Below are 55,499 nucleotides of genomic sequence, written 5' to 3'. Positions count from 1 at the left end.
GACCCCGCAGGTGAACGCCCTGCGCGCGCTCTGCGACCAGCGCGGCATCCCGCTGATCGAGGACGCCGCGCACGCCCACGGCAGCAGCTACAACGGCCGTGCCGCCGGGACCTTCGGCTTGGCCGGGGCCTTCTCCTTCTACCCGACCAAGGTCACCACCAGCGGCGAGGGCGGCATGATCCTCACCGAGTCGCCGGAACTGCGCGACGAGGCCAGGATCTACCGCGACCAGGGCAAGGGCTCCTTCGGCACCAACCACCACGTCCGGCTCGGCTACTCCTGGCGGATGAGCGAGCTGCACGCCGCCGTCGGCACGGTGCACCTGCGCCGTCTCAAGGAGTTCATCGAGACCCGCCGCGCCGTCGCCCGCCGCTACGACACGGCACTGGCCGGCCTGGACGGGCTGGAGCCGGTGCTCGAACCGGCCGGCTGCCGCGGCAACTACTACAAGTACGTGGCGCTGCTGCCGCCCGGCGTCGACCGCGCCGCGTTCAAGCGGGCGGTGGCCCAGGAGTACGGCGTACGACTGTCCGGCGAGGTGTACGACCTGCCGCTTCACCTGCAGCCGGTGCTCGAACCGTACCGGGGCGGGCCGCTGCCGGCAGCCGAGGACGTCTGCGCCCGGCAGGTCTGCCTGCCGGTGCACTCCGACATGACCGAGGACGAGGTGGAGTTGGTGATCGAGGCCGTCTCGGCGGTGCACCGGCGGATGGCCGGGTAGCCGGAGCGAAGGGAGCAAGACCGTGCGGATAGCCGTCACCGGTGGCTGCGGGTTCATCGGCTCACACGTCGTGGACCACCTGATCGCGGCCGGCCACGAGGTCCTCGCCGTGGACCCGAACGACAAGTACCTCCACCCCGACGCCGAGCACGCCCGGATCGACGTCCTCGACCTGCCGGCCCTGACCTCGGCGCTGGCCGGCAGCGAAGTCGTCTACCACCTCGCCGCGATGGCCGACGTCGAGCAGGTCTTCGCCGACCCGGTCCGGGCCGTGCGCACCAACATCGACGGCACCGAGGCCGTCCTGGAGGCCGCGCGGCGCAGCGGCCTGAGCCGCACCGTCCTGGCAAGCACCGTATGGGTCTACGGCGCCGCCCTCACCGACGAGCAACTCGACGGCGAGGAACAGGAGTTGGACGAACACGTACCGATCGAGCTGGAACACAGCGGGCACCTGTACGTGGCCACCAAGCTCGCCGCCGAGATGCTGGTGCACAGCTACCGCGAGCTGTACGGGCAGCACTTCACCATCCTGCGCTACGGCATCCCGTACGGCCCGAGGATGCGTGACGAGCTGGTCGTCGCCCGGTTCGTCCAGGCCGCGCTGACCGGGCGGCCGATCACCATCGCCGGGGACGGCCGGCAGAGCCGCAACTTCGTCTACGTCGAGGACCTCGCCGACGCCCACGTCCGGGCCCTCTCCCCCGACGCCGAGGACCAGACCTTCGCTCTGGAGGGCTCGACGGCCGTCTCGGTGCGCGACATCGCCGACACCGTCGACCGGCTGCTGGGACCGGTCACCATCGAGCACATCGGCGGCCGCAAGGCCGACTACACCGGGCGGCGGATCTCCTCCGCCCAGGCCAAGCGGCTGCTCGGCTGGTCGCCGCGGACCAACTTCGCCGACGGCGTGCGCCGGTACGCCGACTGGTACCGAACCTCCGCCGCCGCGTCCGCCGCCGGCTGACCGGGGCCGCCCGATGCCGCACGCCCTACTGGTCTCCGGCTCGCTCGGCCGGGGCCACGACGTGATGGCACAGGCCTGCGCGGACACCCTGCGGGAACGAGGCTGGACCACCAGCACCGTGGACGCGATGGCCCTGCTCGGGCAGCGCTCGGGCGCCGCCGGGGAGGCCGTCTTCCGGCGGCTGCTCGACCTGCCCGGGGTCTACGACGCCTTCCACTTCTCGGCGCTGCGCCCGGGCGCGCGGCTCGCCCTGCTCGCCGACGCGGCCGCCCGCACCCGGCTGGTGCCCGCGCTGCGGGAGCTGGTCGGGGCACAGCGGCCGCAGCTGGTGGTCTCGGTGTTCGCCACCGCCACCTCGGCGGTCAACAAGCTGCCGGACCGGGACTTCCCGCACCTCGTGTTCTGCACGGACGTCACGCCGCACCGGCTCTGGGTGCAGGACGGCACCGACCTGTTCCTGGTCACCTCCGAGGTCGCCGCCTGCGCGGTGCGCCGCTACCGGCCGGACGCCGACATCGCCGTGGTGCCCGCGCCGCTGCGGCAGCCGTTCTACCGGGCGCCGGGCCGGGCCGAGGCGCGCGCCGAGCTGGGCGTCCCGCCGGAGGCCGGGTGCGTACTGCTGATGTCCGGCTCCTGGGGGCTCGGGCCGATCGCCCGCACCGCCGCTTCGCTCGCCGCCTCCGGGCCGCACGTGCTGGCCGTGGCGGGGCACAACCAGGAACTGGAGGGGCGGCTGCGGGCGGCCGCGCGCGGCCGGCCCCGACTGCACCCCTTCGGCTACACCGACCGGATCCCGGTGCTGATGGCGGCCGCGGACCTGGTGGTCACCAGTTCCGGCGACACCTGCAGCGAGGCCCGGGCGCTCGGGCGGCGCCTGCTGCTGCTCGACGTGGTGCAGGGCCACGGGCGGGACAACCTCCAGCACGAACTGGAGCTCGGCCACGCCGATGTCGCCACGGCCCGTCCGGCCGAGGTGGTCCGCAACGCGCTCGCGGCACTGGGGCGGCCGGAGCCGCAGCCGTCGGTCGGGGCCTCACCGGACGGGTGGCGCAAGGGCTTCGGGGCGGCGCTGGAGCGGGTGGGGTTGGGGTAGCCCGGCGCGAAGCGGGCGCTAGCCCTGGCGGCGGGCAAGAGGCGGGACGCCGTGGTCGCGCAGCGGGCCGAGGGTGAGGGCGCGGTCCCGGCAGTGAGCGGCGATCAGCGGGAGGGCGGCGAGGGTGGCGCGCCAGGAGTCGGGGGCGGAGGTGCAGTCGGAGTCGTGCAGCAGGAGGGTCGCTCCGCCGGTGAGACCGGGGCGGGCGGTGGCGTAGACGGAGGCGCCGGTGGCCTCGGCCGTCCAGTCCCGGCCCCAGGCCGTCCAGAGCACGCTGCGCAGGCCGAGGCAGCGGGCGGCCAGGGCCGGGCCGGCGGTCAGCACGCCGTACGGCGGGCGGTACCAGAGCGGGCGGGCGCCGCACACCTCGGTCACGGCCTCGGTGGCGCGGCGCAGTTCGCGCAGGTCGCGGGCCGGGGCCGGGTACCACTGCTGCCTGTGGCGCCAGCCGTGCACGGCGACCTCGTGGCCGCGCAGCACCAGTTCGCGGCCGAGCGCGGGAGCGCGTTCCAGCATCGTGCCGAGCAGGAAGAAGGTGGCGCGGGCGCGGAGTTCGTCCAGGGCGTCGAGGACGTACGGAGTGCTGCGCGGGTCGGGGCCGTCGTCGAAGGTCAGGGCGAGGTGGCACGGGTCGGAGCCGTACCCGGCGGTGCGGCGGGCCAGGGTGCGGCGCACCGGCGGGAGGCGGACCGCCGCCGGGGCGAGGTGCAGGAACTCCAGGCCCGCCGCGGTGGCGAGGGCCGTGGTCACCCGGAGGCTCATCCGAAGCGGGAGGCCATCCGTCGGAACACGCTGGGCGCGACACCGTGGATCCGGGCCGGGAAACCGAGCCAGTGCGGCACGTAGAGGCGGTCACGCTCAGTGGTGATGGTGGCGACGACCGTGTCCGCGACCCGCTCAGCCGAGACGGGGCGCGGCCGCTCGCGATGGTACGGGGTCCCGCGCCGGTCGAAGAACGGGGTGTCGACCGCTCCCGGCAGGACCAGGCGCACCCCGACGCCGGTGCCGCGCAGCTCGTACCAGAGGCTCTCGGCGAACATCGCCAGGCCGGCCTTGGTGGCCGCGTAGCCGGATTCGTCGCGCACGCCGACCTGGCCAGCCATGGAGCCGAGCAGCACGATACGGCCGTGGCGGCGTTCCAGCATGCCGGGCAGCAGGAGGCGGACCAGGCGCAACGGGGCGGCGAGGTTGACCTCGATCATCCGGTCCAGGGTGTCGGAGGGTGTCTCGGCGAACGGCCCGCGCCAGCCGAGGCCTGCGCCGGCGATCAGCGCGTCCACCCGGCCGGTCTCGGCGAGCGCGGCCTCAGCGAGGCGGCCGGGGCCGTCGGGTTTGCTGAGGTCCTCGGGCAGGGCGTGCCCGCCGGTACGTTCGGCGAGCGCGTCCAGTCGGGCGCGGTCGGTGCCGGAGAGCAGGGTCTGCCAGCCGGCGTCGGCCAGACGGGTGGCGGTGGCGAGTCCGATGCCGGAGGAGGCGCCGGTGATCAGCACGACGGGCCGGTCGGTCGGTTCCGACCGTCGGGTTCGGGACTGGACTTCCTCCGCCATCGTGCACCTGCCGCTCCGTGGGCGTTCCGCCGTCCGATTTGTCCGGCAAGTCACCTTCGCACGGCAGATCCGTCCGGGCTACCGGGGCGGGACGGCGGGCTCCGCCTCCGTGTCCGCCTGCGGGGCGGCCAGCTCGGCCGACTCGCCCTCCAGTTCACCGAACCGGGAGAGCAGGAACGTTCCGCCGACGGCCACGGCGAAGCCCGTCAGGGCGCACCAGGCGAAGCCCGGGCGCGCGGCGTCTCCCAGCGACAACACCCCGACCAGGGCCGGGCCGAAGGTCTCGGCCAACGTCCCGGCGGCGGTCGCGGCCGTCACGGTGCCGCGCTGCAGGGCCAGGGCGTAGGCGAGGTAGCCGCCCAGCCCGCCGACGACCAGGGCGTAGGCGGCGGGATCGGTCAGGACGCCGACCAGGCCGGAAGTGTCCATGACGCGCACCGCCAAGCTGGTGATCCCGAAGCCCACCCCCGCCAGCAGCCCGAGCCCGGCCGCCGCCGCGGTGCCGTCCCGGCGGACCAGGACCAGGGTGGCCAGGAGCATGACGGCCGTGGTGGCCAGCAGCGCCCAGTGGAAGGCGGCCGGCGCGTACTCCCGGCCCTCCCTGCCGGAGCCGAGCGCGAGCAGGGTGAGACCGATGACCACCGCGAGGATGCCCGCGACGTCGCTGCGGCGCAGTCGGGCACCCAGTAGCCAGACGGCGGCCAGGGCGGTGACGGCGAGGCTTGCGTTGGTGACGGCCTGGACCAGGAAGAGCGGGAGGCTGCGCAGGGCGACGATGCTCAGCACGAAGCCCAGGATGTCCAGGAGGGTGCCGACGATGAACTGCCAGGACCGCACCAGCGCGGCCAGCAGGCCCGCCCGCACCCGGTCCACCCGCGGCGCCGAGCACGCCCCGCGCGCCTGGAACACCGCCCCGAAGCCGAAGCAGACGGTGGCGAACAGCACGGTGGTGAGTCCCAGCAGCATCCCTCTCCCAGCCTCGCGGGGCAGCATCGGTTTCACCACCAGTCTGTGCCCGGGGTGGCGGGGACGCACGGGTGAGGCAGGTGGGGGGTGATGGTCGTTCCGGGCTCGGCGGGCCGAGCAGTCCGGCGGGTCGGACAACGGGTGCCCGTGGCCCGACCCGCCGGCCGGAGTCTCACGGGACGGCCGACCTCCCGGCGGGCGCATGACCGCAACGGGCGCTTTCTCCAGCCACGGCTTCCCCTCGCGCCCTGCCCCCGTCGGAACAGACCCGGCTACCCTTCGGACAGGCGAGGGCGGAGAGGGCGGGATCAGCCGAGCGCGGTGGCCAGCAGTGCGGCTGCCTTCGCGACCAGCGGTTCGTCCACTCGGGCGGCCGGGTCGGTCGGCTCGGTGGTCAGCACGGCGAGGACCACCGGGTGGCCGGCCGGCGTCCAGGCGATGCCCACGTCGTTGGTGGTGCCGTAGCCGCCGGTGCCGGTCTTGTCGCCGATCGTCCAGTCCTGCGGCAGGCCCGCGCGGAGGCGGTGGGTGCCCGTGGTGTTGCCGCGCAGCCAGGTGAGCAGGCGTTCGCGCTGCCGAGGCGGGAGGGCGTGGCCGAGGGCCAGGTGGCGGTAGCTGCGGGCGATGGCGTGCGGGCTGGTGGTGTCGGTGATCCGGTCGGGCTCGCCCGAGTTCAGTTCGGGCTCCCAGCGGTCCAGACGGGTGGTCCGGTCGCCGATCGAGCGGGCGAAGCGGGTGACGGCGGTCGGCCCGCCCAGTTCGCGGAGCAGCAGGTTGGCGGCGGTGTTGTCGCTGTGGTCGATGGCGGCCGCGCAGAGCTCGCCGACGGTCATGCCATCGGCGAGGTTGGCGGGCAGGCCGGTGACGGGTGCACCGCTGGCGCGGTCGATGTCGGCCTGGGTGTAGTGGATGCGCTTGGCGAGGAACTCGCCATCGTGGTCGAGGTCGCGCAGGACGGCGCCGACGGCGACGGTTTTGAACACCGAGCAGATCGGGAACCGCTCGTCCGCCCGGTAGCGGACGGTCCGGCCGGTGGCGAGGTTGCGTCCGTAGACGCCGAGCCGGGCGGAGTGTGCCTGTTCGAGCTCGGCCAGCGAGCGGTGGGTGTCCGCCGCGTCCACCGCGTGTGCCGTTCCCCCGGTCGACGCCGCGACGGCGACCGCCGCCGCTCCCACGCCGAGGGCAAGGACGGATCGGCGGCTGTGCCGGGATTCCGAAGACTGCGCGTACATGGTTCCCCTCTGTCCGAATCGCGCGGCGCGAACCGCGTCCGTGACCGACAGGACGCGGTGGCCGCTCCGACGGTTCGTCAACAATCGGGGATGTCAGGCTGGTCAGGGCCGCAACGCCACGCCCGCGTACCCGGTGGAGTCGGAGGCCGAGAGGGGTGGCCCGTCCGCCGCGGGCCGCCAGTGCGGGATGGGGACCACGCCGGGGGGCAGCAGGGTCCAGCCGTCGAAGAAGCGGGCGAACTCGGCGCGGGTGCGGGCCTGCACGGCGGTGCCGGCGGCCTCGTAGATGCCGACGATCCGACCGATCTCCTCGGGGGCGAACTCCGCGGTGACGTGGGTCATCACCAGGGCGCTGCCCGGGGCGAGGACGGACTTGAGGTGGTCGACCAGCTCGTACGCCCCGTGGGCGTCGGGGACGAAGTGGAGCAGCGCGTTGAGGGACAGCGCGACCGGGCGGCCGAAGTCGATGGTGTCGCGCAGACCGGGGGCGGCGAGCAGGCCGACGGGGTCGGTGACATCCGCCTCGACGTACGCGGTGCGTCCCTCGGGGGTGCCGGTGAGCAGGGCCTGGGCGTGGGTCAGGACGATCGGGTCGTTGTCGGCGTAGACGACCCGGGCGTACGGTTCGACGCTCTGGGCGACCTCGTGCAGGTTGGGCGAGGTGGGGATGCCGGTTCCGATGTCGAGGAACTGGTCGATGCCGGCCAGGGCGAGGGCGCGGGTCGAGCGCTGCACGAAGGAGCGGTTGGCCCGGGCGGCGTCGCGCACCCAGGGCGCGATGGCGAGGACGTGCCCGGCGGCCTCACGGTCGGCGGCGAAGTTGGTGAAGCCACCGAGGTAGTAGTCGTACATCCGGGCTGAATGCGGCACGTTCAACCGCAGGTCGACTCCGTCGTAGAGACTCATCCCGCTCCCCCCTCGGCATCGCGGACACGGTCCGATTGCTGCCCGCGCCATCCGGGGGCCAATCGTCTCCACTGGGGCTCAACTGAGGCTCAACGAATCGCCACATCCCATGAGATGACAATCTGTATTCGGTTTGCAGCCTGGAGTGACAGGCCTGATGGAATGAGGATGGGCGCGGACAGCCCGACCCTCGGGTGGCGCGGTCAGCAGCCGACGGCCACGGAAAGCAGGCTCGATGACGATCGACAGGGGTGCCCTCGTTCGCGGGCACCAGGGAGGGGCGGCGGTGGAGCACACCCGCGGGACCGGGACGCAGTGGGTGGCCGAAAGCAACGTCGGCCTGCGCCTGGACCTCACCTACGCCGCGTTCTGCGAGACCCACCAACCGGCTTGGCGTGCCCTCGCGTTGACCCGGATAGGCAGCCAGGCCGACGCCGTGCTGGTGGTCGAGGCGGTCAAGGCCGACCTGGCCCGCAGCTGGCCGCAGGTGCTGCGGTTCGAGGAACCCGCCGCGTACGCCTGGCGGTTGGCCACCCGGCATGTCGCGGACTGGGTGGCCGCCGATGAGCCGGTCGAGGTCGAGGCGGTCACCTTCGCGGCCGTGATCGGGGCGTTCAAGCAGGTTGCCGACGGGCTGCTGCACAGCGAGGCGGACGAAGTGCGGCTGTACGCGGCGATCCTCGAGCTGCCGGACCGGCAGCGGGATGTGGTGATCCTGCGCTATCTGCTGGGTCTGCACGCCAAGGTGATCGCCGCGTACCTGGGACGGCCGGTGGCGACGGTGCACTCCAATCTCCGGCACGCCCGGGAGCGGCTGGCGCGCAGGCTCGGCGTGCGCGAACTGCCGGACCGGGGAGGGGAACTGTGACCACCGACCACGAGGAGCGGGCACCGAACAGGGCGTGCACCGCCGGCGGGGTGCGCGCGGTGTTCCACGTGCCCCGACCCGAACGTGCCCACGCCGAGCGCATCGCGGCCCTGCGACAGGCCCGGTTGACCGCCGCCCCGGCCCACCTGCCCACCGAGCACGAGCAGGCCACCTTCGAACTGGGCCTGGTGGTCGCCCTGGTGCTGGGCGCGCCGTGCGCCTCCCGGGGACTGGACCTGCTGGTCAACGCGCGCCGGATCCAACCGGAGGGAGCGGAGGTGTTCGGCGCGCTGCTGTACGCCACCGGCAAGGAGGAGGCCGCCGAGTTCTGGTGGCGCTTTGCCGCCGGCTCGGGCAGCGGGACGGCCGCGTACTGCCTGCACCTGCACCACCTCAGGCTCGGCGAGACCGACGACGCCGACTACTGGCGGGCCTGGTCGGAGCAGCTGTCCACGGCTGAACGCCCGCCCGCGCCAAGGCCTTTGCTGATGAGCAGGCCGCTGCTGCCGGAGGACGTACGGCGCGACATCCTCGCCCGGGTGCACCACGGGCTGGCGCCGCAGCTGCCGCCCACGCTGGTCGCGGTGATCGACGGGCTGCCGTTGCAGGGCGGGGAGAGCGAGGACGAGGAGGAGGTGCCGAACCCGTGGGGGCTCACCTCGGGGGCGACTTCGACCTGCTCCTGGGACCCGCCGTGGGGGCCCGCAAAGGGGCGCGAGGACTCATTGGGGTGAGCTTATCGCGCCAGCCCGCGCTCCCTCGTTCAGGTGAGCGCGGACAGTCTGGCGACGACATTCCGGCCGAGCAGGTGGACGGCATGGACATCGAGGCGGTGCGCACCGCCGCCCGCGCGCGGTCGAGCGCGCCTCAGCAGTGGTCCAGTCCAATCCCCCAATCCCCGTATCCGGAAAGGCAGTCCGGAAAGGCCGTTCACCGGAGGCGGCGATAGAATTCCGAACATGGGAGAGCGCCCCGGCGCACCGACTGCGCCGCCCCTCGTCCTGGTCACCGACCGCGACTCCAAGCTGATCGACCCGGCCCGGGCCTACCACCTCGGCCGTGACCCGACCAGCGAGATCGTCCTGGACGACCCGCGGGTCTCCTGGCACCATGCGGTGCTGCGCACCGACGAGGGCCACTGGCTGCTGGAGGACGTCGGCAGCACCAACGGCACCTACGACCAAGGCCAGCGGATCAGCCGCGAAGACGTCGGCCCTGGCACCCGGCTGCACTTCGGCGATCCGGCCACCGGCCCCTCCGCGACCTTCGCCGAGCTGCCCGGCCCCGCCCCGGGCAAGCGCACCGCCCTGCTCACCCCGCAGTCCTCCGGCGTCTTCCGCAGCCCGAGCACCGTCCTCCAACTACCCGACCGCACCGTACGGATCGGCCGCTCGGACGACAACGACCTGGTGCTGGACGACCTGGTGGTCTCCCGACACCACGCCGAGCTGCGGGAACTGCCGGCCGGCGGCCACGAGATCGTCGACCTGGACAGCCACAACGGCACCTACCTCAACGGCCGCCCGGTCAAGCGCGCCCCGGTCAGCCCGGCCGACATCGTCGGCATCGGCCACTCCGCGCTCTGCCTGGTCGACGGCCGGCTGGTCGAGTACACCGACACCGGCGAGATCTCGCTCGACGTCCAGCACCTGGTCGTCCGGGTCGGCCCGGACCACCGGGTGCTGCTGAACGACGTCAGCTTCCCGCTCGCCGAGAAGGCGCTGCTCGCGGTGGCCGGCCCGAGCGGCGCGGGCAAGTCCACCCTGCTCAACGCGCTCACCGGGCTGCGCCCCGCCGACCAGGGCACCGTGCTGTACGACGGGCGCGACCTCTACCACGACTACGCCGAGCTGCGCCGGAGGATCGGTCTCGTCCCGCAGGACGACATCCTGCACACCCAGCTGACCGTCCGCCGTGCCCTGTCCTACGCCGCCGAGCTGCGCTTCCCCGGTGACACCGCGAAGGAGGAGCGGGAGGCCCGGGTCGCCGAGGTGATCCACGAACTGGGCCTGGACGAGCGGGACGAGCAAGTGATCGCCAGTCTCTCCGGCGGCCAGCGCAAGCGGGTCAGCATCGCCCTCGAGCTGCTCACCAAGCCCTCGCTGCTCTTCCTCGATGAGCCGACCTCCGGCCTGGACCCGGGCATGGAACGCTCGGTGATGCAACTGCTGCGCGGGCTGGCCGACGACGGCCGCACGGTCGTCGTGGTGACGCACAGCGTGCTGAGCCTCAACGTGTGCGACCGCCTGCTGGTGCTCGCCCCCGGCGGCCGGACGGCCTACTACGGGCCGCCGACCGAGGCGCTGGCGTACTTCGGCTACGAGGAGTGGCCGGAGGCCTTCGAGGCGTTCGAGAACGACGCCGAGGGGATCTGCCAGCAGCGGTTCCGCGCCTCGCCGCAGTACCAGCGGTACGTGAAGGCCGAAGCGGCGCACCCGCTGCCCGATCCAGTGGCGTCCGCTCCGACGATCGGCCACGAGAAGCCGCAGAGCTGGCTCGCCCAGCTGGGCACCCTGGTGCGCCGGTACACCGCGGTGCTCGCCGCCGACCGCCTGTTCCTCACCGTCATGGTCGCTCTGCCGTTCGTCATCGGCCTGATGTGCCGGGTGATGGCCGGCTCTCGGCTCACCGATGAGAACGCCATCAACTGCCTGCTCACGCTCTGCCTCGGCGGTGTGCTCATCGGCTCGGCCAACGCAGTACGCGAGGTGGTCAAGGAGCGCGCGATCTACCGGCGGGAGCGCGTGGTCGGACTGTCCCGCTCGGCCTACCTGGTCTCGAAGGTGGTGGTGCTCGGCGCGATCACGGTGGGTCAGGCCGCGGTGCTGACCGTGGTCGGCCTGGCCGGGGTCACGCTCACCGCGCAGGCGCGGCCGAACGCCCCGCCCCCGGTGACGACCGGCGTGCTGATGCCCCAGCTGCCCGAACTGATCATCGCGGTCGCACTGCTCGCGTTCTCCGCGATGACGCTCGGCCTGGTGGTCTCCGCGCTCGTCGACAAGGAGGAGACCACGATGCCGCTGCTGGTGCTCCTCGCCATCGTCCAGATCGTCTTCAGCGGCCTGATGCTCAAGCTGCAGGGCGTGCCCGGCCTGGAGCAGTTCGCCTGGATGATTCCGTCCCGGTGGGGCCTGTCGGCCATGGCCCGCACGGTCGACCTGGGCCGGCTCACCGTCCCGACTCCGATCACCGGGGACCCGATGTTCCGCCACGAACGCGCCGGGTGGGTGCTCAGCATGGTCGCGTTGCCCGTCCTCGCGGCGGCGTACGGGTTGGTGGTGCTCGCCCTGCTGCGGCGGCACGAGCCGGCGATCATGCGCAAGTAGCCGCCCCGGCGCCCGCCGGTAGAGTGGGAACCGAACTGTGGTGCGAGTGCCGCACGCAGCCCTGCCCCCCGGCTCCGGCTCGCGCGGCGGAGGAAAAGTAGCCGCCCATGGACGAGTTCGCGTTCCGCCCGACCCATGTCGCCCCGCCGACCGGGATGGCGACCTGGGCGGCCCCGGATCCGGCGCGGCCCTCCGCCCGGCTGGACCCGCTGCTCCCGCTGCGGCTGATCGCCGGCCAGGGCGACTGGGCGCAGGTGCTCTGCGCCAACGGCTGGACCACCTGGGTGGACGGCCGCCTGCTGGTCGCCCTCCCCCAGCCGCCGCCCGCCGCCGGGGGCCCGCCCGCCCGGACCGCCGACCCGCGCCCGGCACTCGCCGAGGCCGAGGCCGCACTGGCCCGCTACCGCGCCCTGCTGGAGGACCTCGCGGCCGGCGCCCTGGACCTGGAGTCCTTCCGGGAGCGGGCCCGCGGCCTGCGGATCGGCCTGGTGGCGGATGGCGAGGAGCTCTGGGTGTTCGACCCGGTGCACGACCGTTGGTGCTACTGCGACGGGCTGCAGCTGCAGACCTACGCGGCCACCGACCGGCCCGCGCCGCAGTCCGCGCTCTCGCCTCCGCAAGCGCCCGCGCCCGCGCCCGCTACCCCGACCCCGTCGGTGCACAGCCCGTACGCGCCCACCCGGACCGGCGAGCCGTGATCCCCGCCCAACCGCCCACCACCAGCCTGCCCTCCGGACTGGTCGGACGGAAGGTCGCGGGCTACCGGCTGGAGGACGAGATCGGGCGCGGCGGGATGGCCGTGGTCTACCGGGCCAGGGACCTGCGACTCGGCCGGACCGTCGCGATCAAGCTGCTGGCCCCCGAGCTGGCCCGCAACGAGGTGTTCCGGCAGCGCTTCATGCACGAGTCCGAGGCCGCCGCAGCGATCGACCACCCGCACATCATCCCGGTGTTCGACGCCGGCGAGCACGACGGCATCCTCTATCTCGCGATGCGCTACGTCGAAGGCGGGGACCTGCGCGGACTGATGAACCGGGCGGGCCCGCTCCCCGTCGAGCGCGCCGCCCGGCTCGCGCTGCAGATCGCCTCCGCGCTGGACGCCGCGCACGACCACGACCTGGTGCACCGGGACGTCAAGCCGGGCAACGTGCTGGTCGCCGCCGGGACGGACAGCGAGCACCCCGAGCACCTCTACCTGGCGGACTTCGGGCTCACCAAGAAGTCCCTGTCGCTCAGCGGGCTGACCACCGTCGGCCAGATCGTCGGAACGCTGGACTACGCGGCGCCCGAGCAGATCTCCGGCAAGCCGCTGGACGGACGCTGTGACCAGTACGGCCTGGGCTGCGTGGTCTTCGAGATGCTCGCCGGCACGCCGCCGTTCCGCCGGGAGAGCGACCTCGCGCTGCTCTGGGCCCACCTCAACGACCCGCCGCCGGTGCTGAGCGAGCACCGGCCGGACCTCCCGGCGGCGGTGGAGGCGGTGGTCTCCCGCGCCCTTGCCAAGGTGCCCGGGGAGCGGTACGCCAGTTGTCTGCAGTTCGTCGCCGAGCTGCGGGCGGCCATCGTCCCCGCCCCGTGGGCCGGTGGCGGGCCGCCGACCCAGGTCGTCCCGGCGGTCGACCCCGGCCTGGTCCGGGTCCCCGAGCCACCCGCCTGGGCCGTGCCGGCGGTCCACCCCCCACCCCGGAACTGAACCACCCGGACCGTCCTGCCCCGAGACCTAGAGGGAGCCGCCGACCATGAACGCCGTGAGCCAGGTCTTCGCCATGCTCGCCGCCGCGATCCACCTGGTGGTGTGGCCGCTGGAGAGCTACCTGTACGGGCACCCACGGGTGCGCTACCTGCTCACCGGCAGCACGGCGGACGCCCCGGAGGTCCGGCTGTGGCGCTTCAACGTCGGCTTCTACAACCTGTTCCTGGCCCTCGGCCTGGTCGCGGGCCTGGTCCTGCTGCACACCGGGCACGCCGGGTCGGGGCGGCCCGTGATCCTCTACATCGGCGCGTTCATGGTGGCCGGCGGGATCACCCTGTTCGTGTCCGAGCCGAAGCTGTGGCGCGGCGCCCTGGGCCAGGCCGTCCCGGCGGCGGTCATCCTGATCGCCGGGGCGGTCTGAACCTTTCGGACGGGCGGGCTCAGCCGCCGCTCTCCGTCACCTCGCCGCGATGCCGGAGCCCGGCCGCGAGCAGCGCGCCGAGCGCTCCGGTGACCAGCCCCCAGCCCGCCGCCAGCGGGACGGCCGTCCAGAACTCCAGGCGCAGGGTCAGGCTGCCGCTGCCGAGCCCGGCCACCGGGTTGTTGCCGCCGAGGACGGTGTTGAGAAGGTCGGCGAGACCGCCCTGACCGAGGCCGACGCCGAGGACGGAGAGCCCGTAGTCGGCGTCGATCCGGGTCCACAGGCCGACCAGCAGCACGGTGACGGCGGTGGCCAGGGCGAAGCGGACGGCGTGCTGCCAGAGCCGCACGGTGCGCGGGGAGCGTTGGGCGGCGAGGAAGGCGGCGGCGAGCAGCAGCACGGTGGCCACCGCCAGCAGCCACCAGCTGCGGGTGTCCTGTTCGGCCAGCGTGCCGAGGTCGATGGTCGCCTCCTTCCCGTTCGGGGCGCGCAGCACCGCGCTGAGCGGTTCGGGGACGGGCAGGCCGAGCGAGCCGACCAGCTGTCCGTGCCACCGGGTGCCGAGCCCGATGCCGAAGGCCAGCCAGGCCAGGTCGGGCAGGGCGAGCAGCACCACGGCCAGTGTCTGTCGGGCGTTGCCGTGCACGATCGCGGTCAGCACCCCGGCCACCGCGCCGATCGCCACATACGCCAGTAGCACCATCCAGAGCGCGAACGCGGCTGGGCGGACGGCGAGTTGGTAGCGCAGCAGGCCGCCGGGCAGCGGCGCCCTCCGGGAGACCGCGAAGACGGCGGCGAGGACGAACAGCAGCCAGGCCAGCCCGATGCCGATCGTGGTCAGGCCGTCCGCGTGGAAGCCGACCTCCGGAGTGAGGCCGAGCGCGCCCCCGATGGACTGCACCAGACCGCCGCCGAGTTGGATCACGAAGGTGTGCTTGGCGACAACGGTGATCAGCACCAGGGCGAGCACCCAGAGCACCAACGTCCGGACGATGCGGCCCAGCAGTTCGCCTCCCCCGGCCACCGCCCGGAAGCGCAGTTGACGCAGGAACACCTCGGCCATCGCGACCGCGCCGACCAGCGAGACGGTGAGCGGCATTGCGGTGATGCCGGCGTCCACGGCGGCGAAACTGCCCGCGCCGCCGTCGAGTTGGACGGATCCGCCGACGGCGAGCGCCATCGTCGCGGCGAGGACGGGCGGGAACGCGCCCTCGGGGAGGTCGTCGGCGCCGGCCAGCCAGAGGCCGAGCGCGGCCATCGCCGCCATCGCGACCAGCCCGGCCAGCACCACGGCGAGCGCGTCCAGCCAGCCGCGTGCGGCGCCGGGCGGGCCCGCGGCCCGGGTGGTGGGCTGCTGCATGCCGCCTCCTCTGGCTCCGCGGGCCCGGTCGGTTCCCGGCGGTCGGTTCCCCGGGGTGTCGGTTCCCAGCGTGACCGACGGCGGGTGAGCACGCTCGGCGACGACCGCGAAACCTGCTGTTGCGGCGAACGGGGCAGCGGGGGAGAAATGGAACCCAAATGGCAGGAGCTTCCCGTGCCGGCCGTACTCGCTGGCCGCCTGCGAACGGAGCCTCGATGAGTTCCCAACCACCTCCCTCCGGCCCGCCGAACGAGCCGCCCGCCGGCCCGCCGGCCGGTCCCCCGTCCGGCCCCCTCGCCGGGTCCCCACCGGGTGGCGGTACGGCCGGACCGCCGTCCGTACCCCCGCCGCCCTCCGGCCCGCCCGCGGGCGGGGGCAATGGTGGCGGGCCGCGCACGCCGTGGTGGCGCTCCAGGAAGGGCCTGGCGGCGGCCGCCGCCACACTGGCGGCGGCCGTGGTGGCCACCGTGCTGATCGTCAGCAACCAGGGCGGCGGCACCAAAACCGAGACGGTGCCGACCGCCAACGAGGTCGCCCTGCAGGCGCCGACCGACCCGGGCCCGGACCCGTTCACCCCATCGGTGGAAACCAACCCGGTGAGCGCACCCGCTCCCACCCAGGCGACCTCCCGGGCGACCTCCCAGACGACCACCCGGGCGACCTCCCAGACGCAGCAGCCCGGGCAGACGGCCCACAGCACGTCCCCGGCGGCCCTGCACAGCGTCCAGGGGACCTCGAACGGGCTCTACGCCGGGACGATGTCCAAGCCGAGCTGCGACACCGAGCGGCTGATCTCGATGGTCTCCACCGGCGACGTCGGTCGGGCCTGGGCCTCCGCCGCGGGCATCGACCAGTCCGCGATCCCGTCCTTCCTGCGCTCGCTGACCTCGGCGTACCTGCGGGTGGACACCCGGGTGACCAACCACACCTACAAGAGCGGCGTGGTGACGGAGTACCAGTCGGCGCTCCAGGCCGGCACCGCCGTGCTGGTGGACGCGCAGGGCGTGCCCCGGGTTCGCTGCTCGTGCGGCAACCCGATGAAACCGCCGGTGCTGGTCTCCAACGCCAAGTACATCGGGCACCCGTGGCCGGGCTTCCAGCCGACCACCCTGATCATCGTGGCCCCTGCGCCGCAGCCGGTGACCGAGATCATCCTGATCAACGTCGAGACGGGCGGCTGGTTCGCCCGCCAGACCGGGCGGATCGAGGTCGTCGACCGGCACGTCGACGCGCCGAAGGGGCCACTGGCACCCGGCGTCCCACCGCCCGCACCGATGAAGCCGGCCACGCCGTCGGGGACGACGTCGGCCTCCGGCGCCACGTCCGGGTCGAGGTCGGCGACCACCTCGGGTGCCACGTCCTCCGGCGCCACCTCATCGGGCGCGACCTCGTCCGGCGCCACGTCCTCCGGCGCGACCTCGTCCGGCGCCACGTCCTCCGGCGCGACCTCGTCCGGCGTGACCTCGTCCGGCGCCACGTCCTCCGGAGCCTCGACCGGTACGGGATCGGCCTCGGCCTCGACCAGTTCGGCCAAACCATCGGCACCGACCGCGACGACGAACACTACCTCCGGACCCTCGACCGGTACGGGACCGGCCTCGGCCTCGACCAGTTCGGCCAAACCATCGGCACCGACCGCGACGACGAACACCACCTCCGCCTCGACGGGGACGTCCGCCACGACCTCGACGCTCACCCAGTCGCCTAACGGCAGGAGCACGACCACGAGCACCGGCACGACCACGAGCACCGGCACGACGACGAGCACCGGCACGACGACGAGCAGCGCCGCTCATTGACGCTGCCCGCCCCCGCTGCCACCGTCCGACCACGGCCGGTGGCAGCGGCACGCCTCAGCGCACATGCCCCAGGTGCCCATACCGATCCCCCTCGCGTTCGTGTGCGACGGATGCTCGCACACCCACTGACAACTCGACCCGGCGTCAGATCGGGTGACAGTCGCCGGGGATATTCGCTGGCCGACCGCGCTTCGGGCGGGCAGAGTGCAGTCATGATCAACAGGGGACTGGACGAGAACGGGTACATCGCGCGGGAGGGCTCGCTGGAGCGGGTGCCCGCCGAGTTCGCGCCGGTGGTCGAAACCGCCCGGGAGCGGATCGCCGCCGCCTTCGACCCCGCTGGGCTGCACAGCGCCTACCTCTACGGCAGCATCCCGCGCGGCACCGCGGTCCCCGGCGTCTCCGACCTCGACCTGCTGCTTGCCCTGCGCCACGAGCCCACCCCCGCCGACCGCGCCGAGGCCGACGCACTCGAGGCCGGGCTGGACGCCACCTTCCCTCAGATCAACGGCGTCAGCGTGCTCCTGTTCTCCACCGGCACGCTGCTCAGCGAGCTGGAGCGCCACGACCTGGGCTGGTTCATCGCCTGCCTGTGCACCCCGCTGCTCGGCGGGGACCTCGCCGGGCAACTTCCCCGCTACCGCCCGACCTCCCTGCTCGCCCGTGAGACCAACGGCGACCTCGCCCTCACCCTCCCCCATTGGCGCGAACGGCTGGACGCGGCCGACTCGGACGCCAGCCTGGAGGCGCTCAGCCGCAAGGTCTCCCGCCGGATCGTCCGCACCGGCTTCACCCTGGTCATGCCCCGCTGGGGTGGCTGGACCAGCGACCTGACCGTCTCGGCCGAGGCCTTCGCCGGCTACTACCCGCAGCGCGCCGACCAGATGCGCCTCACCGCGTCCATCACCCGCACCCCCACGGCCGACCGCGCCGTGCTCGGCACGCTCGTCGACGACCTCGGCCCCTGGCTCGCCGCCGAGTACACCGCCGTCCACGGTGCGAAGGCGCCGCGTCCTTGACTGGCCGTCCCCTCGTCCGTGACGTCGTGGACGGCCGGATCGTCCACGACGAGGTGCTCGATCAAAAGCCCCTGCGGGACCTCCGCGCCCACCGACCGGACCAGACCGGCCGGTAGGCGCACGCCCCTCAACGGCTCAGTCCACGCAGGGAATCCCGCCCGCCTTCACGGCCGGCCCCTGCATGGGCAACCCGGCCGCCGGGTCGGTGGAGCCGTTGGTCGAGCCCGAGGCGCCCGCCGTGGGCGCCGCCGGAGTCGGCGTCGGCGTCCTACCGGCGGCGAGGGTGACCGCGACGTGGCCCGCCGCGACGGCGGCGGACGGGACGGCGGTGACCCCGTAGCGCGCCGCGATCTGCTGAGCGTCGGCCTTGGCGCCGCTGCCGTACGTCACCGTCGTCGCCCGGGTCCTGGCCGGTGCGTCGCCGATCCTGCCCGCCTGGAAGCCGAGTTCGACCAGCGCCTTGGACTCGGTGGAGGCCGCGCCCGCGCCCGCCGCCGCGTTGACGTCCACCACGGACTTGGGCGCGGCGCTGGGCGAGGGCGCGGCGGCGGCCGTCTCACTCGGGGCCCCGCTCGGGGTGGCGGCCGGAGCCGCGGGCGCCGGTTCACGGCTGAACAGCTGCCGGACGATCTTCTTGATCAGGTCCGGGTTGACGGTGTTGACCTCCTGCCCGCCGATGGTCTTGAACCCGGCGATCGGCAGGGTGTTGAACTCGACGTTGCCACCCGTGAGGTTGGGCGCCTGCTGGGCGAAGTCGAGGATGTTCCACTCGTTGTCGATGACGACGTCCTTCTTCACCACCCCGAACAGCTTCTGCGTCTGCCCGAAGTCGTTGAGGATGCCCTGCTGTTTGAGCTTGTACTCGACGGAGGAGATGAACGCCTGCTGCCGGTGGGTGCGGTCGAGGTCGCCGTTGGTGAGATGGTGGCGCTGGCGGACGAAGGAGAGCGCCTGGGCGGCGTCGAGCGAGCTGATCCCGGCGGGCAGTTTGAGGCCGGTGCCGCCGCCCTCGTGGGTGGCGGTGCGGGCGATGATCGGATCGTCGACCGGGTGGTTGAGGCAGACCTGGATCGGTTCGACGGCCTTGGCGATGTCGTAGAAGCCGATCAGGTTGACTTCCGCGAAGTGGTCGATCGGGACGTCCAGGAAGCTCTGCACGGTCTGGATGGTGGCCGAGCGCCCGGCTTCCCGGCTCTGCCGCTCCAGGTCCGCCTTGGAGAGGCCCTTGCCGGCGAGCTTCGCCTCGGCGGCCTCCTTGGCGATGCCGTAGGCCTCCTTGATCTTGTGCATCCTGCCGTCGGCGCCGACGGTCTGCACGTAGTCGTCGCGCGGGACGGACAGCGCGGTGACCTTGCCGCCGTTGGCCGGGATGTGCAGCACGATCAGGGCGTTGGTGTTGTACCCGCCGATCTCGCTGGAGCCGGCGTGCAGCTCGTCCTCGACGAACTGCTTGGGCAGGTCGTTGCCGTCCATGTCCTTGCGGCTGTCCAGGCCGATCAGCAGCAGGTTGACGGACTTGTCCAGGTGCGGCGGAGCGTTCTTCTTGGCCTCGCTGAGCGCGGTGGACTTGATCATGCCGTCGTCCAGGCTGCGGTACTCGTACCAGGTGAAGCCACTGGCGCCGAGCACGGCGGCCGAGACGGTGCAGGCGAGGGTGCGGCCGGCGACGGTCAGCGGGGCGGTCCCGCGGCGCGACACCCGGCCGCGCGGGCGGGGGCGGTTGCCGCGCTCAGCCACGACGACTCCTTCCACAGGGGGCGGCGGCCTGGCCGGGTCGGCGGCGGTCCAGCACGGTCCGGATCACGATGACCACCAGCGCGGCGGCCACCGCCTCCGCCATCACCGGGAACGCTCCGACCACCCAGCGCACCGCGCCGGTGCCGAGGCCCTTGCCGTGGTATTTGTCGGGGTTCGACGAGTACTCGACGCCGGAGGCCGTGAGCAGCACCACGATGGGGGCGGCGGTGACCACCCACCAGCGGCCGGTCCAGCTGCACAGCGCGGCCGCGACGGTCGTACCGAGCACCGCGCCGACCGCGAAGAGGATGTCTACGCCGGAGCCGCCCAGCTCGTCCGCGATCCCGCCGAGCAGCGGCACGCCGACCGCCGCCAGCGCCGCGAGCAGGCCGTCGCGCCGACGCGCCTGCTGCCTGCGGCGCGCGGCCCCGGCGCGCTGGGCGCGGGTGTCCCGGACCGGTTCGGCGTCGCCGCCGGCCGCGCGGGAGCGCTGGGCGGGCACGGCAGGGTCCTCGGTGCGCGGTCCCGCGTCCTGGTACGGCGTTCTCGCCCGCTGGCCGGCCATGCGCACTTCCCTCGGTCGTTTCGGCTGCGGCGGCGCGACCACGCCGTCGCACGTGCCGGGACGCCTTCCGTCCTGCGGCGTTCCCAACTTCTACAGGGCTGTAGAGGTTGGGCTGAAGCATACGAACCCATTTCAGCAAAGTCACCCGCCGCCGTTCGGCAGGGGCGACCGCCCGGTGGGCCGTCGTTAGGATGACCATGATCCCCGCCACGTCGGCACACCAACAGGAACGCATCAGAGGAGCAGAGCGTCACCATGTTTGAGAGCCTGAAGAACCTCGCGGACAAGGCAACCGGCCTCGCCCGCGAGCACGGCGACGTGCTCGGGCAGGGTCTGGAGAAGGTTGGCGACGTGATCGACGACCGCACGGACGGCAAGTACAGCGGGCAGATCGACACTGGTGTCGAGAAGGCGAAGGACTTCCTGCGCAACCTCGACGGGGACCAGAAGCCCGCCGAATAGGCCCGCCGCGAGGCACGATCGGCTGTACCACGATCGAACGAGGGCACGAGCGGACGGGGAGGGGCCGGAAGCAGTGAGCGAGGGACAGAAGCAGACGCGCTGGGGGCGTTGGATCGTGATCGGCGTCCTGGTCGCCGCCGGGTGGGGCATCGTCCGCGGGGGCGGGCACGACACCGCGGTCTCCTCCTCGCCGTCCCCCTCCGCCGCCGGTGGCGCGGCGGCCGCGGCCCCGTCCGGCTCGCCGTCCGCCGGTGCGCCCTCGGCCGCGCCGTCCAAGCCCTCCGGCCGCTACGACCCAGCCGACTACGCGGTGCCGGTGCGCCAGTACGCCGCCGAGGCCGGGGTCGATCCGCAGCTGCTGATGGCGATCCTCTACAACGAGTCGTACAAGCCGCACGACCCGGATCTCGAACGGGCCTGGCAGCGCGGCAAGCCCGACGCCTCCTTCGGCATCGCCAACATGCACCGGGCCGCCTTCGACGACACCAAGCCGGGCCGCCCGTTCGCCTCCCGCCAGTGGGAGGAACTGCCGGACGACCGCAACCTGGCGGTCCAGGCAGCCGCCTGGCATCTGCACGACCTCGCCGGGCAGTTGCCCGCGCGGCCGAGCGCGCCGCTCAACAAGGACGAACTGCTCGCCCTCGGCTACAACGCGGGCGCGGGCAACATGCTGGCCTTCGCCCGGGGCGTCAAGATCGGTCCGCAGGCACAGTCCTACCTCGACCGCCTGCACGACAACTGGGCGAAGTCCGGCGAGGCCGTGAAGTAGACCCCGCCTGCGGTCAGTTGCGGCTGCGGTCAGCCGCGCGTGCGGCGGCGGAGCCAGAAGCCGGTGGCGGCCAGCAGGACGGCCGCGGTGGCGGTGCCGATGGCGGCCCAGGTGGTGGCGTTGTCGGTGGTCTCGTGGGCGGGGGTGGCGGTGGTCGCCGCCGCTGTCACCGGGGTGGGCGCGGACTCCGTGCTCAGGCCCAACGGCGCCGGGTCGGTGATCGCCGCCGCCTCGACGTCGAGTTCGCGCTCGCCGTGGCCGAGGGAGGGGAACGCACAGTCGACGGTCACCCGCCAGTGCCCGGCGGGCAGCAGCTCGCGAGTGGTGTACGTCCCCGGCCTGCCCGGGACTGCGACCAGCCGCCAGGGGCCTACGGCACGGCCGTCGGCGGCGGTCGCGGAGAGCGTACCGGCGAACTCCTCGATGACCGGGTCGTGATCGTTCTCCCAGGTGGCGACGGTGCTGACGTGGCCGTTCTGCTGGCCGGTGACGTCCAGGTGGACGGAGTCGCCGTGGGCGGCGGCGGGCGCGGCGAGGGGCAGGACGGCCGCGGCGGAGAGGGCGAGGGCGGCGGGAAGCGGACGGGTTCGCATGGCGGGCGTTCCTCGGGGCGGTGGGGGTGAGGGTGCTTGGCACAGTGGTCCCGGGTGCGGCCGCCGTCGGGTGGTGACGGCGGCCGCACCCGTGTTGTGCGGGTTCGAGCGCGCTTACGTGGTCTTCAGCAGCGACCAGTTCTGGTACGGCCGGCCGTTCGGCTGCTGCAGTTCCAACAGCCAACCACCGTAGTACCAACGGTCGCTGAGCCCGAGCACCAGGGAGGAGCCGTCCGCCGTGACGGTGAACCCGCCCTCGGTGGCGTTGAGTTGCCACTTCTGCGCGGCGGCGTCGCCGCACGGCTGCTGCGCGACGTACTGTCCGGCGACGGGCGTGCCGCCGAGCTGCAGGCACTTGCCGGAGCGCACGGACTTGATCCGCACCGCGCCGTTGCCGGCGTCGTCGAAGACCCACTTCTGGTTGGCGTAGCCGGTGCGCTGGTAGGCGATGGCGACGGTGCCGTCGTTCATCGAGCTGCCCCACAGGTCGGCGGCCTGGCCGGTGAGGCCGTTGACCATGCTGTAGTGGGTGCCGGGCTGCGGGCGGCCCGCATCCGCGAGGGTCTTGAAGGTGGTCGCGCGGCCGGGCTTGCCGACCGTTCCGGCGGCGTCGCGGACGGCGACGGCCACGGTGTAGGAGGTGCCGGGGGCCAGTCGGACCACGCCGACCACGGTCGAGCGGACGGTGCCGATGGTCTGGCCGTTCAGCTGGACGTCGTAGCCGGTCGCGGCCGGGACAGCGGTCCAGCTCAGCATCACCGAGTTCTGGGTGACCTGACTGGTCGCCACCTCAGGGCCGTTACCTCCCGTGGTCGGGGTCGCGGTCGGCGACGGGGAGCCGGTCGGCGTGGCGGTGGGGCTGCCGGTGGGCGTCGGGGACGGCGAGGGCGTGCGGGTGGGCGATCCTGTAGCCGTCGGGGTGGACGTGGGCGTGGGCGTGGGGTTCGGGCCGGTGCCGTTGCCCGCGATGAGGAAGCGGTTGTTGGCGACGTTCCAGTGCGTGGCCAGGTAACTTCCGGGCGCGGGCGAGGTGTTGTAGTAGTCGTCGTGGTTGCAGTCCAGCCGGTCGTCATGGGCGCGGTCCGGGCAGACGGTCCGCATCTGCGGGTAGTAGGGGGCATCCGAGTAGCACATGATGTCCCACTCGTCCGTACAGTGGCCGGCCTTGCTGGAGTTGGGGGCACTGTTGTTCACCGCGCCCAGGTTGTGGCCGAGTTCGTGCGCGGCGGTGGAGCCGCTCCAGCAGCCTGCGTCGGTCCGCCCGTACGAGGGGCCGAAGTTGCTGAGGTTGTCCTGGCCGGGGCGCTCGTCGCCGGCGAAGGTCCCGATGCCGCAGTACACCTTGGCGTCGGTGAACATCATGTACTTGCGGTCCTTGCGGTTGAACCCCTGCGCGGCGAGGGCCCGGTTGCTCGCGTTGAAGTCCTGGATCTCGGAGTCGGAGATCTGCACGTTCAATACCGAGGCGGTGCAGTCGGATTCGGTGACGAAGCGGACGTGCCGGACGCCGCCGGTCTCCTGGGCGCTGGCGTTGTAGATGACGTCGACGTCCGCGGCCCACTTCTTGAACGAGGCCAGGTACTGGGCGAAGCGGTCGTTGCCCGGGGTGTGCACGTACACCACCTGGACGCGGTTGCCGCTGCTGCCGTCACCTTCGCAGACCAGGCCCGAGCCGCCGGCCGGGGCCTGGGACGGGGCACCCTGCGGGGCACCCGCGGTGCCGGAGTCGCTCAGCAGCGCCTTCTGCGTCGCGTCGAGGACGGGCGTGCCGCCCTTCAGCAGGTCGGCGGCCGCGGGCGGTTGGGCGTTCGCCGCCGGGGTGAGCGCGGGCGTCTGGGCGGCCGGGGCGGCCACCGGCTGGACGTCCTTGTGGATGTCCACGTCCTTGGGCGGCACGTCCGGGCCGTGGCTGCACTGGGTGCTGCCGGCGACCTCCAGCATGTTGCCGCAGCGGTCGCTGCTCGGCAGGTTCAACCCCGCGTAGACCAGCCCTCGTTCGGGCTGGTCCTTGGGTATCGCCTTGGGCGGGGCGGCCTTCTCGTCCCGCTTCGGGGCGGCGGGCGCCTTGGTGGCGCCCTCGGCCGTGCCGGTCTCGCCGGGACCGCCGTCGTCGTCGCCGTCGGCGACCGCGGCGACCCGGTCGGCCGGAGCGTCCGCCGCCGCGACGGCGCTGTGCGCGGCCGGCTCCAGCGCGGTGCGCAGACCCAGCGTCCCCGCAACAAGTGCGGCTGCCACCGCCGCGGCGACAACGACGCTCCTTCGGGTAAGCCTGCGGCGCCTGCGCCGACGCAGCTCGCTGCTCCGGTGTCCCATCGCGTTCCTTTCCTCGTGCGACGGCCCGAGCGCCCTGTGGTGAGGGACGCTCGGACCTTCCGACACTCCGGAGAGCGGCTGGGACGGGTGGGAATAACAGAAAACTCTTGCGAAATTCTTCGGCGCGTTCGAGATGCCGGGCGGCGGGCATGCGGGGGCGCGACTGTGCGGGTACGAAGGCAACGGCACAAAGATGCGGGCGCAGCGGATGCGGGCCTACAGCTGCGCACATGAGGGTGCCGGGGATCGCACTCGGAAGGTGTGCGCTCCCCGGCAGCGGGTGTCGGCGGCCACCCGGCCGGAGTCCCGGGGCCGATGACTCCGACGGCCGTGACGGAAACCTAGACCTGCCGGCAGGCCGTGACCAGAGCTCTGACCAGGCAGGTTTCCGCCCCGAACATGCCAGCGCCGCCCGTCATACGACGGCCGGTCACCCCTGTTCGCCGGTCACGCGGCGGCCCCGATCCGGGCCGGCTCGGCGGCCGGCACCGCGGCGGCGCCGCAGCCGCCGTGCAGCCGGGCCAGTCCGGCGGCGAGCACGGCGCGGTCCCCGGCGAGCCAGAGCCGCAGGGCGGCGGAGAGCGCGGCGCTGGCCGGCCCGGCCGAGGGCCCGCCGGTGCGCGCGAGCCGTTCGCCCAGCAGCGGCAGCAGGTCCGCGACCGGGGCGGGCAGCCACAGGGTCAGCGCGCAGGGCGCGGGCCGGGCGAGGACCCGCAGCAGCGGCAGGACGGACGCGTCGTCGCACAGCGCCGGGACGACCTCCAGCAGGCCGTCGACCGCCACCTCGGAGACGCCGCCGCCGTGCCCGCGGGTGAGGTCCCGCAGCAGTGCCCGCTCGGCGGCGGTGATCCGGACGGTCAGCATGACCTCGTCGTCGCAGTCCATGGTCCCGGTCCCCTGTCGTGGCGTCGGTGGAATCTTGCGTTGGTGGAATCTCTCTGCTCAGTCCTGTGCCGAGGGGGTTCCTGCCCCGCTGCGGCTGTCCGACACCGGCGTTATCAGGCCGTAGTGGCCGTCGTAGCGCCGGTAGAGCACTCGGGCGCGGCCGTCGCCGGGGTCGGTGTGGCAGACGAACGCTCGGCCGGTGAGCCAGAGTCGGCGGGCCGTCTCGGCGAGATCCAGCGGGGGCGCCGGGTCGGTGTCCACCGACCACAGCTCCACCGCGCCGCTCAGCGGGCAGCGCTGCACCAGGCTGTCCCGCCCGGTCGCGGCGTCCGCGAACAGGTGGAACCGCCGGTCCAGCGTCAGGAGTTCGCGCGCGGCCTGCTCGGGCGTGCGGCGGGCGAGTACGACCGTCTTGCGCCGGGCGATCCGCCGCTCGGCCAGCGGGCGGTGGGCGTACTGCGGGCGGTAGGCACTCTCATACACGGCGGCGAGGCCGATGTCGCCCTGCTCGCGCAGCCGGACGGCCCGGCCGGCCAGCGTGCCGAGCACCAGGTCCACGGCCTCCCGGGCGGTGCCGGTGGCCAGCTGCACCCGGACCGGGCCCGCGCCGTCCAGTTCCACGCCGGCCTGGGCGAGCGCGGGCCGGGTCACCGAGCGGTCCCGGGTGCGGGTGAGCCGCAGGCGCAGCGCGTGGGCGTCGGGGCCGAGGACGGCGGCGGTGTCCTGCGCCCGGGCCCGGGCGTACTCGGCGTCCTCGCGCGGCAGCTCGCCGCGGATCTCCACCCGGACGTCGAGGGCGGGCCGGTGGCGCAGACGGGTCATCAGGTTCCTCCTTCTCCGGCTACCATGCTGGCCGCCGCACGCCAGGGCGGCGAGGGTCCAAAGACCCCCCTCGACGGGTCGCGCGGGCGTCTGCTTCCCGCAGGTCAGCCGCTTCCTCCGGAGCGGGGTCCGGACCTCGGACCGATCGACCATTGGAGTGATCCACCGGCGTTCGGCGCAACGCCCGTGGAAGCGGCGCGTTTCCCATGGCATGCGCCCTCCCCGCAGGGGCGCACGCGGGGTCCGCGCTCGTCGGCCCCCCGCTTCCCGGCCGGCCCGCCGGTGCCCTCCCCCGGTACCGCCCGCCCGCACCGACCCTTGGTGAGAGGTAGTGTCATGACCCTGCTGACTAATGCCCTGCTGGCAGAGACGCGGAAACGGATCGTCCCTCCGAAAACCGCGCCACCCCCCACCCCCACGACCCGCTCGGCCGTCCCCCCGCTCGCCCCCGGAGCGGTCCCCGGGCTCGGCCACGCCGCCGCCCTGCTGCGCGACCCGCTCGGCTTCCTCGGCTCGCTGTCCCGCCACGGCGGCGTGGTCCGCGTCCGGCTCGGGCCGCGCACCGTCTGCGTGGTCACCGACGCCCGGCTGGTCCACACCCTGCTGGTCGCGCTCGCCCACGACTGTCCGCGCGGCGCCGTCCAGGACACCCTGAAGACCGCCTTCGGCGACGGCCTGCTGATGTCCGAGGGACAGGCCCACCGCGACCGCCGCCGGGTCATCCAGCCCGCCTTCGGCCCGGACCGGATGACCGAGTACCTGGCCGTGATGCACCAGGTCACCGAGGAGCGGGCCGGACGCTGGCGGCCCGGCCAAGTCCTCGACGTGGCCAAGGAGATGAACCACCTGGCGCTGGAGATCGTCACCCGTTCGCTGTTCGACGCCAGGCTCAGCGAGGACGCCACCCTCGCCTTCCACCGGGCGCTGCCGGACATGGTGAAGGGCCAGATCGTCCAGTCCCTCTACCCGCACCCGGCGCTCGCCAGGGTGCCGCTGCCCGTCAACAGGCGTTTCGACGCCGCTGTCCGGGTGCTCAACCGGGTGGTCGACCAGGCCGTCAACGGCCGCTCAGGCCCGACCGGTCCGGCGCCGTCGGCGGAGCGCCGTGGCACCCTGCCGGCCCTGCTGCGGGCCGCCGTCGACCCGGCCACCGGCCGTCCGCTCACCGAGGCCGACGTCCGTTCCGAGGCGATCACCATGTTCGGTGCCGGGACGGAGACCGTCTCCACCACCCTGACCTGGCTGCTGGACGAACTGCTGCGCCACCCCGAGGTCGAGGAGCGCCTGCTCGCCGAACTGGACGAGCACCTGCCCGCTGGCACCGTCCCCACCCCGGAGGCGCTCGCCCGGCTCACCTACACCCGCAGCGTCACCCAGGAGGTGGTGCGACTGCACGCGCCCAACGCCTTCCTGATGCGCACCGCCCAGGTGCCGGTCGAGCTCGGCCCGTACCGCATCCCGGCCGGTACCGAACTGCTCTACAGCCTCACCGCGCTGCACCGCGACCCGGTGCACCACCCGGAGCCGCTCGCCTTCCGCCCCGAGCGCTGGCAGGACGGCGGCGGGGTCGGACGGCCGTCCTTCCTGCCGTTCGGGGCCGGCAAGCACAAGTGCATCGGCGAGGCCTTCGCCTGGGCCGAGCTGACCGTCGCGGCCGCGGCGATCCTGCGCCGCTGGCGGCCGGTCGCGGTGCCGGGGGCGCGGGCCCGGGAGGTGGTGTGGACGACGGTCCAGGCACAGGGGCTGCGGGTCCGGTTGGCACCGCGCTCGGCCGCTCCGGCGGATCGCGGCACGGGCGCTCCGACGGCCGAGCGGGCGGTGACCGCGCGGAAGGAGGCCGGTCGGTGCCCGTTCACGGGTGCCGCAGCAGCTCCGGCCACCCCCGTCCGACACCGCCCGCCCGCCGAACTGCGCACCTCCGCCGACCGGCACGCCGACTGGGCGGTCCGCCACGGCCTGCTCACCCCGGACGAGCTGCCCGGCTACCGGGCCTACGCGCTGCACGAGCTGATCGGCCACGCCTTCCCGAACACCCGCGGCAGCGACCTGGACCTGCTGGTCGACATGCTCGGCTGGTTCACCATCCTGGACGACCGCTTCGACGGCCCGCCCGGACGCCGCCCCGGCGAGGCCCGCGAGCTGGTCGGCCCGCTGATCACCGCCCTCGACGGCGACGCTCACCCGGCGACCCCCTCGGCCACCCCCGGCGGCCCGCTGCTCACCGCATGGCGGGAGCTCTGGGAGCGCCAGACCGACTCGATGTCCCCCGCCTGGCGCGCCCGGGCCGCCCGCGAGTGGCGGGCCTGTCTGGCCACCTTCCCCGCCGAGGCCGAACACCGGGCCCGCGGCACCGTCCCCGCCCTCGGGCTGAGCCTCGCGGACACCATGCGGCTTCGCCGCCACGGCAGCTGCCTCTACCCGTTCATGAACATACTGGAACGGGTCCACGGCGCCGACGCCCCCGCCGCCCTGCACGCGGAGCCCGAGCTGCACCGGCTGCGCGCCAACACGGCCGACGCGGCCACGCTGATCAACGACCTCTACTCACTGGAGCGGGAGGAACGCCAGAGCGCGGCCGCCTTCAACACCGTCCTCACCCTGCAACGGGTCCGCGGCTGCACCCGCAGCCGCGCCGTCCGCGCGGTGCGCACCCGGGTCTCACGGCTGTGGCAGGAGAACGAGGAGCTGCGCCGCGAGCTGCGCCGTCGCCACCCGGCGGGGCGCTGGTACCTGGACGGCACCCGGGAGCTGGTCGCGGGAGTCCAGGCCTGGACCAGCACCAGCGACCGCTACCTGGTGCCGGACCCGCAGCCGCGCTGAGCGCCCGCCGCGCGCTACGTGCAGCCCGTTGCCGACGGCTGCTACTTGCGGTCGCCGAGCGCGAACAGCAGCAGGACGAAGCCGGCGAACAGGTGGGTGGCGAAGATGTAGATGCCCGCGCGGATCAGCATCGCCTTGCGGCGGCGCTTCTCCTCGCTCGTGCTGTCACTGGCGCTGTCGCTCATGGTGCGGCTCTCCTCGGGTCGTCCGGTCGGGTCGGGCGCGGATGCGGACTGCGGACTCAGCGGGCTGACCGGCCGCCGGTCGCGCGCAGCTCGGTGAGCAGCGCGCCCTGGTCGGTGATCAGCTCGGTCAGGATCCGGCGCGCCGCGCGCAGCAGCTCGGCGACGTCCGGGGTGCTGAGCGCGTACACCACCGTGTTGCCCTCGCGGGTGGCCGTGACCAGCTGGGTGCGGCGCAGCACCGCGAGCTGCTGGGAGAGATTGGACGGCTCGACCTCGATCTCCGCCAGCAGCTCGCGCACTGGTCGGGGTCCGTCCTGGAGCAGCTCCAGCACCCGGATCCGCACCGGGTGCCCGAGAGTGCGGAAGAACTCCGCCTTGGCCTGGTACAGCGGGACCGGCACAGTCCGCTCCCTCCTCGGATCCTGCTCGGTGGTCGTCCGACCGGGCGGGGTCCACGCCGCGGCCGGTAGGCATCATCGCGACAGATGAAGATTTCTTCAAGTCATCACAGCGGGAGGTGATCTGCCCCACACCGCCGAGAATTTCGACACCAGCAGGGGCCGAGCCCGGGACGCTGCCAACCCCCACGCCCGACAGCCATAGTGAGGGTGCGTCAGCAGCCTGCAGGCAGATCCAGGGTCACCGGGACCGGTCCCCGGAAGCCCCCCTCCACGGCGAAGGCGGCGTGCACGACCGACCCGCACGGGACGGTGGCGGCGACGCCCTCCACCCGGACCGTACTGACGGCGAAAACGGTGCGCCCGGACACCGCACCGAGCGAGTCACCGCCGACGACCTCGGCCGACAGCCGGGTGACCAGCTCCTGCGGCGCCGGCGGCCACGGTGTCCCCGGCGAGGGCGGCCCCGCCAGCCCGATCTGGCCGTACAGCACAACGCCGTCGCCGGTCACATCGGCGCACACCGTGGTGGACAACCCGGCCTGCAGCCCGGACCAGCCGCAGGTCGTGACCGTGGCGGTGGCAACCTGCGGCACGGCGGCGGGCGCGGGCGTCGCAAGCGGCGTGACGGCTCCGGCCGCACCCGCCGCGGTGCGCATGATGCGGTTCATGGACTCCCCCTTCCACCACGCCGCGCCGTCGCGGCCCTGCTCAACCGGAGGACAGTACGGCGGCTACGACACCGGGAAGAAGGTCGACCGAGTCAGCGCAGTTCCTCGCGCAGGGCGTCGACGCGGGCGACGGCCTGCGCGAAGGCCGCGCGGTCGAGGCGGCCCGCATCGAGAGCTGCGGCCAGGGCAGTGTTGGCGTCTTCGGCCTGCTGCGGGTCGCGGGCCGAGCAGAGGAGCAGGTCCATACCCGCGTAGGCGGCGGTGACGGCGCGGGTGCCGGTGTCGCCGTACGGGGTGAGGGCGCCGGCTTCGAGGGCATCGGTGATGGTGACGCCGTCGAAGCCGAGGCGGTCGCGGAGTTCGCCCTGGATGACGGTGGGTGAGAAACCGGCCGGGTGGTCGGGGTCGAGGGCGGGGTAGATCGCCCAGGAGGCCATCACCAGGCGGACGCCGGCGGCGATGGCGGACCGGTACGGGGCTTCGCCGCGGGTGCGGAGTTGAGCCAGGGAGACGGGGAGGGTGACCGGGCGGGCGTCGGTGTTCTCGTCGCGGGCGGCCGAGCCGAGGCCTGGGAAGTGCTTGGCAGTGGCGGCGACGCCGAGGCCCTGTTGGGCGGCGAGGAAGGCTCTGCCCAACTCGCCCACCCGGGAGGGGTCCTGGCCGTAGGAGCGCTCGGAGTGGTCGATGAAGTTGTCCGGGGTGTCGTAGACGTCGAGCACCGGGGCGAGGTTGACGTTCAGCCCGGCGTCGTTGAGCGTCGCGGCGGCGCCGGTGCCGGAGTCCAGGGCGGCGGCGATCGGGTCCGGGGCCGTTCCGGTGCGGCGGGCGGAGAGTTCGGGCGCGCCGGGCAGGCGGCGGACCCTGCCGCCCTCCTGGTCGGTCATCAGCAGCAGCGGGCGCGGGTGCGGCGCCTCGACCGCTGCCTGCTTCAACCCGGCTACAGCCTCGGCGAGTTGCGACGGGCTGGTGATGTTCTCGCCGAACAGGATCACCCCGGCGGCCCGACCCTCCCGGATAGCCTGGAGCACCCCGGGCGGTGGCGTCGGGCCCGGGTAGGAGAGCACGATCCGACGCCCGGCGAGCTGACGGGAGTCCCGCTCCTGGCCGGTCATCACGGCGATCCTCTCGGCGGTCATCTCGGCGGTATGGCCGCTGAGCGTCGTCGACCCTGCCGGGACCGGTCCGAGCGCGGCTCCCAGCACCAGCAGCACCGACCCGAGCTGAGCAACACGCCGGAACGGGGCCATCACGCCTCCAGGGTCTGCAGCGGCATACGGTCCGTCAGCGTACCCAGGGACCGGCCGTCCGGCAGCCCGCAAAACGCCGTGACCGCCGCCGCCCAGGGATCATAGGGTGATCACATGTTCGATCGACTGGAAATCAGGGTGCTGCCGCCGAACCACCGCCACGGAGCGCAACTGCGGTTCCGGGTCAACGGTGAGGACCTGGTGGAACCGGCGGTCGGTCCCGAGGGCTACGGGCCGCACGCCGCGACCATGTTCCCGGTCGACGGCCCCGGCCCGCTGCGGGCGACCGAGCAGCCGCGGCGCGTGGAGCTGGGCCAGCCGGAGTGCACCGGCGGCTGCTGCGGCTACCTGTCCGCCGTGGTCCAGCGGATCGACGGCGTCGTCATGTGGTCGGGCTGGGAGCTGCCCGCCGACGCGACCCGCCCGCTGGAGTACACCTTCGAGGCCGACCAGTACGAGACGGAGCTGGCCCGCATCGAGGCCGATCCCTGGTGGCGCGCCCAGGCCTGAACGGGGGAGGCGTGGGCCTCCCAGTGCCGTTCAACAACAGGCGCCTCTGGCTCCGCCAGGCCGGACCGCCCGAGGGGCGCGACGGGTTCCAGCGCCTCCTGGACCAGGGCGTGTCTTGTGGATCCTGTCGGACCCGGCAGAGATCCGCAGGACACGCCCTAGCCTCCGAGCCCCGCCCGGCGGACCAACTGCCCCAGCACCGCCGCGCCTTCGTCGATCTCTGCCGGGGAGCGCGCCGCGTATCCGAGGACCAGGCCCGGCGGGAACGGGAGGCGGGCGTGCCAGGACAGTGGCTGCACCTTCACACCTGCCGCCAGCGCCGCTGTGGCCAACTCGGTGTCGCTGCATCCGAGTTCCTCCGGCAGGGTGAGCATCAGGTGCAGGCCAGCGGCGGCGCCGTGCACGGTGGCCGCGGGGAGGTGGGTGCGGAGGGCGGCGATCATCGCGTCCCGGCGGCGACGGTGGCGGCGGCGCAGCAGCCGTAGGTGGCGGTCGAGTTCGCCGGATTCCATCAGCCGCGCCAGGACCAGCTGGGGCAGGACCGTTTCCGAGGTCGGCGAAGCGCTTGGCGTCCAGGACGGCGTCGCGCAGGCGCGGGGGTACCAGCAGCCAGCCGGTGCGCAGGGCGGGGGCGAGCAGTTTGGAGATGCTGCCGGCGTAGCAGACCTGGTCCGGCAGGGCGGCCCGGAGGGCGGGGACGGGCGGGCGGTCGTAGCGGTGTTCGGCGTCGTAGTCGTCCTCGATGACGAGCCCGCCTTCGCCTGCCCAGCCGAGGAGTTCGCGGCGCCGTTCCCCGCCGAGGACGACGCCGGTGGGGTACTGGTGGGCGGGGGTGAGCAGGACGGCCGGGGCGCCGGTGGCGCGCAGGGCGTCGACCCGGATGCCCTCGGCGTCGACGGGGACGGGTGGGGTGGCGGCGAGCCAGTGGGCAAGGTGCTGGCGGGCGCCGAGCGAGCCCGGGTCCTCGACCGCGACCGCGGTGGTGCCCAACCGCCCGAGGGCGCGGCCGAGCAGAGCGAGGGCCTGGGCGGTCCCGGCGACGACGAGCACCTCCTCGGGGTCGGCCCGGATGCCCCGGTTGCGGGCGAGCCAGTGGGCGACGGCCTCGCGCAGGGCGGGGGCGCCGCGTACGTCGCCGTAGCCGAGGTCGTGGGCGGCGAGTTGGTCGAGGACGGCCCGCTCGGCGCGCAGCCACGCGGCGCGCGGGAATGCGGCGAGGTCCGGGACACCAGGGGTGAGGTCGATCCGGGCGGGTGCGCCGCGCAGATGGTCGAAGACCTCGGGGTCGGGGTCCTCGCGGAAGAGGGCGGGTGCCGGGCGGGGCCGGGGCCGGGCGGCCGCGGGGGACGGGCCCGTGACCACCACCGTGCCGCCCCTGCCCCGGCCGGCGACCTGCCCGGCCTCGGCGAGTCGGCGGTAGGCGTCGGTCACCACCCCTCGGGAGACGCCGAGTTCGGCGGCGAGCACCCGGCTGGCGGGCAGTCGGCTGCCTGCCGGGAGGCGTCCGTCGGCGACGGCCTCGCGCAGTCGCCGGGCGAGCCAGTCGGTGAGGCCGCCGGGCGGGGCGTCGGCGGCGTCGAGCTGGAGGAAGTCGGCGCCGAGCTCTTTGGACCTGTCGACTGCCTCGTCTTTGGACCTGTTCACCGGTCCATAGTGGCGCGAGGGTTGGGCCATGACCACTGGAACGAGCACCCACCGAACGAGCGCCCACCCCAGCTCCTACGTCCACGGCTACTCGGAGATCGAGGCGCAGCGCCTCGGCGACCAGGCCGACACCCTCGCCGAGCTGCTGCACGCGGGCACGGCCTACCCGGCAGGCAGCCGGGTGTTGGAGGCGGGCTGCGGGGTGGGGGCGCAGACGGTGCACCTGCTGGCCGCCAGCCCCGGGGTGCTGCTGACGGCGGTGGACCTCTCGGCGGACTCGCTGGCCCAGGCCCGGTCCCGGGTGGCGGCCCAGGCGCCCGCCGCGCAGGTCGCCTGGCACCACGGCGACCTGCACCGACTGCCCTTCCCCGACGGCACGTTCGACCACGTCTTCCTGTGCTTCGTACTGGAGCACCTGTCCGACCCGGCGGCCGGCCTGGCGGCGCTGCGCCGGGTGCTGCGGCCGGGCGGGACGATCACAGTGGTCGAGGGCGACCACGGCTCGGCCGTCTTCCACCCGGAGAGCCCGGTGGCCCGCCGTACGGTCGACCATCTGGTCCGGCTCCAGGCCGGGGCGGGCGGTGACGCGCTGATCGGACGTCGGCTGTACCCGCTGCTGACGGCCGCCGGGTTCGCGGAAGTGACGGTCCGCCCGCGGACGGTCTCCGCGGACGGAGGTCGCCCGGCGCTGGTGGAGGGCTTCACGCTGCGGACCTTCGTCGCGATGGTGGAGGCCGTCCGGTCGGAGGCGCTGGCTGCCGGGCTGACCACCCCGGAGGCCTTCGACCGCGGCATCGCGGAGCTGCGCCGCGCGGCCGAACCGGGCGGGACGTTCCACTACACCTTCTTCAAGGCGACGGCGGTCAACCCGTAGCCGGGTCCGTCCGCGGGGTTGGCCTGCGATCGTCCAGGCCGCGTTCCGCCCGCCGGTCCGCGATCACGTCCATGCGGTCGGGCAGGCCGGGCGACGCGTCGCGGATCGCCTTGATCGCGTACACATTGCGCGAGGCGGTGAGGTGCTCGTCCACCGTGGGCCTGGTCTCGGCGGGCAGGGCCCGCCAGATCGGGTCGTCCATGGTCGCCATCCAAGGGGAAGGCGACCGGGCCCGTCGAACGATTGACGGTCAGCCCGAGCTGTCCCCGAGGTCGGCCAGCAGCGCGCGCATGGCGTCGACCAGGACGGCCCTGCGACCGCCGTCCAGGCCGGCCAGCATGCGGTGCTCGTTGGCGACGTGGTCGGGCAGGGCGCGGTCGATCAGGGCGTGACCTTCGGGGGTGAGCTCGACGTCGCGGCTGCGGCCGTCCTGGTCGCTGCGGGTCCGGGTGACCAGGCCGCGGGCCTCCAGGCGGTCCAGGCGCTGGGTGATGGCGCCGGAGGTGACCATGGCGGACTGCATCAGGCCGGTGGGGGTGAGACGGTAGGGCGGTCCGCTGCGCTTGAGGGTGGCGAGAACGTCGAAGGAGGCCGCGTCCAGGCCGTGCTCGGCGAAGGTGCGGTTGAGCTCCGCGTCCACCAGGCGGTAGAGGCGCTTGAGCCGGCCGAACACCTCCATCGGGGAGACGTCCAGGTCAGGCCGTTCGGCGGCCCATTGCGCGACTACGCGGTCCACATGATCTGCCACGGGTTCAGGGTAGGGGATGCCCTGTGAGTTTCTTAGCAGTGAGGTAACTGTGAGCCACGTCACCGACGGAACCCGATGAAGGATGCCTTAGCACTGAGATACATTGGCTTAGTGCTAAGAAATCGCCTCGCCATCGTGCTGGTGACGGCCCTGGCCCCCGCCATCTGGGGGACGACCTACCTCGTCACCACCGAAATGCTCCCGCCCCACCGCCCGCTGCTGGCGGCCGCCATCCGCTGCCTGCCCGCCGGCCTGCTGCTGATCGCCCTCACCCGCACCCTGCCCAAGGGCGACTGGTGGTGGCGAGCGCTGGTCCTCGGCGCTCTGAACATCGGCGGCTTCCAGGCCCTGCTGTTCGTCGCCGCCTACCGCCTGCCCGGCGGCATCGCGGCCACCGTCGGCGCCGTCCAACCGCTGATCACCGCCGCACTCTCGGCCGCGCTGCTCGGCGACCGGCTCACCCTGCGCACCGTGCTGTCCGGCATCGCCGGCGTGGCGGGCGTCAGCCTGCTGGTGCTGCGCGCCAACGCCCGGCTGGACGCGATCGGCGTGGTCGCCGCGCTCGGCGGCGCGGTGGTGATGGCCTTCGGTGTCGTCCTCTCCAAGCGCTGGGTCTCCCCCGCGCCGCTGCTCGCCACGACCGGCTGGCAGCTCACCGCTGGCGGCCTGCTGCTGGTGCCGGTCACCCTGCTGAGCGAGGGCGCCCCGCCCACCCACTACACCTCCGACAACGTGCTCGGCTACGCCTACCTCTGCCTGATCGGCGCGGCCCTCACCTACGCGATGTGGTTCCGGGGACTGCGCGCCCTGCCGCCGACCTCGCTCTCCTTCCTCTCCCTGCTCAGCCCGGTGGTCGCCACCGTGACCGGCTGGCTGGCGCTCGACCAGGACCTCAGCCCGCTGCAGGCGCTCGGCGCGGTCGTCGTGCTCGGCTCGCTGATCGTCGCCCAGACCCAGCGGCCCCGGCCCGCCGCCCCGGCCCCCGCCGCGCAACAGGCGCTCAGCACGCCGCCGGTGCGCGAGACGGCCTGACTCCGCACCCCCTGAAATCCCGTAGTTCCGTCCACGTTCCGCCCACGTTCCGTCCAAGGAGAAACCTTCATGCGCATCACCGTGTTCGGCGCCACCGGCAACGTCGGCAGCCGCGTCGTGGCCGAGGCGCTCGCCCGCGGCCACGAGGTCACCGCCGTCGCACGGGACCCGGCCAAACCGCACGGCCTGCCGTCCAGCGTCGCCCTCGTGGTCGGCGATGCCCGGGACCCCGGGGACGTCACCCGGATCGCCGCCGGGCAGGACCTGGTGATCACCGCCACCCGGCCCGCACCCGGCAGCGAGCCCGAGCTGGTCGCCGCCACCCGGGGCCTGCTGGACGGCCTGGCCGGTACGGGCGTGCGCCTGATCGCGGTCGGCGGCGCGGGCAACCTGACCGTCCCCGGCACCGACGGCACCGCCCTGGTGGAGTCCCCCGGCTTCCCCGACGAGATCCGGCCGATCGCGCTGGCCTGCGGCGAGCAACTGGACCTCTACCGCGCGGACGAGAAGGTCGACTGGACCTATCTGAGCCCGGCCGCCCTGCTCGAACCCGGCGTGCGCACCGGCCGCTTCCGGCTCGGCCGGGACGAGCTGCTGGTCGACGCCGAAGGCAACTCGGCGATCTCCATGGAGGACCTCGCCGTCGCGCTGCTCGACGAGGCCGAGAACCCCGCCCACCGACGCGCCCGCTTCACCGCCGGGTACTGAGACACCGCACGCCGGGAACACCGTGACTGCTGGATGCACCCCCGCCGGGGGTGTATCCAGCACCACCTCGAAGACGGTGTCCAGCCTCATCGCCCGTCAAGTGCGGCGTCGGACAGGATCTTTCCCGTGAACACCACCGCAATCCGCACCCGCCGCGCGGCCGCCGCCGTCGCCACCGCAGTCCTCGCCGGCCTCGCCCTGCCCACCGCGGCGAACGCCGACTCCGGCCGCAACGCCGGCGAGCCCGAGTCCGTGCCCGCCCGCTACGCCCGCCAGGTGCTCGACTGGCAGCCCTGCGCGGGGCAGCCGGCGCTCGAGTGCGCCACCATGGCCGTACCGCGCGACTGGCACCACCCCGGCGTCGGAGCCGACCTCTCCATCGCCGTCTCCCGGCACCGGGTCGCCGACCCGGCGCACCGGAAGGGGACGCTGATGGAGGCGGCGGGCGGCCCGGGCGGGCAGGGCCTGCTGCGTCCGATGGACCTGGCCCAGGGCGCCCCCGCCGTGGCCGCCGCGTACGACATCGTCAGCTTCGACCAGCGCGGCGTCGGCCGCAGCACCCACCCCCAGTGCCAGAGCCCGGAGGACTTCCAGGAGTTCCTGGCCGGGGACTACCGCGACCAGTCCCCCGAAGCGATCGACCGGGTCATCGCCAACTCGCAGAAGTTGGTCGCGAGTTGCGAGGAGCACAGCGGGGACTTGCTGCCCTACCTGACCACCGAGCAGACCGTCCGCGACATGGATCTGTACCGCTCGCTGCTCGGCGAGAAGAAGATCAGCTACTACGGCGCCTCCTACGCCACCATGATCGGCGCCTACTACGGGACGCTCTTCCCGCACCGGGTCGAACGGATGGTGCTGGACAGCAACATCGGCTTCGAGGGCAGCTGGGAGGACTTCGAGACGGGCCAGCCGATGAGCTTCCAGCGCCGGTTCGAGGAGGACTTCCTGCCCTGGATGGCGGCCCGGGACGCCACCTACCACTGGGGCTCGACCCCGGAGGAGGTCAAGGCACACTGGGAGCAGCGCCGCGCCGGCCTGCACGACCGACCCATCACCGACGGCTCGCTGACGCTCGGCCCGAACCAGTTGGACAACGGCACGATCAACGCGATCTACAGCGAGAAGGCCTTCCCGGTCCTCGCCCGCGCCCTGACCGCCCTGGACGACTGGCAGAGCGCCGATCCGACCGCGAAGCAGACGGCCCGCCAGTTGTTCGGCCAGTACCTGAGTCCGGAGTTCCTCGCCGAGTACTTCTCGGTCACCTGCGGCGACACCCCGTGGACCAGGGACCTGGACACCTGGATCGAGCGCGGCGCGGAGAACACCGCCCGATACCCGCTGCTCGGCGCCCGTACGCTGGCCTTCAGCGCGGTCTGCGCGTCCTGGCCGACCGACCCGGCGCCGAAGGTCAAGGTCACCGGCGCCCACCTGCCGCCGGTGCTGATGCTCAACTCGCTGCATGACCCGGCCACTTACTACGAGGCGGCGCTCGGCGCCCACCGCGCGCTGCGCGGCTCGAAGCTGGTCACCGTCACCGGGAACGGCAACCACGGCCAGTACCCGGGGTCCGACCCCTGCGTCACGAACACCGTCGAGCGCTACCTGCTGGACGGCCAGGTGCCCGAGCACGACCTCACCTGCCCTGTCCCGCAGGCTGGTTGATCCGCCGAGCGGTCAACTCCGGCAGCGTGCCCGGAGCATGGTCCGAAGCCAGGCGGCGGCGACAGCCAGCCCGGCGAAACCGCCGACGGCCAGCTTGATCCCGGCCTTGGCGACGATCCAGCCGACCCCGGGAACGGCCCAGCCCAGCCAGTGGAACATCGCCAGCAGCACCGCGCAGCCGCAGACGGCGGCCAGCACGGTGGCTCCCACGGCGGCGGCCCGCGACAACTCGCGCGGGCCGTCGTCGGCCGTGGCGTCCGAAGTGGCGCCCCCCGCAGCGCTGTTGACCGGTTCGCCCGCCATGCCGCCATTGACCATGTCGTTCGTACCTCCATCACCCATGCGGCCGATGATACGTCCTCGGACAGGAGGGCACAGGCCCCGGGCAGTGGGCGCGGACACAGGGTTCGGAGCGCAGGACCCGGAGCTCGGGTCGTTGGAACGAGGCGGAACTCAGCGGCAGGCGTGGTGGGTGTCCCCGAGGTGCTCGCCGGTCTCGTCGTCGGGGAAACTGACGGCCATGGTGACCCGGTACTCGTGGACGTCGTCGCGGTGCCCCGGCACCCTGGCCCAGGCCAACGAGTGCACCTCGGCGTCCGGGGCCTGGCGGCACCAGGCGGCCGCCTCCTCCAGGGCGCGGGCGGCCGAACGGCCGGTGCACACCACCGCGGTGTAGGCGGCGACCGCGACGTCCCCGCCGGCGGTACGGCCGGACCGCGACACCGCCCGGACGGCAGCGGCGGCCTGGGTCAGGTCACGGGCCAGGTCGTCCACCACCCGAGGGGGCGCCGGCAGGACAACCGCTCCCCCGGCGACGGTCTCCGGCAGGTTCGCGCTCACGGTTTCGACATCCATCCGCATGGTCACGCGGCACAGCATGCCGGACGGGATTTCCTGGCATGCCCACTTTCACCTGAACGTCATCCTTCCAGGGCCGAGTTGGGGGTGCCCCCTGGTGCCGACCGGCCCGCCCTGCTACGGGTCGCCGGGCCCGGCGTCGAACATCAGGGCAGGTCAGAATGTCAGCCGCGGGCGCCGCCGGGGAGCCCGACGCGACGCCCACGCACCACCCCCGCGCTTCGAACCGCCGTCCCGACCGCCGGGGCACCCGGGCCCCTTGCTGTTGGGCTCCCGGTCAACTTCCGTCAGCCACACGGCAAGTCAGCTGCGCGGCGGCCTCCGACGCGAAGGTTCGGACCCGACGGACCCCCGCTGAGGTGCCACGTTCACCCCCCGGTGAACGCCGGGCCGCCGCCCGGCCATCCTGTTCCTGTCAGATCGTCGTGATACTAATCGTCACGGCGGCGGGTGCCGTCGGCCGACGGGCGGGCACGATGACGATGGCTCAGCCGTTCCGGGATGGTCCGGACGGCGACGGGGAGGGGCAGCAGATGGCGGCGAGGTTCGGCAGCGCCCAGAGCGGGCGGAAGGTACGGCTCGGCAAGCGGGTCACGGGGACGGCGGCGGCCCTCGCCGCGCTGGCCGCGCTGACCGGCTCTCAGGTGTCGGGCCTCGGGCTCGCCCCGGCCGCCGCCGACCCCAACCCGGCGCAGGACAGCACCACCGCGCAGGGCACCGGCGGGTCCGGCGCCCCCGCCTCCCCGTTCGGCGGCCCGACCGCCGCCACCCCCGGCAACGGCCGCCCGGTCGACGGCGGTGGCACCGTCCAACTGCCCCAGCCGCCCGGCACCCTGCCCGGCCCGCCCTCGGCCGGCCCGTTCACGGCCACCGGGGCCTCGCTGCCCGCCACCGTCCTCGCCGCCTACCGGCAGGCCGAGTCCTCGCTCGCGCAGCGCACGCCCGGCTGCCACCTGCCGTGGCAGCTGCTGGCGGCGATCGGCCAGGTCGAGTCCGGCCAGGCCAACGGCGGCCAGGTGGACGCGGTGGGCACCACCCTGACCCCGATCCTCGGCCCGGTGCTGGACGGCAACGGCTTCGCCGCGATACCCGACACCGACGGCGGTCGCTACGACGGCGACTCACGCTGGGACCGCGCCGTCGGCCCGATGCAGTTCATCCCGTCCACCTGGGCCTCCTGGGGCGTGGACGCCACCGGCAAGGGCACGGCCGACCCCAACAACATCTTCGACGCCGCCGAGACCGCCGCCCGCTACCTGTGCGCCGACGGCCGCGACGTCTCCGACCCGGCCCAGCTCGACCGGGCGATCCTCAGCTACAACAACTCCACGGAGTACCTGCGGACGGTCCGCAACTGGATGGCCCACTACGGCAGCGGCCTGGTGACCACCGTCCCGGACCGCCCCGGCAGCTCGACCGTGCCGGGCACGCTGCCCACGCCGTACCTCCCGCCGACCGACACCAGGGGCGGCAGCACCACCGGCGGCAGCACGACGGGTACCGGCACCACCACGAGCCCTTCGCCGAGCGCCCAGCCGACCACGCCCGCCCCCGAGCCGCAGCCGACCACGCCTGCGGTGACGCCGACTCAGACGACGTCCCCGCAGCCGACCACCACCCCGACGCCCAGCGGCTCGCCGTCGCCCTCCGCGAGCACACCGGCCACCCCGACCGGCACCCCGTCCTCGACGGCCACCCCCACGGGTACGCCGACCGGCACCCCGACGGGTACGCCCACCTCCTGCCCGAGCCCGACGGCCACCGCGACGCCGACCGGCACCGCCACGCCGACCGGCACCCCGTCCCCGACGGCGACGCCGAGCGGTACGCCGACCGGTACGCCCACGGCCACCCCGTCCGGCTCCCCCACCGTCCCCGGCTGCCCGACGCCCACGCCGACCGGTACCCCGAGCACCACTCCGAGCACCACCCCGTCCGCCGGGCCGAGCAGCACGCCGAGCGCCTCGCTCTCGCCCTCGGCGGCCCCGACGAAGAAGTAGCAGCAGCCCCCGGCAGCAGGACGGCCCCCACGGCCGTCCTGCTGCCGCGCCGTTTCCGCGACGAAGCGACCCGGCCCGCCACTGCCGGCCCGCTACTCCCCCGCCGGCTGCCCCGCCCGGTGCTCCCGCCAGCGGCCGAGCATGCCGTGCAGCTCGTCGATCATGAACTCGAAGAAGGCCGCGCTCTCCGCCAGCCGCTCCCCCGCGACCGTTCCCGCGCCGACGGTAGCCTCACCCTCCTTCAGCACCCGGATCCAGCGCAGCAGGATCTCGTCCCGCCGGGTCAGAGACTCGAACCAGACGTCGTTGAGCACCCGGTAGCGGTCGCGCCGCGAGCCGGGTTCGCGCTCCTTGGCGACCAGGCCGATCTGGATCAGGTAGCGCATCGCGCCGGAGACGGCGGCCGGGCTGATCTGCAGGCGTTCGGAGAGATCGGCGGAGGTCAGCACGCCGCTCTCCTCGGCCATCAGGCATGAGAAGATCCGGGAGGGCATCCGGCCCATGCCCGCGACCACCAGCTCGGCCGCGAACCGCTCGACGAAGTCCGACACGGCCCGGTCGTCACGCCCCTGCTCCGGCTCCCGTCCCACGGCCGTCCCCTTTCCAGTGATCATCCGTCCCCCTGCTCGAACTTTAACGCCTTCCCAATATTCATGTTTTTCTGAAACTACGGTAACTTCAGAAGCATGACCAAGGCCATCACCCTGTCCGGCCTGCGCAAGACCTTCGGCCGGACCACCGCGCTGGACGGCCTCGACCTGACCGTCGAGACCGGCGAGGTCCACGGTTTCCTGGGGCCCAACGGTGCCGGGAAGTCCACCACCGTGCGTGTTCTCCTCGGCCTGCTGCGGGCGGACGGCGGCACCGCCCGGCTGCTCGGCAAGGACCCGTGGAGCGACGCCGTCGAGCTGCACCGCCGCCTCGCCTACGTCCCCGGGGACGTCGAGCTCTGGCCCAACCTCACCGGCGGTGAGGCCATCGACCTGCTCTCCCGGCTGCGTGGCCGGCTCGACCGGCGCCTCCGCGACGAGCTGATCGAGCGCTTCGACCTCGACCCGACCAAGAAGGGCCGCAGCTACTCCAAGGGCAACCGGCAGAAGGTCGCCATCGTCGCCGCGCTCGCCTCCGACGCCGAACTGCTGCTGCTGGACGAGCCGACCTCGGGCCTGGACCCGCTGATGGAGGTGGTCTTCCAGGACGTCGTCCGGCAGGCCAGGGAACGGGGCCGGACCGTCCTGCTCTCCAGCCACATCCTGGACGAGGTGGAGAAACTCGGCGACCGGGTCAGCATCATCCGGCAGGGCCGCGTGGTGCAGACCGGCACCCTCGGCGAACTGCGCCACCTCACCCGCACCACCGTCGAGGCCGAGACCAGCCGCCCGGTCACCGGACTGGACGCGCTGGACGGCGTGCACGCCCTGCGCACCGACGGGCTGCGCGTCCACTTCGCTGTGGACGGCGCCCAACTCGACGACGCCGTAAGGAAACTGAGCGAGGCCGGGCTGCGCAGCCTGGTCAGCCACCCGCCCACGCTGGAGGAGCTCATGCTGCGCCACTACGGCGACGAGCTGGCCGCCAACGGGCACCGCCTCGACGGCGAGGCCGCGCGATGACCACCACCGCCGCACCCACCGTCCACCGCGCCCAACCGGGCCGCGCCGCGGAGCGCACCACCCTGGCCGGCGCCGCCGCCCTGCTGCGCTTCGCCCTGCGCCGGGACCGGGTCCGGCTGCCCGCCTGGGTGCTCGGCCTCGGGCTGCTCACCATCGCGTCCGCCAACAGCGTCCACACCGTCTACCCCACGGCCGCTGACCGCGCCTCGATCGCCCACGGCTCCGACAACCCGGCCCTGCTCGCCATGACCGGCCCGGCCCACTACCTGACCGACTACACCTGGGGCGCCATGCTCGGCCACCGGATGCTCGGCCTGCTGGCCGTGCTCGCCGGCCTGATGAGCGCCCTGACCGTCACCCGGCACACCCGCGCTGAGGAGGAGAGCGACCGCGCCGAACTGGTCCGCTCCGCCGCCGTCGGCCGCCACGCCCAGCTCGCCGCGGCGCTGGCCACCGCCGCCGTCGCCGACCTGGCGCTCGGACTGCTGCTCACCGCCGGCCTGCCCGGCCTCGGCATCCCGGGCCTGACCAGCGGCGGCGCGCTGCTCTACGGCGTCGCCACCGCCGTCGGCGGCCTGCTGTTCGCGGCGGTGGCCGCCGTCACCGTCCAGGTCACCGCGCACACCCGGACCGCCTCCGGGCTGGCCCTGTCCGTCCTCGGCGCCGCCTACGCGCTGCGCGCCGCCGGGGACGCCGCGGAGAACGGGCTCTCCTGGGCCTCCCCGATCGGCTGGCTGCAGCGCAGCTACCCCTTCGTCGACGACCGCTGGTGGCCGCTGCTGCCCGCGCTCGTGCTGACCGCCGCCATCTCGGCCGCCGGGTTCCTGCTGAGCACCCGCCGCGACCACGGCGCCGGGCTGCGCGTCACCCGCCCCGGCCCGGCCACCGGCAGCCCGCTCCTGGGCACCCCGCTCGGCCTGGCGCTGCGCCTGCACCGCGGCCTGATCGGCGGCTTCGCGGTCGCCCTGCTGCTGCTCGGTGCGATGTACGGCTCACTGCTCGGCGACGCCGACTCGATGCTCAAGGACGTCGACCGGATCAGGGAGGCGCTGGCCCGGCTCGGCGGCCATGCCCTCGCCGACTCCTTCGCCGCGCTGACGATGCTGGTCGTCGCGGTGGTCGGCGGGATCTACGCCGTCCTCGCGACGCTGCGGCCGCGCGCCGAGGAGAGCGCCGGACGGGCCGTGCCGGTGCTGGCCACCGGGGTGTCGCGGTCCGGCTGGCTGGGTGGACACCTGGCGGCGGCACTGCTGGGCTCCACCGCCGTGATGCTCGCCGCGGGCGTCGGGTTTGGCCTGTCCGGGGCGCTGTCCACCGGCGACGCGGGCGTGTTCCTGCGACTGACCGGCGCGGCCCTGGCCTTCGCGCCCGCCCTGTGGGTGACGGTCGGTTTCGCCGCCGCCGTCTACGGCTGGCTACCCAGGGCGATGCCGCTGGCCTGGGTCGTCCCGGCCTACGCGTTCGTGATCGGCTACCTGGGCCCACTGCTGAAGCTCCCCTCGGGCCTGGACTGGCTCTCCCCCTTCGGCCAGGTGCCCCGGCTGCCAGCCGCCGGGATGGACTGGACGCCGCTGGCAGTGCTCACCCTGGTCGCGGCAGCGCTGATCGCCCTGGCCCTGGCCGGGTTCCGGCGCCGGGACGTCGAGTGACGCCTCGGACGCCGGGACCGGACCGGCTCAGAGGTGCTTGACCAGCTCCGGCATCAGGTCCTGGAAGGTGCGCCCGTTGGCCGGCTGGCCGATCGCGGCCATCTGCCAACCGCCCGGCGTGCGCTGCACCTTGGCCATGATCTGCGCGGTGTACGGGCCGCCGCCGGTGAGGGTGTAGCGGGCCAGCTCGACGCCGGTGGTCTCGTCCACCAGTCGGCAGAAGGCCGCCTCGACCTCCTGGAAGGTCTGCCCCGTGAAGGAGTTGACGGTGAAGACGATCTGGTCGACCTCGGCCGCGATCCCGGTGAGGTCGACCGTGATCGACTCGTCGTCGGTCGCGTCGCCCGCGCCACCGACCAGGTTGTCACCGCTGTGCCGGACCGAGCCGTCGTTGCTGGTGAGGTGCTGGAAGAAGACCACGTCCAGCGCCCGCCCCTGGGAGAACAGCACCGCCGAGGCGTCCAGGTCGATCTCCTGCCCGGAGAACAGCTTGGCCAGGAAGCCCTTGCGCTCCACCGCCTTCCAGCCCAGGCCCATCCGGACCAGGCTCAACTGCCCACCGCCCGGCTTCTCCAGGCTGATCTTCTGCCCCTTGGCCAGCGAAACGGTCATCGTGCCCTCCTCGTTCCTGCCGTCCGTGCCGCGAATCTATCGCACCGCAGGGAAACCGTGATCACCGGACGGCGTACCTCGAGGACCCCTACCCAGCAGTCCCCCGGCCCGCACTTCCGGCGGTACTCCGCACACCGAGGGATGGTCGACCGGACGTCCGGCGTAGCCGTGAAACGGGACCGAACGGGCCGGCGGCGCAACCGTCCAGGCAGCAGCGCCGCGGCGGCCACCAAAACGATTGGCATGCGAATTCTCCAACCTCGCAAGACAGTTGACGCTTACTCAGGTCCGCGTGCGACCTCAGGTCGCTCAGGTGTCGCCGTCCAGCAGGTGCTGGTGCACCTCCTGGAAGGTCCAGGCCCCGCCGGCTGGCCGGGAGAACACCCACACCAGGTCGAACCGGTCCGGCCAGGTGCCCGGCACGCCGCTGCCGGACGCACCGAGCGCCTCGACGATCCGCGGGATCCGGGAGTGCTCCCAGCAGATCAGCACCGGCTGGGTGCCGGCGAGCGCGGCACCGGCCAACTCGGCCTCCTGGGACTCGGCGTACGTGGTGTCCACGGTGAGCCCGAGCTTGGCGGCCAGCGGCGTGACGGTCTGGCGCATCCGGTGCGCCCCCGCCATCGGGCCCTGGTCGGTGGCGGCGTAGATCCGGGCCGGGGTACGCAGGCCGGTCGCAGGCGGGGCGAACAGGGTGGGCAGGGCCTTGGCGCGGTCCCAGCCGCGCTGGGTGAGCGACTTGCTGTCCTGCTTGCCGTTCTCGTCCAGGCCGGGCAGGCTGCCGTCGGGCTTCTCGCCGTGCCGGATGATCATCACGAAGGCCACTCCGCCCGGGTCACTGGCCTTGGCCACCGGACCGTTCTTGTCGGCCTTGTTCTTCTTCCCCGAGGAGGAGCAGCCCGTCAGCACCAGCGGTGCGGCCGCCAGCAGGCCGCTGAGCAGCGCGCGGCGGGAGGTCACGACCGTCACTCGGCACCCCGCTCCAGCCGCACCAGCGCGTCGATCGCGACGGCCGCACCGCCGCCCGTGCCGCCGCCCTTGTGGCCGGGCTCGGCGCCGACCGTGCGGTGGACGCGTTCGGCGCGCACGGTGCGCAGGCCGTGGTCGGCGAGGTCGGCGAGGACGTCGTCCGGGGTGAACAGGACGGCCGGGTCCTGCGGTCCGCCGACGCCCTCGGTGAGGTTGCTCAGGTCGTGCCCGACCACCAGCAGGGTGCCGCCGGGGGCGAGCGCGTCGGCGGCCCGGCGCAGCGCGGTCCGGCGGTCCTCGGCGGGCAGTTGGAGGTAGGCGACCAGGACGAGGTCGTAGCCGGCGACGGGGACCTCAAAGGTTCGGGCGTCGCCGTGACGCCAGGTGAGGCGGTCGGCGACCTCGTCCGGCAGGTCGGCGGTGAGCCGTTCGGCGCGCTCCAGGGCCACGGCGGAGAAGTCCAGACCGGTGACCTCCCAACCCTGGGCGGCCAGCCAGATGGCGTTGCGGCCCTCGCCGGCGGCCAGGTCGAGGGCGTGACCGGGGGTGTGACCGGTCAGTTCGCGGACCACCCACTGGTTGGGCGCGGCGCCCCAGACCAGTTCGCTCGCCGCGTAGCGGTCGTCCCAGCCCTGACTGTCCATGGAGCTCCTCCGTTCGGCGGCCTGCTCGGTACCGGTCAACCTACCGGTCCACCGCCCTGCGCCGCCCTGCGCGGGCCGGACGGTCCAGCGGGCGGTCACAGTTGACGGCGAATACCGGTCCAGTCCAATCCCGCCGGGGGTGCCGTCTGGCCCGCCGCCGGTTGTCGGTGTGGCCGCCGGAACGCGAGTGGTCCGCGCGGATCACTCGCGGGCCACTCGCCATGCCCGGAGGATCAGCGCGGCACCGGGTCCGCCCCGCCCCGCCCCGGACGGCAGCGCAGCAGGCGCCCGACCGTCAGCCGGGCCCCGCGCAGTGCGCCGTGCCGGTGCAGCGCCTGCACCGCATAGGTCGAACAGGACGGTGTGTACGGGCAGCAGGCCGGGCGCCGGGGGCTCACCTCGGTGCGGTAGTAGCGCACCGCGCCGTACATCACCCCGGCCGCGAACCCGCGCGGGGCGGGCGCGGACGGGTCGGCCGTACGGCGCCCGTGTGCCCCGGTGAGGGCGAAGCGGATGCCGGAAGCCATCATCACCGGAATGAGCGCGATCAGGCACGGGTCGGCGATGTCACAGCAGCCGTCGCCGCAGCAGTCCAGGCAGTCGTCGTCGCGCTTGCGCTTGCGCCTGCCGCCGTCCTCGTCCTTGCGGTTGCGCCGCTGGTAGGCCTGGTAGGCCTCCCAGTCCTTGCGCTGCTTCTTCCGGCGTAGCCGCTCCGGCTCGGGCAGCCACCACCAGGCGCGCTCCGGGCGGGACGGCGGGACGGGAGCGGCATCCGGTTCCCGTGGGAACCGGCCACCGGGATCCGGCGTCGGATAGGACACTGCTGATGTTCCCCTCGATCCGTCGGCCGAGGGCCGACCCCCGACAATCCGGGCAAGGTTATCCGATGATCACCTGCCCGGATTCCCGGTGGACGACGTGGTCGAAGGGGCTCCGAACCCTTTGTCAGCCCTTGAGGTTGAGCGAGGGGAAGAGGTCCTCGAACGGCTGCGTGGTGACCGAGACGCTTCTGGCGAACGGATCGTCGAAGTCCCAGATCATGAACAGCAGGAAGGCGATCAGCGCGCTGAAGCAGGCCGCCAGGATCAACTCCCTTCGCGTGCGCCGGATCTGCAGCGCGAAGAGCATGCCGACGGTCACCACGGCGCCGCCGATCAGGCCGAACCAGACCACGCCCGGCATGCCCGGTCCGGCGTTCTGGCCACGCTGGTTGCGGGCGTCGGAGGCCTGGCTGATCCGGTCCATGATCGGCTGGTAGGCCTGGGACTCCAGCTCCGAGGCCGGCGGCCGGGTGGCCACGTCGTTCTGGAGCTTTTCCAGCAGCTCGGTGCCCTTGTCGGTGATCTCGCCGTGCTTGGCCATGTAGTCCCACTCGACGTTGACCACGTACGTGACATACGCGTCCACGTCGGCCCGGACCTGGTCGCGGAAGTCGGCCGGGTAGACCACCGCCCGGTCGCTCACCTCCCGCAGCGACTGCGCCTCGCGGAACAGGTCGTCCTGAGCGGCGCCGCGTGCCTCCCAGACTCCCGCGATGGCGAGGCCGAGGACGATCGCGTAGACCACGCCGATCATCATCGTGATGTACTCGATGACGTCGGGCGTCTCATCGACGTTCTTCTCGGTGCCCACCCGACGGTGCCTCAGCAGCACCACCGCCACCACGACGGCGCAGGCCGCCGCCATGGCGATGGCCAGAACCACCCACTCGGACATGGGAACTCCCCTCTCTGGCTTGGCTTGTGACGTGAACGGGGTACTCGGGAACTCGGCCGACTCTAGGGACCGGCGGCCGTGCGGTCGCGGGCCCAGGACGCCCGGGGTCCTGGGGTCCTGGAGTCCTTGGGTCCTTGGGTCCTGCGACGGGACGCCGTCAGGACTGGGAGCGACCCCGACCCCGGTTGCCACGGCCCGGGCGCAGGGCCGCGGCCGCCAGCACGGCGGGGACGGTGACCAGCAACATCGTGGTGGTCGCCGGGGCGCTCTGATGATGCCGCGCGACGGGCTGCGGCTGCGCCGGCCGGGCGTGGAACACCGGCTGTGCCACCGGGGTCGGCCACAGCGGGCTCGGGCGCACCGGGCTCGGCGGCGCGGCGGGCGGGGTCGGCTGGGGGGCGGGGTCGCCCGCCTGGGCGGGCGCGGGCGCCGCCGTGGGGGGTGCGGCCGGTGCGGGGGCCGGGGGCGGCGGAGGCGTGGACGACGGGCGTGGGGTGGGCGCCGGAATCGGGCTGGGCGACGGCGTGGGAGTCGGCGTCGGGATCGGCGTGGGAGTCGGGATCGGCGTGGGAGTCGGGGGGTGCGTCGGGATCGGGCTCGGGCAGGGGTGCAGGTGGTGATGGTGCCCGTTGCGGTCGCCGTGACCGTCCTGCTCGCCCTGGTCGCCCTGCTCGTCGTCCGGCCGCCCCGGTTGGTGCGGGAGGTCCGTCGGCGCCGAGGGCGAGAACGGGGGTGCCACCGGGAACGGGCCGGCCTGGTGCGGGGGGCACGGGTGGCGTTCGCGCGGCGACTTGGGCCCGTGGTGCATGGCGCCGGGGGCGACCGTCACGCCGACCTGGACGTCCACGTCCACTCCGACGTCCACGCTCCCGCCCGGGCCGACCGACATCGACACGTCCGTCTCGCTGCACACGCAGATGTCGACCACCGGGCCGTGCGAATGTCCGCCCGGTCGCTCGGCTCCGGAGGCGGCGGCGCCGCTGACCAGCGCGCACATCGCCACCACGCCGACCGCCGCGCCGACCAGTCGTACCCGCCGCCCGGGGGTCGCAGTCCCACCGCCGGGCAGCGGTATCCGTCGGAACTGCCGACGCTGCGGCATGGGCTCCACACACCTCTCGGGTCGACTGGGTGGGACGGCACGGGCTTCGAGCTGATCAGCCACGGCGGAACAGGCGGAAGCGGGCAAGTCCGAATCGGAAAGCCGATCGGGCACGACCAGATGCTTCCGAACATGATCAGACGGACGGCCCCCCGCAACGGGCGGGCCGTCCGCCATCAGGTCGAACGATCTTCATGCCGGCCGGTTACGGCCCGCACTCACCGCTCTTCGCTCTCAGTGGCGACGGTGCGCGATCTCGACGTTCTCCAGCACGCCGACCGCGTCCGGCACCAGGATCGCGCACGAGTAGTAGGCGCTGACCAGGTAAGAGATGATCGCCTTCTCGTCGATGCCCATGAAGCGGACCGACAGCGCGGGCTGGTACTCGTCCGGGAGGCCGGTCTGGTGCAGGCCGATGACGCCCTGATTGTCCTCACCGGTACGGATCACCAGGATCGAGCTGGTGCTCTCCTTGGTGATCGGGATCTTGCTGCACGGCAGGATCGGCACACCGCGCCAGGCCGGCACCTGCTGCCCGCCGAGGTCGACATGGTGCGGGTAGATGCCCCGGGCGTTGAACTCGCGGCCGATCGCGGCGATGGTGCGCGGGTGGGCCAGCAGGTAGTCGGGGTCGCGGCGGCGGTTGAGCAGCTCGTCCAGGTCGTCCGGGGTGGGCGGGCCGGAGTGGGTCTGGATGCGCTGGTCGAAGTCGGCGTTGTTGAGCAGACCGAACTCCGGGTTGTTGATCATCTCGTGCTCCTGGCGCTCGCGCAGGGCCTCGATGGTCAGTCGGAGCTGGTGCTCGATCTGGTTCATCGGCTGGTTGTACAGGTCCGCGACGCGGGTGTGGACCTTGAGGATGGTCTGGGCGACGCTCAGCTCGTACTCACGCGGCTTGAGCTCGTAGTCCACGAAGGCGCCGGGGAGTTCGTACTCTCCGTGGTGGCCGGCCGACATGGCGATCTCGGCCTCGCCGCGCTCGTTCTGGGCCTGCAGCGGCAGGGCCAGGAAGGACTCCAGGTGCTCCTGGAGGCTCGGCGCGTTGTCCCGGATGCGGGCGAAGTCGTCCCGGCTCAGGATCAGCGCGACACCGGAGGTGGCGGACTTCGCGGTGTACTCCCAAACGGCGTCCGCGTTCAGCAGCGCGTCGTCGCCGAAGCGGTCGCCGTCACCGGCCACGCCGACCACGGCCTCGTCACCGTACTTGCCGGTGCCGATCTTGTTGATCTTGCCGTGCGCGATCAGGAAGATCTTGTCGGCCGCCTCGCCCTGGGTGGTGAGGACCTCGCCGGGGCCGAAGTCGATCTGCTGGCAGCGGTCGGCGAGGGCGGTCAGCACGTCCTCGTCCTCGTAGCCGCGCAGCAGGGCGAGCTCGCCCAGCTCGGCCGGGATCACGCGGACCTGGGAGCCGGTCTTGATGAACTCCACCACGCCATTGCCGACGGTGTAGGTGAGCCGTCGGTTCACCCGGTACGCACCACCGTGGGCCTCGACCCACGGGAGCACCTTGAGCAGCCAGCGGGAGGTGATCTCCTGCATCTGCGGTGCGGACTTGGTCGTGGTGGCAAGGTTGCGGGCAGCTGCCGTCGCAAGGCTCTGCTGCCGGTCCTGCTGTGTCTCCGGGCTCGTGTCCACGGGCATCGGCAGGGTCTCCATTCGTGTGGTCGGATCACGCGACCAGGGCCGTACCGCACCGACCTGGGCACGCAAGCCGTGACGGACCATCAGATCCGCTTACTGATGGGGAAGTTGGTGTGGTGTCGGGAGAGCGGCCGCCGTCCCGCGGCAGCCCATCCGGAACCCTAGATCACCAGAACCCGACCAGGCCCGTACGGCGGTCGACTACCCCCCGATAGGATGAATCTCCCCCCAACCACCCCGCAGCGCCCCACCGCCCGCAGGAACATCCGGTCCCACCTGCGATCCCCGCGCCACCAAAGCCCTTCCACCCCTTGCCCGACCCCGCCGCCCACCCGAGCCCCGGTCTCCCGGCGCCAGCCCGGCAAACCGCTCAGGCCACCTCGTACCGGACCCGGACCCGGTCGAGCCGGCCCGCCGCGAGGTCCTCGTCGGGGATCCAGAAGGAGACGTTCACGGCACCCCGGTCAGCGCCCACCGCCGACGTCTCGACCTGCAGCAGCGGCCGGTGCTTCGCCCCTCACCCCGCCCTCAGGTCGGCGGCAGGATGTCGCAGAGCGCGGCGAGCGACGCCGGGTAGGCGTGGTCGGGTGGGGTGGCGTAGCCGACGACCAGGCCGTCCGCCGTCGGCATGTCCTCGGGGCTGACCGCCGGGTGGCGGTAGTCGGCGAGGCCGTCGAGGGCGAGGCCGCGGTAGGTGGCGGCCTTGAGCACCGAACGCTCGGTGCCCGGCGCCAGGCGCAGCACCGCGTGCAGACCGGCCGCGATACCGGAGACCTCGATATGCGGGGCGTTCGCGGCGAGCGCGGCCACCAGCTGGTCCCGGCGGTCGCGGTAGCGGCGCCGCATCCGGCGGACGTGGCGGTCGTAACCGCCGGAGTCGATGAACTCGGCGAGGGTCAGCTGGTCCAGGGCGCTGGCCCAGCCCTCGCGTTCGCCCTTGACCGCGAGCACCCGGTCGACCAGGTGGTCCGGCACGACCATCCAGCCGAGACGCAGCGCGGGGCTGAGGCTCTTGCTGGTGCTGCCGAGGTAGACCACCCGCTCGGGGTCGAGCCCCTGGACGGCGCCGACCGGTTGGCGGTCGTAGCGGAACTCGCCGTCGTAGTCGTCCTCCAGGACGAGCCCGCCGCGTCCGCGAGCCCAGTCGATGACGGCGGCGCGGCGGCCGGCGTGCAGCGGCCCGCCGGTCGGGAACTGGTGGGCGGGGGTGAGCAGGACCGTACGGACGTCCGGCCGGTGTGCCAACTCGCTGACCCGGGCGCCCTGTTCGTCGATCGGCAGCGGAACGGCGGTGACTCCGGCGGCGGACAGCAGCCCGCGGTGGAAGCCCAGCCCGTATGCCTCGACGGCCAGCGGCCCCTGTTCGGCGGGCGGCAGGGCGGGCGCCGCGCCGTCGAAGAGCAGTCGCAGCGCGTGGGCGAAGCCGGAGCAGATGACGATCCGGTCGGGGTCGGTGCGCACCCCGCGGGCGCGAGCGAGGTAGTCGGCGAGGACGGTGCGCAGTTCGCGCCGGCCGTGCGGATCGCCGGGCCCGAAGGCCTCGTTGGGCGCGACGGTGAGGGCCCGGCGGGCGGCGGCCAGCCAGGCCGTCCGGGGGAAGGAGGCGGCGTCGGGCTGGCCCTGGCGCAGGTCGTGCACCGGCCCGGGCCGCGCCGAGGGACGGCGGGCCCGGGTGGACGGGACGGGCACGGCGCGTTCGGCGACGGTGGTGCCGGAGCCCTGACGGGCGGTCAGCCAGCCCTCGGCGACGAGTTCGGCGTACGCCTCGGCGGCGGTGTTACGGGCCACGCCGAGGTCGGCGGCCAGGGCCCGGTAGGGTGGCAGCCGGGTGCCGGGCGCGAGTCTGCCGCTGCGGATCGCCTCGCGCAGCGCGGCCATCAGCGCGGCGCGGCGCCCGCCGGTGGCGGGCAGGTCGAGGTGCAGATCGCTGCCGGTCGGGTGGGCCGGCTCGGTAGGGTGCGCGCCCGGCGTTTCCGTCATGCTTCCGCACCCTACCGGCCGCCCCTGCGTGCTCCGGAGGGCGGTCAGCCCTGGTGGTACTGGTTCGGCAGGCCGTAGTCGCCGTACGGGTTGGGCGGGCTGGGCTGGCCGTAGGGGTTGGGCTGCTGGTAGTGGCCGTAGGGGTTCGGCTGGCCTTGGCCACCGGGCCTGGGGCCGCTGTCGCGCCGGTGTAAGGGCGGGTCCGCCGATTCGCGCCCGGCGCGGCTGTCGGACAGGCTCTACGGCACGACGGTCACGGGCCAGCGCCCGGCCTTGACCAGCCGGACGGCCACCGAGCCGATCACCTTGTGCCCGGCCTGTTCGGAGACGCCGACCACGACGGCGTCGGCGCGCAGTTCGTCGGCGAGCTTGGCGAGGCCGGTGTACGGGTCACCGCGCATGGTCAGGAAGCGCCAGTCCACCTTCCACACCTCGCGGACCCGCTGCTCGGCCTCGCGCAGCGCGGCCAGCAGTTCGTCGGCGATCTCCCGGGTGGTCTCCTCCACCGCGGCCCCGGCCAGGGCGGTCGCGGCGCCGAGTATCGGCTGGATGTAGGCGACCGCGAGGACGGCGCTCTGGCGGCGGGCCAGTCCGGCGGCATAGGCGGTCGCGCGCCAGGAGGAGTCGGAGCCGTCCAGGCCCGCCAGGATCACCTTGGGCCCGTCGGTCCCCAGCTCGAAGCCAGCGGGCACGGCCGCCACCTCGTGGTCCTCGTCGCCGACGGCGCCGGTGTCGGCCGCATCGCTCTCGTTGCTCATGAGCGAAGGCTATGTCCGCCAACGCGGGTGAGTGCAGGGGGCACTCCGGGTGAGTACGCCAGGGCAGGGTTCACACCGTTCCCCCGACCCGCAGAAGCCGATGGTCCTCGGCGGGCCGGGCGACTGGCCGGCCGTCAGGCGGCGGGTCGCGGCGGGATCGGCAGCGGCATGGCGGGCAGGCCGTCGATGCTGGTGGCGACGAGCGGCTTGCGCTCGCAGTAGGCGCTGAACTCGGCCTCGTCCTTGCGGTCGAAGTACTGGGCGTGCAGGTCGCGATCGGCACGGTAGTCCATGAACGGGACCGCGTAGCCGCAGGAGTCGCTGACCCGGTCGGCCTTCACCAGGACGATCGCGCGCAGGCCGGAGCCGTCCGCGGCGGGGTCGAAGTGGCCGAGCAGTTCGGCGAAGCGCGGGTCGTCGCGGAAGACGGGCTCACCCCGGCCGTGCACCCGCACCACGGTGGGCGGGCCCTCGAAGGCGCACCACATCAGGGTGATCCGGCCGTTCTCCCGCAGGTGGGCGACGGTCTCCGCCTGCGAGCCACCGAAGTCCAGGTAGGCGAGGGTGAGTTCGTCGATCACCGCAAGGGTGCCGGCGCGCCCCTTGGGCGAGATGTTGACGTGTCCGTCGGCGGCCAGCGGCGCGGTCGCGACGAAGTAGACGGGCTGGCGTTCGATGAACTGCCGCAGCCGGCCGTCGATGGATTCGTACTGCTTTCCCATGTGCGCAATTGTGCCCGCATCTCGGCCCGCGAGAAAGGAAAATCCGTCCAATGAGACGGTGACCCCTTGCCCCGGGCCCGCCTAGGATGGCTGGTACACCCACCACCCGCCCGGCCGAGCACGGGAGTTGAGATGGTCCAGGACACCCTTCCGACGGCCGGGTACACCATGGCCGTCGCCGCGCCCGCCGCCCCGCTGCGCCGGTACGTCCTCGACTACCGCGGCTACCGGATGGTCCTGGACCGCCCGCGCCGAAGGCTGGAGGTGCCGACGGACGTGGTCACCCTGGCGCTCGCCTTCGAGGGCACCATGCGGCTCAGCGACGCCGTCGCGCCGACGGCGGGCGTCCACCTCGGCTCGATCGCGGCCGGGCTGCGCCGGACCGCCACCATCGCCGAACACGCCGGTGTGCTGCACGGGTTGTCGGTCTCGCTCACCCCACAGGGAGCCTTCCGGGCGTTCGGGCCGGCGGCCGGGGAGCTCGGCGGGCAGTGGGCCGAGGCCGGGGACGTACTGGGTCCCCGGCTGCGCACGCTCGCCGGGCGGTTGGCCGACGCCCCGGGCTGGCGGGCCCGATTCGCACTGCTGGACGGGTACTTCACCGCCCTGTTCGCCAACGGTCCGGCCTGGGAACCGTCCATCGCCTGGGCCTGGCACCAACTCCGGCGC

At 73.4% G+C, this 55,499-nt stretch carries 54 protein-coding genes and 1 pseudogene (2 of these 55 running past the window's edge); 23 read left to right on the top strand and 32 right to left on the bottom strand.

The genetic code is table 11. The annotated features are described in order from the left end of the window. The 3 genes in view from ACWC9T_RS09955 to ACWC9T_RS09945 are tightly spaced (at most 22 nt apart) and all read left to right on the top strand, a layout consistent with a single transcriptional unit that may run on beyond the window. Positions 1 to 721: the 3' portion of a DegT/DnrJ/EryC1/StrS family aminotransferase gene (locus ACWC9T_RS09955; RefSeq protein WP_449820553.1), read on the top strand. It extends 404 nt beyond the left edge of the window; 721 of the gene's 1,125 nt are visible here — the last part of the coding sequence; its start codon lies beyond the left edge, outside the window; it ends in the stop codon at positions 719 to 721. A 22-nt stretch (positions 722 to 743) separates the two neighbouring features. Beyond that, positions 744 to 1,688: an NAD-dependent epimerase/dehydratase family protein gene (locus ACWC9T_RS09950; RefSeq protein ID WP_449820552.1), complete on the top strand. Its 945-nt coding sequence runs from the start codon at positions 744 to 746 to the stop codon at positions 1,686 to 1,688. 13 nt (positions 1,689 to 1,701) lie between these two features. Continuing rightward, on the top strand, positions 1,702 to 2,781 hold the full coding sequence (locus ACWC9T_RS09945) for a hypothetical protein (protein WP_449820551.1): 1,080 nt from the start codon (positions 1,702 to 1,704) through the stop codon (positions 2,779 to 2,781). Between the two features lie 18 nt (positions 2,782 to 2,799). Here the strand turns inward: ACWC9T_RS09945 and ACWC9T_RS09940 are convergent, their stop codons facing one another. The 5 genes from ACWC9T_RS09940 to ACWC9T_RS09920 form a co-directional block, all read right to left on the bottom strand. Further along, complete coding sequence (locus ACWC9T_RS09940; RefSeq protein WP_449820550.1) at positions 2,800 to 3,531, bottom strand: polysaccharide deacetylase family protein; 732 nt, start codon at positions 3,529 to 3,531, stop codon at positions 2,800 to 2,802. An 8-nt stretch (positions 3,532 to 3,539) separates the two neighbouring features. Continuing rightward, positions 3,540 to 4,271: an SDR family NAD(P)-dependent oxidoreductase gene (locus ACWC9T_RS09935; RefSeq protein WP_449820549.1), complete on the bottom strand. Its 732-nt coding sequence runs from the start codon at positions 4,269 to 4,271 to the stop codon at positions 3,540 to 3,542. 135 nt (positions 4,272 to 4,406) lie between these two features. Next, a complete protein-coding gene (locus tag ACWC9T_RS09930; RefSeq protein WP_449820548.1) occupies positions 4,407 to 5,294 on the bottom strand; it encodes a hypothetical protein in 888 nt (295 codons plus the stop codon). A 308-nt stretch (positions 5,295 to 5,602) separates the two neighbouring features. After that, positions 5,603 to 6,526, bottom strand: coding sequence for a class A beta-lactamase (bla, locus tag ACWC9T_RS09925; protein WP_449820547.1), 924 nt, complete (start codon positions 6,524 to 6,526; stop codon positions 5,603 to 5,605). Between the two features lie 102 nt (positions 6,527 to 6,628). Next, entirely contained in the window at positions 6,629 to 7,432 is an 804-nt protein-coding gene (locus ACWC9T_RS09920) for an SAM-dependent methyltransferase (protein ID WP_449820546.1), read from the bottom strand. 286 nt (positions 7,433 to 7,718) lie between these two features. Between ACWC9T_RS09920 and ACWC9T_RS09915 the strand changes: the two genes are divergently transcribed. From ACWC9T_RS09915 to ACWC9T_RS09890, 6 genes are all read left to right on the top strand, one after another. Continuing rightward, the gene (locus tag ACWC9T_RS09915) at positions 7,719 to 8,300 is read left to right on the top strand and encodes an RNA polymerase sigma factor (protein ID WP_449820545.1); all 582 of its coding nucleotides are present in this window, start codon (positions 7,719 to 7,721) and stop codon (positions 8,298 to 8,300) included. Next, a complete protein-coding gene (locus ACWC9T_RS09910; protein ID WP_449820544.1) occupies positions 8,297 to 9,034 on the top strand; it encodes a hypothetical protein in 738 nt (245 codons plus the stop codon). Before ACWC9T_RS09915 ends, ACWC9T_RS09910 begins: the two co-directional genes overlap by 4 nt. A 225-nt stretch (positions 9,035 to 9,259) precedes the next feature. After that, positions 9,260 to 11,626 (top strand): FHA domain-containing protein, encoded by a 2,367-nt coding sequence (locus ACWC9T_RS09905; RefSeq protein WP_449820543.1) that lies wholly within the window; start codon positions 9,260 to 9,262, stop codon positions 11,624 to 11,626. A gap of 107 nt (positions 11,627 to 11,733) precedes the next feature. Continuing rightward, entirely contained in the window at positions 11,734 to 12,324 is a 591-nt protein-coding gene (locus ACWC9T_RS09900; RefSeq protein ID WP_449820542.1) for a hypothetical protein, read from the top strand. Then, positions 12,321 to 13,319 (top strand): serine/threonine-protein kinase, encoded by a 999-nt coding sequence (locus tag ACWC9T_RS09895; RefSeq protein WP_449820541.1) that lies wholly within the window; start codon positions 12,321 to 12,323, stop codon positions 13,317 to 13,319. Before ACWC9T_RS09900 ends, ACWC9T_RS09895 begins: the two co-directional genes overlap by 4 nt. 46 nt (positions 13,320 to 13,365) lie before the next feature. Further along, entirely contained in the window at positions 13,366 to 13,740 is a 375-nt protein-coding gene (locus ACWC9T_RS09890; RefSeq protein WP_396251603.1) for a DUF1304 domain-containing protein, read from the top strand. Positions 13,741 to 13,759: 19 nt separating this feature from the next. On the opposite strand, the gene ACWC9T_RS09885 is transcribed toward ACWC9T_RS09890, so the two are convergent. After that, on the bottom strand, positions 13,760 to 15,100 hold the full coding sequence (locus ACWC9T_RS09885) for a streptophobe family protein (protein ID WP_449820540.1): 1,341 nt from the start codon (positions 15,098 to 15,100) through the stop codon (positions 13,760 to 13,762). A gap of 158 nt (positions 15,101 to 15,258) precedes the next feature. On the opposite strand from ACWC9T_RS09885, the gene ACWC9T_RS09880 reads away from it, so the two are divergent. After that, complete coding sequence (locus ACWC9T_RS09880) at positions 15,259 to 16,899, top strand: DUF6777 domain-containing protein (protein WP_449820539.1); 1,641 nt, start codon at positions 15,259 to 15,261, stop codon at positions 16,897 to 16,899. Positions 16,900 to 17,111: 212 nt separating this feature from the next. Further along, the gene (locus ACWC9T_RS09875; protein WP_449820538.1) at positions 17,112 to 17,918 is read left to right on the top strand and encodes a nucleotidyltransferase domain-containing protein; all 807 of its coding nucleotides are present in this window, start codon (positions 17,112 to 17,114) and stop codon (positions 17,916 to 17,918) included. Positions 17,919 to 18,053: 135 nt separating this feature from the next. Here the strand turns inward: ACWC9T_RS09875 and ACWC9T_RS09870 are convergent, their stop codons facing one another. Both ACWC9T_RS09870 and ACWC9T_RS09865 read right to left on the bottom strand, forming a co-directional pair. Then, a complete protein-coding gene (locus tag ACWC9T_RS09870) occupies positions 18,054 to 19,655 on the bottom strand; it encodes an LCP family protein (protein WP_449820537.1) in 1,602 nt (533 codons plus the stop codon). After that, positions 19,648 to 20,220 (bottom strand): DUF6542 domain-containing protein, encoded by a 573-nt coding sequence (locus tag ACWC9T_RS09865; RefSeq protein ID WP_449820536.1) that lies wholly within the window; start codon positions 20,218 to 20,220, stop codon positions 19,648 to 19,650. The genes ACWC9T_RS09870 and ACWC9T_RS09865 overlap by 8 nt, the downstream gene beginning before the upstream one ends. Before the next feature lie 255 nt (positions 20,221 to 20,475). On the opposite strand from ACWC9T_RS09865, the gene ACWC9T_RS09860 reads away from it, so the two are divergent. Continuing rightward, the gene (locus ACWC9T_RS09860; RefSeq protein WP_449820535.1) at positions 20,476 to 20,682 is read left to right on the top strand and encodes an antitoxin; all 207 of its coding nucleotides are present in this window, start codon (positions 20,476 to 20,478) and stop codon (positions 20,680 to 20,682) included. Between the two features lie 73 nt (positions 20,683 to 20,755). Further along, complete coding sequence (locus ACWC9T_RS09855) at positions 20,756 to 21,451, top strand: transglycosylase SLT domain-containing protein (RefSeq protein WP_449820534.1); 696 nt, start codon at positions 20,756 to 20,758, stop codon at positions 21,449 to 21,451. Positions 21,452 to 21,480: 29 nt separating this feature from the next. On the opposite strand, the gene ACWC9T_RS09850 is transcribed toward ACWC9T_RS09855, so the two are convergent. The 4 genes from ACWC9T_RS09850 to ACWC9T_RS09835 form a co-directional block, all read right to left on the bottom strand. Further along, on the bottom strand, positions 21,481 to 22,044 hold the full coding sequence (locus ACWC9T_RS09850) for a hypothetical protein (RefSeq protein WP_449820533.1): 564 nt from the start codon (positions 22,042 to 22,044) through the stop codon (positions 21,481 to 21,483). 114 nt (positions 22,045 to 22,158) lie between these two features. Further along, positions 22,159 to 24,279, bottom strand: coding sequence for an RICIN domain-containing protein (locus ACWC9T_RS09845; protein WP_449820532.1), 2,121 nt, complete (start codon positions 24,277 to 24,279; stop codon positions 22,159 to 22,161). Positions 24,280 to 24,804: 525 nt separating this feature from the next. Continuing rightward, positions 24,805 to 25,242 (bottom strand): hypothetical protein, encoded by a 438-nt coding sequence (locus ACWC9T_RS09840; RefSeq protein ID WP_449820531.1) that lies wholly within the window; start codon positions 25,240 to 25,242, stop codon positions 24,805 to 24,807. Positions 25,243 to 25,299: 57 nt separating this feature from the next. Beyond that, positions 25,300 to 26,064: a sigma 54 modulation/S30EA ribosomal C-terminal domain-containing protein gene (locus tag ACWC9T_RS09835; RefSeq protein ID WP_449820530.1), complete on the bottom strand. Its 765-nt coding sequence runs from the start codon at positions 26,062 to 26,064 to the stop codon at positions 25,300 to 25,302. 336 nt (positions 26,065 to 26,400) lie between these two features. On the opposite strand from ACWC9T_RS09835, the gene ACWC9T_RS09830 reads away from it, so the two are divergent. After that, entirely contained in the window at positions 26,401 to 28,884 is a 2,484-nt protein-coding gene (locus ACWC9T_RS09830) for a cytochrome P450 (RefSeq protein WP_449820529.1), read from the top strand. Positions 28,885 to 28,925: 41 nt separating this feature from the next. Here the strand turns inward: ACWC9T_RS09830 and ACWC9T_RS09825 are convergent, their stop codons facing one another. The 4 genes from ACWC9T_RS09825 to ACWC9T_RS09810 form a co-directional block, all read right to left on the bottom strand. Then, positions 28,926 to 29,069 carry a DUF6126 family protein gene (locus ACWC9T_RS09825; RefSeq protein ID WP_355675748.1) on the bottom strand — a complete coding sequence of 48 codons (144 nt, stop codon included), beginning with the start codon at positions 29,067 to 29,069 and terminating at the stop codon, positions 28,926 to 28,928. 56 nt (positions 29,070 to 29,125) lie between these two features. Further along, on the bottom strand, positions 29,126 to 29,470 hold the full coding sequence (locus ACWC9T_RS09820) for an ArsR/SmtB family transcription factor (RefSeq protein WP_449820528.1): 345 nt from the start codon (positions 29,468 to 29,470) through the stop codon (positions 29,126 to 29,128). Positions 29,471 to 29,682: 212 nt separating this feature from the next. Continuing rightward, complete coding sequence (locus ACWC9T_RS09815; protein ID WP_449820527.1) at positions 29,683 to 30,138, bottom strand: hypothetical protein; 456 nt, start codon at positions 30,136 to 30,138, stop codon at positions 29,683 to 29,685. Positions 30,139 to 30,230: 92 nt separating this feature from the next. Beyond that, positions 30,231 to 31,385: a glycoside hydrolase family 3 N-terminal domain-containing protein gene (locus ACWC9T_RS09810; RefSeq protein ID WP_449820526.1), complete on the bottom strand. Its 1,155-nt coding sequence runs from the start codon at positions 31,383 to 31,385 to the stop codon at positions 30,231 to 30,233. A 114-nt stretch (positions 31,386 to 31,499) separates the two neighbouring features. Here ACWC9T_RS09810 and ACWC9T_RS09805 point away from each other — a divergent pair, with 114 nt between their 5' ends. Further along, positions 31,500 to 31,895, top strand: a complete 396-nt coding sequence (locus tag ACWC9T_RS09805; protein WP_449820525.1) for a hypothetical protein — start codon at positions 31,500 to 31,502, stop codon at positions 31,893 to 31,895. A 158-nt stretch (positions 31,896 to 32,053) separates the two neighbouring features. On the opposite strand, the pseudogene pdxR (ACWC9T_RS09800) reads toward ACWC9T_RS09805, so the two are convergent. After that, a pseudogene (pdxR, locus tag ACWC9T_RS09800) lies at positions 32,054 to 33,539 on the bottom strand (MocR-like pyridoxine biosynthesis transcription factor PdxR). 28 nt (positions 33,540 to 33,567) lie between these two features. On the opposite strand from pdxR (ACWC9T_RS09800), the gene ACWC9T_RS09795 reads away from it, so the two are divergent. After that, positions 33,568 to 34,413 carry a methyltransferase domain-containing protein gene (locus tag ACWC9T_RS09795; protein WP_449820524.1) on the top strand — a complete coding sequence of 282 codons (846 nt, stop codon included), beginning with the start codon at positions 33,568 to 33,570 and terminating at the stop codon, positions 34,411 to 34,413. On the opposite strand, the gene ACWC9T_RS09790 is transcribed toward ACWC9T_RS09795, so the two are convergent. Beyond that, a complete protein-coding gene (locus ACWC9T_RS09790) occupies positions 34,403 to 34,615 on the bottom strand; it encodes a hypothetical protein (protein WP_449820523.1) in 213 nt (70 codons plus the stop codon). The two genes, ACWC9T_RS09795 and ACWC9T_RS09790, sit on opposite strands and share 11 nt — an antisense overlap. Positions 34,616 to 34,663: 48 nt before the next feature. Beyond that, a complete protein-coding gene (locus ACWC9T_RS09785; protein WP_449820522.1) occupies positions 34,664 to 35,161 on the bottom strand; it encodes a MarR family winged helix-turn-helix transcriptional regulator in 498 nt (165 codons plus the stop codon). Between the two features lie 111 nt (positions 35,162 to 35,272). Here ACWC9T_RS09785 and ACWC9T_RS09780 point away from each other — a divergent pair, with 111 nt between their 5' ends. From ACWC9T_RS09780 to ACWC9T_RS09770, 3 genes are all read left to right on the top strand, one after another. Then, positions 35,273 to 36,193, top strand: coding sequence for an EamA family transporter (locus tag ACWC9T_RS09780; RefSeq protein ID WP_449820521.1), 921 nt, complete (start codon positions 35,273 to 35,275; stop codon positions 36,191 to 36,193). Positions 36,194 to 36,262: 69 nt separating this feature from the next. After that, entirely contained in the window at positions 36,263 to 36,901 is a 639-nt protein-coding gene (locus ACWC9T_RS09775) for an NAD(P)-dependent oxidoreductase (RefSeq protein WP_449820520.1), read from the top strand. 126 nt (positions 36,902 to 37,027) lie between these two features. Beyond that, positions 37,028 to 38,566 (top strand): alpha/beta hydrolase, encoded by a 1,539-nt coding sequence (locus tag ACWC9T_RS09770; protein ID WP_449820519.1) that lies wholly within the window; start codon positions 37,028 to 37,030, stop codon positions 38,564 to 38,566. 12 nt (positions 38,567 to 38,578) lie between these two features. Here ACWC9T_RS09770 and ACWC9T_RS09765 read toward each other — a convergent pair whose 3' ends face one another. Together ACWC9T_RS09765 and ACWC9T_RS09760 are read right to left on the bottom strand one after the other, a co-directional pair. Then, entirely contained in the window at positions 38,579 to 38,908 is a 330-nt protein-coding gene (locus ACWC9T_RS09765; RefSeq protein WP_449820518.1) for a hypothetical protein, read from the bottom strand. A gap of 111 nt (positions 38,909 to 39,019) precedes the next feature. Beyond that, positions 39,020 to 39,406: a hypothetical protein gene (locus ACWC9T_RS09760; RefSeq protein ID WP_449820517.1), complete on the bottom strand. Its 387-nt coding sequence runs from the start codon at positions 39,404 to 39,406 to the stop codon at positions 39,020 to 39,022. Between the two features lie 500 nt (positions 39,407 to 39,906). On the opposite strand from ACWC9T_RS09760, the gene ACWC9T_RS09755 reads away from it, so the two are divergent. Next, on the top strand, positions 39,907 to 41,424 hold the full coding sequence (locus ACWC9T_RS09755; protein WP_449820516.1) for a lytic transglycosylase domain-containing protein: 1,518 nt from the start codon (positions 39,907 to 39,909) through the stop codon (positions 41,422 to 41,424). Between the two features lie 92 nt (positions 41,425 to 41,516). Here the strand turns inward: ACWC9T_RS09755 and ACWC9T_RS09750 are convergent, their stop codons facing one another. Further along, positions 41,517 to 42,038, bottom strand: a complete 522-nt coding sequence (locus ACWC9T_RS09750) for a GbsR/MarR family transcriptional regulator (RefSeq protein WP_449820515.1) — start codon at positions 42,036 to 42,038, stop codon at positions 41,517 to 41,519. 72 nt (positions 42,039 to 42,110) lie between these two features. Here ACWC9T_RS09750 and ACWC9T_RS09745 point away from each other — a divergent pair, with 72 nt between their 5' ends. Both ACWC9T_RS09745 and ACWC9T_RS09740 read left to right on the top strand, forming a co-directional pair. Next, positions 42,111 to 43,037, top strand: a complete 927-nt coding sequence (locus ACWC9T_RS09745; RefSeq protein WP_449820514.1) for an ABC transporter ATP-binding protein — start codon at positions 42,111 to 42,113, stop codon at positions 43,035 to 43,037. Next, positions 43,034 to 44,686, top strand: a complete 1,653-nt coding sequence (locus ACWC9T_RS09740) for an ABC transporter permease (RefSeq protein WP_449820513.1) — start codon at positions 43,034 to 43,036, stop codon at positions 44,684 to 44,686. Before ACWC9T_RS09745 ends, ACWC9T_RS09740 begins: the two co-directional genes overlap by 4 nt. 27 nt (positions 44,687 to 44,713) lie before the next feature. On the opposite strand, the gene ACWC9T_RS09735 is transcribed toward ACWC9T_RS09740, so the two are convergent. The 10 genes from ACWC9T_RS09735 to ACWC9T_RS09690 form a co-directional block, all read right to left on the bottom strand. Next, entirely contained in the window at positions 44,714 to 45,298 is a 585-nt protein-coding gene (locus ACWC9T_RS09735) for a TerD family protein (RefSeq protein ID WP_449820512.1), read from the bottom strand. A gap of 309 nt (positions 45,299 to 45,607) precedes the next feature. After that, positions 45,608 to 46,267 (bottom strand): hypothetical protein, encoded by a 660-nt coding sequence (locus ACWC9T_RS09730; RefSeq protein ID WP_449820511.1) that lies wholly within the window; start codon positions 46,265 to 46,267, stop codon positions 45,608 to 45,610. Continuing rightward, entirely contained in the window at positions 46,264 to 46,911 is a 648-nt protein-coding gene (locus tag ACWC9T_RS09725) for a class I SAM-dependent methyltransferase (protein WP_449820510.1), read from the bottom strand. Before ACWC9T_RS09725 ends, ACWC9T_RS09730 begins: the two co-directional genes overlap by 4 nt. 233 nt (positions 46,912 to 47,144) lie before the next feature. Then, complete coding sequence (gene yidD, locus ACWC9T_RS09720) at positions 47,145 to 47,732, bottom strand: membrane protein insertion efficiency factor YidD (RefSeq protein WP_449820509.1); 588 nt, start codon at positions 47,730 to 47,732, stop codon at positions 47,145 to 47,147. A gap of 124 nt (positions 47,733 to 47,856) precedes the next feature. Further along, positions 47,857 to 48,627 (bottom strand): bestrophin-like domain, encoded by a 771-nt coding sequence (locus tag ACWC9T_RS09715; RefSeq protein WP_449820508.1) that lies wholly within the window; start codon positions 48,625 to 48,627, stop codon positions 47,857 to 47,859. 157 nt (positions 48,628 to 48,784) lie between these two features. Continuing rightward, positions 48,785 to 49,729 (bottom strand): hypothetical protein, encoded by a 945-nt coding sequence (locus tag ACWC9T_RS09710; RefSeq protein ID WP_449820507.1) that lies wholly within the window; start codon positions 49,727 to 49,729, stop codon positions 48,785 to 48,787. Between the two features lie 234 nt (positions 49,730 to 49,963). Beyond that, on the bottom strand, positions 49,964 to 51,370 hold the full coding sequence (locus ACWC9T_RS09705) for a family 2B encapsulin nanocompartment shell protein (protein ID WP_449820506.1): 1,407 nt from the start codon (positions 51,368 to 51,370) through the stop codon (positions 49,964 to 49,966). A gap of 528 nt (positions 51,371 to 51,898) precedes the next feature. After that, positions 51,899 to 53,350, bottom strand: coding sequence for a MocR-like pyridoxine biosynthesis transcription factor PdxR (gene pdxR, locus ACWC9T_RS09700; RefSeq protein WP_449820505.1), 1,452 nt, complete (start codon positions 53,348 to 53,350; stop codon positions 51,899 to 51,901). 239 nt (positions 53,351 to 53,589) lie between these two features. Next, on the bottom strand, positions 53,590 to 54,108 hold the full coding sequence (locus tag ACWC9T_RS09695) for a universal stress protein (protein WP_449820504.1): 519 nt from the start codon (positions 54,106 to 54,108) through the stop codon (positions 53,590 to 53,592). A gap of 134 nt (positions 54,109 to 54,242) precedes the next feature. Continuing rightward, positions 54,243 to 54,830 carry a pyridoxamine 5'-phosphate oxidase family protein gene (locus ACWC9T_RS09690; protein WP_449820503.1) on the bottom strand — a complete coding sequence of 196 codons (588 nt, stop codon included), beginning with the start codon at positions 54,828 to 54,830 and terminating at the stop codon, positions 54,243 to 54,245. A gap of 132 nt (positions 54,831 to 54,962) precedes the next feature. On the opposite strand from ACWC9T_RS09690, the gene ACWC9T_RS09685 reads away from it, so the two are divergent. Next, positions 54,963 to 55,499 carry the 5' portion of a helix-turn-helix domain-containing protein gene (locus ACWC9T_RS09685; RefSeq protein WP_449820502.1) on the top strand. It continues 354 nt past the right edge of the window, so 537 of the gene's 891 nt are visible here — the first part of the coding sequence; it begins with the start codon at positions 54,963 to 54,965; its stop codon lies off the right edge, out of view.

Source organism: Kitasatospora sp. NPDC001159, assembly GCF_053598235.1.
The sequence above is the reverse complement of the archived record's forward strand: the minus strand, read 5'-3'. Positions and strand labels throughout refer to the sequence as shown.

Excerpts from the sequence above, each read along its gene's own strand:
- ACWC9T_RS09945 (WP_449820551.1), top strand. The coding sequence starts at position 1,702 with ATGCCGCACGCCCTACTGGTCTCCGGCTCGCTCGGCCGGGGCCACGAC.
- ACWC9T_RS09930 (WP_449820548.1), bottom strand. The coding sequence starts at position 5,294 with ATGCTGCTGGGACTCACCACCGTGCTGTTCGCCACCGTCTGCTTCGGC.
- bla (WP_449820547.1), bottom strand. The coding sequence starts at position 6,526 with ATGTACGCGCAGTCTTCGGAATCCCGGCACAGCCGCCGATCCGTCCTT.
- ACWC9T_RS09920 (WP_449820546.1), bottom strand. The coding sequence starts at position 7,432 with ATGAGTCTCTACGACGGAGTCGACCTGCGGTTGAACGTGCCGCATTCA.
- ACWC9T_RS09905 (WP_449820543.1), top strand. The coding sequence starts at position 9,260 with ATGGGAGAGCGCCCCGGCGCACCGACTGCGCCGCCCCTCGTCCTGGTC.
- ACWC9T_RS09900 (WP_449820542.1), top strand. The coding sequence starts at position 11,734 with ATGGACGAGTTCGCGTTCCGCCCGACCCATGTCGCCCCGCCGACCGGG.
- ACWC9T_RS09890 (WP_396251603.1), top strand. The coding sequence starts at position 13,366 with ATGAACGCCGTGAGCCAGGTCTTCGCCATGCTCGCCGCCGCGATCCAC.
- ACWC9T_RS09885 (WP_449820540.1), bottom strand. The coding sequence starts at position 15,100 with ATGCAGCAGCCCACCACCCGGGCCGCGGGCCCGCCCGGCGCCGCACGC.
- ACWC9T_RS09880 (WP_449820539.1), top strand. The coding sequence starts at position 15,259 with ATGGCAGGAGCTTCCCGTGCCGGCCGTACTCGCTGGCCGCCTGCGAAC.
- ACWC9T_RS09875 (WP_449820538.1), top strand. The coding sequence starts at position 17,112 with ATGATCAACAGGGGACTGGACGAGAACGGGTACATCGCGCGGGAGGGC.
- ACWC9T_RS09865 (WP_449820536.1), bottom strand. The coding sequence starts at position 20,220 with ATGGCCGGCCAGCGGGCGAGAACGCCGTACCAGGACGCGGGACCGCGC.
- ACWC9T_RS09860 (WP_449820535.1), top strand. The coding sequence starts at position 20,476 with ATGTTTGAGAGCCTGAAGAACCTCGCGGACAAGGCAACCGGCCTCGCC.
- ACWC9T_RS09850 (WP_449820533.1), bottom strand. The coding sequence starts at position 22,044 with ATGCGAACCCGTCCGCTTCCCGCCGCCCTCGCCCTCTCCGCCGCGGCC.
- ACWC9T_RS09840 (WP_449820531.1), bottom strand. The coding sequence starts at position 25,242 with ATGGACTGCGACGACGAGGTCATGCTGACCGTCCGGATCACCGCCGCC.
- ACWC9T_RS09835 (WP_449820530.1), bottom strand. The coding sequence starts at position 26,064 with ATGACCCGTCTGCGCCACCGGCCCGCCCTCGACGTCCGGGTGGAGATC.
- ACWC9T_RS09830 (WP_449820529.1), top strand. The coding sequence starts at position 26,401 with ATGACCCTGCTGACTAATGCCCTGCTGGCAGAGACGCGGAAACGGATC.
- ACWC9T_RS09825 (WP_355675748.1), bottom strand. The coding sequence starts at position 29,069 with ATGAGCGACAGCGCCAGTGACAGCACGAGCGAGGAGAAGCGCCGCCGC.
- ACWC9T_RS09815 (WP_449820527.1), bottom strand. The coding sequence starts at position 30,138 with ATGAACCGCATCATGCGCACCGCGGCGGGTGCGGCCGGAGCCGTCACG.
- ACWC9T_RS09810 (WP_449820526.1), bottom strand. The coding sequence starts at position 31,385 with ATGGCCCCGTTCCGGCGTGTTGCTCAGCTCGGGTCGGTGCTGCTGGTG.
- ACWC9T_RS09805 (WP_449820525.1), top strand. The coding sequence starts at position 31,500 with ATGTTCGATCGACTGGAAATCAGGGTGCTGCCGCCGAACCACCGCCAC.
- ACWC9T_RS09795 (WP_449820524.1), top strand. The coding sequence starts at position 33,568 with ATGACCACTGGAACGAGCACCCACCGAACGAGCGCCCACCCCAGCTCC.
- ACWC9T_RS09790 (WP_449820523.1), bottom strand. The coding sequence starts at position 34,615 with ATGGACGACCCGATCTGGCGGGCCCTGCCCGCCGAGACCAGGCCCACG.
- ACWC9T_RS09775 (WP_449820520.1), top strand. The coding sequence starts at position 36,263 with ATGCGCATCACCGTGTTCGGCGCCACCGGCAACGTCGGCAGCCGCGTC.
- ACWC9T_RS09765 (WP_449820518.1), bottom strand. The coding sequence starts at position 38,908 with ATGGGTGATGGAGGTACGAACGACATGGTCAATGGCGGCATGGCGGGC.
- ACWC9T_RS09755 (WP_449820516.1), top strand. The coding sequence starts at position 39,907 with ATGGCTCAGCCGTTCCGGGATGGTCCGGACGGCGACGGGGAGGGGCAG.
- ACWC9T_RS09750 (WP_449820515.1), bottom strand. The coding sequence starts at position 42,038 with ATGATCACTGGAAAGGGGACGGCCGTGGGACGGGAGCCGGAGCAGGGG.
- ACWC9T_RS09745 (WP_449820514.1), top strand. The coding sequence starts at position 42,111 with ATGACCAAGGCCATCACCCTGTCCGGCCTGCGCAAGACCTTCGGCCGG.
- ACWC9T_RS09740 (WP_449820513.1), top strand. The coding sequence starts at position 43,034 with ATGACCACCACCGCCGCACCCACCGTCCACCGCGCCCAACCGGGCCGC.
- ACWC9T_RS09735 (WP_449820512.1), bottom strand. The coding sequence starts at position 45,298 with ATGACCGTTTCGCTGGCCAAGGGGCAGAAGATCAGCCTGGAGAAGCCG.
- ACWC9T_RS09725 (WP_449820510.1), bottom strand. The coding sequence starts at position 46,911 with ATGGACAGTCAGGGCTGGGACGACCGCTACGCGGCGAGCGAACTGGTC.
- ACWC9T_RS09715 (WP_449820508.1), bottom strand. The coding sequence starts at position 48,627 with ATGTCCGAGTGGGTGGTTCTGGCCATCGCCATGGCGGCGGCCTGCGCC.
- ACWC9T_RS09710 (WP_449820507.1), bottom strand. The coding sequence starts at position 49,729 with ATGCCGCAGCGTCGGCAGTTCCGACGGATACCGCTGCCCGGCGGTGGG.
- ACWC9T_RS09705 (WP_449820506.1), bottom strand. The coding sequence starts at position 51,370 with ATGCCCGTGGACACGAGCCCGGAGACACAGCAGGACCGGCAGCAGAGC.
- pdxR (WP_449820505.1), bottom strand. The coding sequence starts at position 53,350 with ATGACGGAAACGCCGGGCGCGCACCCTACCGAGCCGGCCCACCCGACC.
- ACWC9T_RS09695 (WP_449820504.1), bottom strand. The coding sequence starts at position 54,108 with ATGAGCAACGAGAGCGATGCGGCCGACACCGGCGCCGTCGGCGACGAG.
- ACWC9T_RS09690 (WP_449820503.1), bottom strand. The coding sequence starts at position 54,830 with ATGGGAAAGCAGTACGAATCCATCGACGGCCGGCTGCGGCAGTTCATC.